General features: G+C 63.4%; 52 protein-coding genes and 1 tRNA gene (1 of these 53 running past the window's edge). 33 read left to right on the top strand and 20 right to left on the bottom strand.

The annotated features are described in order from the left end of the window. Positions 1-279: 279 nt before the first annotated feature. From ACEWPL_RS15110 to ACEWPL_RS15090, 5 genes are all read right to left on the bottom strand, one after another. Complete coding sequence (locus ACEWPL_RS15110; RefSeq protein WP_393929296.1) at positions 280-963, bottom strand: YjbF family lipoprotein; 684 nt, start codon at positions 961-963, stop codon at positions 280-282. Next, positions 960-3,155, bottom strand: coding sequence for a YjbH domain-containing protein (locus ACEWPL_RS15105; RefSeq protein WP_393929298.1), 2,196 nt, complete (start codon positions 3,153-3,155; stop codon positions 960-962). Before ACEWPL_RS15105 ends, ACEWPL_RS15110 begins: the two co-directional genes overlap by 4 nt. Before the next feature lie 119 nt (positions 3,156-3,274). Beyond that, entirely contained in the window at positions 3,275-4,810 is a 1,536-nt protein-coding gene (gene ubiB / locus ACEWPL_RS15100; RefSeq protein WP_393929300.1) for a 2-polyprenylphenol 6-hydroxylase, read from the bottom strand. Positions 4,811-4,813: 3 nt separating this feature from the next. Beyond that, positions 4,814-5,557, bottom strand: coding sequence for a bifunctional demethylmenaquinone methyltransferase/2-methoxy-6-polyprenyl-1,4-benzoquinol methylase UbiE (gene ubiE / locus ACEWPL_RS15095; protein ID WP_393929302.1), 744 nt, complete (start codon positions 5,555-5,557; stop codon positions 4,814-4,816). A gap of 90 nt (positions 5,558-5,647) precedes the next feature. Further along, positions 5,648-6,502, bottom strand: a complete 855-nt coding sequence (locus tag ACEWPL_RS15090; RefSeq protein ID WP_393929304.1) for a PHB depolymerase family esterase — start codon at positions 6,500-6,502, stop codon at positions 5,648-5,650. 160 nt (positions 6,503-6,662) lie between these two features. Between ACEWPL_RS15090 and mutM the strand changes: the two genes are divergently transcribed. From mutM to gyrB, 7 genes are all read left to right on the top strand, one after another. Further along, the gene (gene mutM, locus ACEWPL_RS15085) at positions 6,663-7,514 is read left to right on the top strand and encodes a bifunctional DNA-formamidopyrimidine glycosylase/DNA-(apurinic or apyrimidinic site) lyase (RefSeq protein WP_393929306.1); all 852 of its coding nucleotides are present in this window, start codon (positions 6,663-6,665) and stop codon (positions 7,512-7,514) included. A gap of 82 nt (positions 7,515-7,596) precedes the next feature. Continuing rightward, entirely contained in the window at positions 7,597-8,373 is a 777-nt protein-coding gene (locus ACEWPL_RS15080; protein ID WP_393929309.1) for an enoyl-CoA hydratase, read from the top strand. 183 nt (positions 8,374-8,556) lie between these two features. Next, complete coding sequence (gene rpsT / locus ACEWPL_RS15075; RefSeq protein WP_393929311.1) at positions 8,557-8,820, top strand: 30S ribosomal protein S20; 264 nt, start codon at positions 8,557-8,559, stop codon at positions 8,818-8,820. Between the two features lie 485 nt (positions 8,821-9,305). Next, positions 9,306-10,670: a chromosomal replication initiator protein DnaA gene (gene dnaA / locus ACEWPL_RS15070; protein WP_393929314.1), complete on the top strand. Its 1,365-nt coding sequence runs from the start codon at positions 9,306-9,308 to the stop codon at positions 10,668-10,670. Between the two features lie 138 nt (positions 10,671-10,808). Then, positions 10,809-11,927, top strand: coding sequence for a DNA polymerase III subunit beta (gene dnaN, locus ACEWPL_RS15065; protein WP_393929316.1), 1,119 nt, complete (start codon positions 10,809-10,811; stop codon positions 11,925-11,927). A gap of 44 nt (positions 11,928-11,971) precedes the next feature. Beyond that, positions 11,972-13,075, top strand: coding sequence for a DNA replication/repair protein RecF (gene recF, locus ACEWPL_RS15060; protein ID WP_393929318.1), 1,104 nt, complete (start codon positions 11,972-11,974; stop codon positions 13,073-13,075). A 96-nt stretch (positions 13,076-13,171) separates the two neighbouring features. Beyond that, a complete protein-coding gene (gene gyrB, locus ACEWPL_RS15055) occupies positions 13,172-15,589 on the top strand; it encodes a DNA topoisomerase (ATP-hydrolyzing) subunit B (RefSeq protein ID WP_393929320.1) in 2,418 nt (805 codons plus the stop codon). A gap of 234 nt (positions 15,590-15,823) precedes the next feature. Here the strand turns inward: gyrB and ACEWPL_RS15050 are convergent, their stop codons facing one another. Beyond that, complete coding sequence (locus tag ACEWPL_RS15050) at positions 15,824-16,546, bottom strand: outer membrane protein (RefSeq protein ID WP_393929322.1); 723 nt, start codon at positions 16,544-16,546, stop codon at positions 15,824-15,826. A gap of 571 nt (positions 16,547-17,117) precedes the next feature. Here ACEWPL_RS15050 and ACEWPL_RS15045 point away from each other — a divergent pair. From ACEWPL_RS15045 to ACEWPL_RS15030, 4 genes are all read left to right on the top strand, one after another. Next, entirely contained in the window at positions 17,118-18,791 is a 1,674-nt protein-coding gene (locus ACEWPL_RS15045) for a Na/Pi cotransporter family protein (protein WP_393929324.1), read from the top strand. A 185-nt stretch (positions 18,792-18,976) separates the two neighbouring features. Beyond that, positions 18,977-19,996: a putative 2-aminoethylphosphonate ABC transporter substrate-binding protein gene (locus ACEWPL_RS15040; RefSeq protein ID WP_393929326.1), complete on the top strand. Its 1,020-nt coding sequence runs from the start codon at positions 18,977-18,979 to the stop codon at positions 19,994-19,996. A gap of 89 nt (positions 19,997-20,085) precedes the next feature. After that, complete coding sequence (locus ACEWPL_RS15035) at positions 20,086-21,201, top strand: putative 2-aminoethylphosphonate ABC transporter ATP-binding protein (RefSeq protein WP_393929328.1); 1,116 nt, start codon at positions 20,086-20,088, stop codon at positions 21,199-21,201. 3 nt (positions 21,202-21,204) lie between these two features. Beyond that, positions 21,205-23,217 (top strand): putative 2-aminoethylphosphonate ABC transporter permease subunit, encoded by a 2,013-nt coding sequence (locus tag ACEWPL_RS15030; RefSeq protein ID WP_393929330.1) that lies wholly within the window; start codon positions 21,205-21,207, stop codon positions 23,215-23,217. On the opposite strand, the gene ACEWPL_RS15025 is transcribed toward ACEWPL_RS15030, so the two are convergent. Beyond that, positions 23,214-24,077, bottom strand: coding sequence for a LysR substrate-binding domain-containing protein (locus ACEWPL_RS15025; RefSeq protein ID WP_393929332.1), 864 nt, complete (start codon positions 24,075-24,077; stop codon positions 23,214-23,216). The two genes, ACEWPL_RS15030 and ACEWPL_RS15025, sit on opposite strands and share 4 nt — an antisense overlap. A gap of 117 nt (positions 24,078-24,194) precedes the next feature. Here ACEWPL_RS15025 and ACEWPL_RS15020 point away from each other — a divergent pair, with 117 nt between their 5' ends. From ACEWPL_RS15020 to ACEWPL_RS15000, 5 genes are all read left to right on the top strand, one after another. Beyond that, the gene (locus ACEWPL_RS15020; RefSeq protein WP_393929334.1) at positions 24,195-25,373 is read left to right on the top strand and encodes a 2-aminoethylphosphonate--pyruvate transaminase; all 1,179 of its coding nucleotides are present in this window, start codon (positions 24,195-24,197) and stop codon (positions 25,371-25,373) included. Positions 25,374-25,388: 15 nt separating this feature from the next. Continuing rightward, a complete protein-coding gene (phnA, locus tag ACEWPL_RS15015; protein WP_393929336.1) occupies positions 25,389-26,633 on the top strand; it encodes a phosphonoacetate hydrolase in 1,245 nt (414 codons plus the stop codon). Further along, positions 26,633-28,081, top strand: a complete 1,449-nt coding sequence (phnY, locus tag ACEWPL_RS15010; protein WP_393929338.1) for a phosphonoacetaldehyde dehydrogenase — start codon at positions 26,633-26,635, stop codon at positions 28,079-28,081. Before phnA ends, phnY begins: the two co-directional genes overlap by 1 nt. Positions 28,082-28,149: 68 nt before the next feature. Next, a complete protein-coding gene (pbfA, locus tag ACEWPL_RS15005; RefSeq protein WP_393929340.1) occupies positions 28,150-29,496 on the top strand; it encodes a (R)-1-hydroxy-2-aminoethylphosphonate ammonia-lyase in 1,347 nt (448 codons plus the stop codon). Between the two features lie 62 nt (positions 29,497-29,558). Then, positions 29,559-30,332 carry an EamA family transporter gene (locus ACEWPL_RS15000; protein WP_393929342.1) on the top strand — a complete coding sequence of 258 codons (774 nt, stop codon included), beginning with the start codon at positions 29,559-29,561 and terminating at the stop codon, positions 30,330-30,332. Here the strand turns inward: ACEWPL_RS15000 and ACEWPL_RS14995 are convergent. Further along, a complete protein-coding gene (locus tag ACEWPL_RS14995; RefSeq protein WP_393929344.1) occupies positions 30,323-31,330 on the bottom strand; it encodes a 2-hydroxyacid dehydrogenase in 1,008 nt (335 codons plus the stop codon). The two genes, ACEWPL_RS15000 and ACEWPL_RS14995, sit on opposite strands and share 10 nt — an antisense overlap. A 12-nt stretch (positions 31,331-31,342) precedes the next feature. Further along, entirely contained in the window at positions 31,343-32,560 is a 1,218-nt protein-coding gene (locus ACEWPL_RS14990; protein ID WP_393929346.1) for an NAD(P)/FAD-dependent oxidoreductase, read from the bottom strand. Between the two features lie 256 nt (positions 32,561-32,816). On the opposite strand from ACEWPL_RS14990, the gene ACEWPL_RS14985 reads away from it, so the two are divergent. From ACEWPL_RS14985 to ACEWPL_RS14950, 8 genes are all read left to right on the top strand, one after another. After that, positions 32,817-32,981: a hypothetical protein gene (locus tag ACEWPL_RS14985; protein ID WP_393929348.1), complete on the top strand. Its 165-nt coding sequence runs from the start codon at positions 32,817-32,819 to the stop codon at positions 32,979-32,981. After that, positions 32,978-33,145 carry a hemin uptake protein HemP gene (gene hemP, locus ACEWPL_RS14980; protein WP_393929350.1) on the top strand — a complete coding sequence of 56 codons (168 nt, stop codon included), beginning with the start codon at positions 32,978-32,980 and terminating at the stop codon, positions 33,143-33,145. The genes ACEWPL_RS14985 and hemP overlap by 4 nt, the downstream gene beginning before the upstream one ends. A 32-nt stretch (positions 33,146-33,177) precedes the next feature. Further along, complete coding sequence (locus ACEWPL_RS14975; protein WP_393929352.1) at positions 33,178-34,440, top strand: imelysin family protein; 1,263 nt, start codon at positions 33,178-33,180, stop codon at positions 34,438-34,440. 207 nt (positions 34,441-34,647) lie between these two features. After that, positions 34,648-36,129: a di-heme oxidoreductase family protein gene (locus tag ACEWPL_RS14970; RefSeq protein WP_393929500.1), complete on the top strand. Its 1,482-nt coding sequence runs from the start codon at positions 34,648-34,650 to the stop codon at positions 36,127-36,129. Next, a complete protein-coding gene (locus ACEWPL_RS14965; protein ID WP_393929354.1) occupies positions 36,130-37,146 on the top strand; it encodes an imelysin family protein in 1,017 nt (338 codons plus the stop codon). Between the two features lie 4 nt (positions 37,147-37,150). Next, positions 37,151-38,221, top strand: a complete 1,071-nt coding sequence (locus ACEWPL_RS14960) for a DUF1513 domain-containing protein (protein WP_393929356.1) — start codon at positions 37,151-37,153, stop codon at positions 38,219-38,221. Between the two features lie 53 nt (positions 38,222-38,274). Further along, the gene (locus tag ACEWPL_RS14955) at positions 38,275-38,832 is read left to right on the top strand and encodes a cytochrome c oxidase subunit 3 (RefSeq protein WP_393929358.1); all 558 of its coding nucleotides are present in this window, start codon (positions 38,275-38,277) and stop codon (positions 38,830-38,832) included. A gap of 2 nt (positions 38,833-38,834) precedes the next feature. Continuing rightward, complete coding sequence (locus tag ACEWPL_RS14950) at positions 38,835-39,104, top strand: cytochrome C oxidase subunit IV family protein (protein WP_393929360.1); 270 nt, start codon at positions 38,835-38,837, stop codon at positions 39,102-39,104. Here ACEWPL_RS14950 and ACEWPL_RS14945 read toward each other — a convergent pair. The 6 genes from ACEWPL_RS14945 to ACEWPL_RS14920 all read right to left on the bottom strand — a co-directional run bounded on the left by ACEWPL_RS14945 (position 39,083) and on the right by ACEWPL_RS14920 (position 43,167). Beyond that, positions 39,083-39,577, bottom strand: coding sequence for a nucleoside deaminase (locus tag ACEWPL_RS14945; RefSeq protein WP_393929362.1), 495 nt, complete (start codon positions 39,575-39,577; stop codon positions 39,083-39,085). The genes ACEWPL_RS14950 and ACEWPL_RS14945 overlap by 22 nt on opposite strands. 83 nt (positions 39,578-39,660) lie before the next feature. Beyond that, positions 39,661-39,737: transfer RNA gene (locus tag ACEWPL_RS14940), tRNA-Pro, on the bottom strand. Between the two features lie 90 nt (positions 39,738-39,827). After that, on the bottom strand, positions 39,828-40,934 hold the full coding sequence (gene leuB / locus ACEWPL_RS14935) for a 3-isopropylmalate dehydrogenase (RefSeq protein WP_393929364.1): 1,107 nt from the start codon (positions 40,932-40,934) through the stop codon (positions 39,828-39,830). Positions 40,935-41,014: 80 nt separating this feature from the next. Further along, positions 41,015-41,497 (bottom strand): GNAT family N-acetyltransferase, encoded by a 483-nt coding sequence (locus tag ACEWPL_RS14930; protein WP_393929366.1) that lies wholly within the window; start codon positions 41,495-41,497, stop codon positions 41,015-41,017. Between the two features lie 45 nt (positions 41,498-41,542). After that, positions 41,543-42,211 carry a YiaD family glycine zipper/OmpA-like lipoprotein gene (locus tag ACEWPL_RS14925; protein ID WP_393929368.1) on the bottom strand — a complete coding sequence of 223 codons (669 nt, stop codon included), beginning with the start codon at positions 42,209-42,211 and terminating at the stop codon, positions 41,543-41,545. A gap of 119 nt (positions 42,212-42,330) precedes the next feature. Continuing rightward, positions 42,331-43,167: a methylated-DNA--[protein]-cysteine S-methyltransferase gene (locus ACEWPL_RS14920; RefSeq protein ID WP_393929502.1), complete on the bottom strand. Its 837-nt coding sequence runs from the start codon at positions 43,165-43,167 to the stop codon at positions 42,331-42,333. A 108-nt stretch (positions 43,168-43,275) separates the two neighbouring features. On the opposite strand from ACEWPL_RS14920, the gene nth reads away from it, so the two are divergent. Together nth and ACEWPL_RS14910 are read left to right on the top strand one after the other, a co-directional pair. Then, positions 43,276-43,920, top strand: a complete 645-nt coding sequence (gene nth / locus ACEWPL_RS14915; protein WP_393929370.1) for an endonuclease III — start codon at positions 43,276-43,278, stop codon at positions 43,918-43,920. Further along, entirely contained in the window at positions 43,917-44,903 is a 987-nt protein-coding gene (locus ACEWPL_RS14910) for an adenosine kinase (protein WP_393929372.1), read from the top strand. The genes nth and ACEWPL_RS14910 overlap by 4 nt, the downstream gene beginning before the upstream one ends. A gap of 261 nt (positions 44,904-45,164) precedes the next feature. Here ACEWPL_RS14910 and ACEWPL_RS14905 read toward each other — a convergent pair whose 3' ends face one another. Further along, positions 45,165-45,983 carry a sulfotransferase family protein gene (locus ACEWPL_RS14905; protein ID WP_393929374.1) on the bottom strand — a complete coding sequence of 273 codons (819 nt, stop codon included), beginning with the start codon at positions 45,981-45,983 and terminating at the stop codon, positions 45,165-45,167. Between the two features lie 149 nt (positions 45,984-46,132). Here ACEWPL_RS14905 and ACEWPL_RS14900 point away from each other — a divergent pair, with 149 nt between their 5' ends. From ACEWPL_RS14900 to ACEWPL_RS14890, 3 genes are all read left to right on the top strand, one after another. Further along, positions 46,133-47,710 carry a DUF5928 domain-containing protein gene (locus ACEWPL_RS14900; protein ID WP_393929376.1) on the top strand — a complete coding sequence of 526 codons (1,578 nt, stop codon included), beginning with the start codon at positions 46,133-46,135 and terminating at the stop codon, positions 47,708-47,710. Positions 47,711-47,831: 121 nt separating this feature from the next. Beyond that, the gene (locus ACEWPL_RS14895; protein ID WP_393929378.1) at positions 47,832-48,212 is read left to right on the top strand and encodes an HIT domain-containing protein; all 381 of its coding nucleotides are present in this window, start codon (positions 47,832-47,834) and stop codon (positions 48,210-48,212) included. Continuing rightward, positions 48,209-48,562, top strand: a complete 354-nt coding sequence (locus ACEWPL_RS14890; RefSeq protein ID WP_393929380.1) for an antibiotic biosynthesis monooxygenase family protein — start codon at positions 48,209-48,211, stop codon at positions 48,560-48,562. Before ACEWPL_RS14895 ends, ACEWPL_RS14890 begins: the two co-directional genes overlap by 4 nt. Here ACEWPL_RS14890 and ACEWPL_RS14885 read toward each other — a convergent pair. Together ACEWPL_RS14885 and ACEWPL_RS14880 are read right to left on the bottom strand one after the other, a co-directional pair. Then, complete coding sequence (locus tag ACEWPL_RS14885; protein ID WP_393929382.1) at positions 48,554-48,922, bottom strand: cupin domain-containing protein; 369 nt, start codon at positions 48,920-48,922, stop codon at positions 48,554-48,556. The genes ACEWPL_RS14890 and ACEWPL_RS14885 overlap by 9 nt on opposite strands. Before the next feature lie 5 nt (positions 48,923-48,927). Then, positions 48,928-49,857 (bottom strand): ABC transporter ATP-binding protein, encoded by a 930-nt coding sequence (locus tag ACEWPL_RS14880; protein WP_393929384.1) that lies wholly within the window; start codon positions 49,855-49,857, stop codon positions 48,928-48,930. Between the two features lie 75 nt (positions 49,858-49,932). On the opposite strand from ACEWPL_RS14880, the gene ACEWPL_RS14875 reads away from it, so the two are divergent. The 3 genes from ACEWPL_RS14875 (at position 49,933) to ACEWPL_RS14865 (ending at position 53,726) form a co-directional block, all read left to right on the top strand. Further along, positions 49,933-50,112 (top strand): zinc-finger domain-containing protein, encoded by a 180-nt coding sequence (locus ACEWPL_RS14875; protein ID WP_393929386.1) that lies wholly within the window; start codon positions 49,933-49,935, stop codon positions 50,110-50,112. An 87-nt stretch (positions 50,113-50,199) separates the two neighbouring features. Continuing rightward, positions 50,200-52,995 carry a DNA polymerase I gene (gene polA / locus ACEWPL_RS14870; RefSeq protein WP_393929388.1) on the top strand — a complete coding sequence of 932 codons (2,796 nt, stop codon included), beginning with the start codon at positions 50,200-50,202 and terminating at the stop codon, positions 52,993-52,995. Next, positions 52,992-53,726: a glutamine amidotransferase gene (locus ACEWPL_RS14865; protein WP_393929390.1), complete on the top strand. Its 735-nt coding sequence runs from the start codon at positions 52,992-52,994 to the stop codon at positions 53,724-53,726. The genes polA and ACEWPL_RS14865 overlap by 4 nt, the downstream gene beginning before the upstream one ends. A 67-nt stretch (positions 53,727-53,793) precedes the next feature. Here the strand turns inward: ACEWPL_RS14865 and ribA are convergent, their stop codons facing one another. Further along, a complete protein-coding gene (gene ribA, locus ACEWPL_RS14860) occupies positions 53,794-54,897 on the bottom strand; it encodes a GTP cyclohydrolase II (RefSeq protein WP_393929392.1) in 1,104 nt (367 codons plus the stop codon). A gap of 179 nt (positions 54,898-55,076) precedes the next feature. Here ribA and ACEWPL_RS14855 point away from each other — a divergent pair, with 179 nt between their 5' ends. Then, entirely contained in the window at positions 55,077-55,763 is a 687-nt protein-coding gene (locus ACEWPL_RS14855; RefSeq protein WP_393929394.1) for a response regulator transcription factor, read from the top strand. A gap of 170 nt (positions 55,764-55,933) precedes the next feature. Here ACEWPL_RS14855 and ACEWPL_RS14850 read toward each other — a convergent pair whose 3' ends face one another. Further along, positions 55,934-56,450, bottom strand: the 3' portion of a protein-coding gene (locus ACEWPL_RS14850; protein ID WP_393929396.1) for a hypothetical protein. Its footprint extends 143 nt past the window's final position; 517 of the gene's 660 nt are visible here — the last part of the coding sequence; the start codon falls outside the window, past its right edge; it ends in the stop codon at positions 55,934-55,936.

Genomic DNA, 56,450 nt, shown 5'->3' with positions numbered 1-56,450 from the left:
GTGATCAGCAGATCATAACAACTGGGTGGGTCAGATCTCGGTGACAATGCCGGGTCAGTTCTCAGTGACAATCAACACTATGACTGTTTCGCCGGCTCTCGTTGCTGCTGGCCTCGCTGTCGGCATTATTGCCATCGCGGCAATCGATGCCAGCGACGACACCTGATTCTTCACCCCTCTAGGTGATGGAAACGTAAAAGGCGGCCTGCGGGTCGCCTTTTATTTTGGGCCTCAGGCTGCCGAGGCCGAACAAAGCGTCAGAGGAGCCAGCTTATGGCGTCAGCGTAGCGACTGAATCAGCAAATATTTGTTCAGCGGGCTATGCCACTGGCGCGATTGTAGGATTTGGCCGTCCGCGCCAACCTTGTAGGTATTCATAAAGTCGCCGCCATCGCCGCGGCAATTCTCGCTGACGTTCGTGACGGAGATATCGCCGTGGCCGCGGTTCAGGCGCTCCATGCCTTCGATGCGCACCGTGCAGGTCTTGACCTGAATCTGCGTCAGTTCTTCGCCATCCAGATAGCGCATCTCGCGCTGGGCAGTGCCGGGCTGGCGTGACGTGATCAACTGCGGAAGCGTGCCCAGCTTCGAGGACATGATGTCATTGCCCAAGCCGCGCGTCGCCGTCATCATCCCGGCGCGCATCGTGAGGCTGCGACGATCCGCCGTGCCAAAGGTCTTGTAACCGTTATTCTGCTCAAGCTGCTGCATCACGGTGACCGCCTTGCGGTTGGGAACGGTCAGCAGGATCAGCGGCGCGTCCGTCGCGGCCAGCGCCTTGGCGACGTCATTTGCAATTTGCGTAGGGCTGGGCATCTGCGGCTGCTTACTGCCCGAGAAAATGGACTTGCCGATGGACAGCGCCGAAACCTGCCGGTCAGGCGCATTCGAGCAAGCCGACACGACCGCCAGACAGGCAAGGCCGAATGCTGCGCGGCGCAATGCGTTCACGGTCACGCTCATCTCCAGAACCTCCCCCAGGTTTTGGCCAGCGACGGCGCATGGGTTTCCTTGACCTTGTCATAGAGCCGGCCATCGACCTCGAGGCGCGCGCCGCCATCACGAGACAGCGATTGCAGGACCGTCTTGGATTTCTGCATGGTCGGCGAGCCTACGCCCCAAGCCAGCGGAATCTCGATCCGGATGCCCTTGTCAAAGGAGCCTTCGCCGAAGGTCGAGGAGCTGACATCGGTCTTGGTGGCATAGGCTCCGACGCTCCAGCCGTTGGCAAAAACGCGGTCAAGCGAGACGGTCGCGCCGAAATCCCCGGCCAGATACCGGCCCACGTCCAGCTGGCCGTGAAAGCCGTGGCCGATATCGTAATAGGCCGACACATGCCCGTTCCACTCCGGAATCGTGCCCGAGGGCGTGCTGCGCGAGCGCAGGCCGAACCGCTGATCGTAATCGCGCGGTTGCACATAGTTAACCTCGGCACCAAGCGCGAGGCGGCTGTCGACCGGTTTCCAGAGGATTTCGGCAGAGGCGCCTGCATACATCCGTTCCAGATAACCAACGGTAAAGCGGCTGTAGATATTCATGGCGGGGCGGCCGTACTTGGCCAATGTCAGCTGATCCAGCGTCGGCGTGTCGGTCTGGGAATAGAGCGACACGTTCGAGCGGACGCGGGGCAAGCCTGACGCGCCGGGCAGCGAGACACTGTCGAGATCGCCGAAGATCTTTTGCGAGATGGACCCGGAGGCCACCCAACCCGGCGCGATGTGGTATTGGGCGCGCGCCTGAATGCCCGCATTGAAGCGCACGGGATTGTCAGGATCGAACACGCTGAAGCGCAGGAAGGGGCCGATACCATATTCGAACCGCGGATAGGCATTCTCGGCCAGGGTGACACCGTCGGCATAGCCGAGACCATCGCTGATCGAGGTCGCGGCCAGCATATCAGTCGCGGGCGCATTTTCCAGCCGCTCCAGATCCGAACGGCGGAAGGTGACGGACCCCGCGGGCTGGCCTTCGACCATCTGGGTGATGGTAAATGTCTCGACCGAGGCGGGCAGGGAGCGGGTCATGGCGCGGGCGGTGCGCCCCAAGGCTTGCGGGCGCTGACCATAGCGCTGATTGCGGATCTGCACATGCGCGCTGGTCGCGTCCAGATCCATCGCGTGCAGGGCAATACCTTCGCGTTCCAGCAGTGAGGCGAGTGTCCCGCGCGCGCTGCTTTGGCGCGCGGTGTCGGTGATCCAGCCCAGATCCGAGGCGCTACCGGCCGCGCGCGGTGCGACCGGCAGTGGCGCGTCCTCGGCCCCCCCCTTGATGGCCGGCGTGCGCGGATTGAGCGAGATCGTGACCGACGCGCCCACTTCCGAGCCATAGAGCGAATAGGCGCTGAAGCTGAGCGCGTCGCTGACCCGGTAGCTGGCAGTGAAGTTGAAGGACGAGTCGCGGCTGAACGCGCCATCGCGCACTTCGCGGTCATAGCCGTCCGATGAGTACTCGACGCCAAAGCTCAGCTTGTCGGTCGCGGCGTAGGAGAGGCCTGCAAAGGCCGCCACATCGCCGCGGAACCAACGGTCATAGGTGGGGATGCCGCCCTCGCCCAGCAGCGAGGTGGGGCGCGTGCCGGTGCTTCCGAACGATCCGTTGCTGCCGAACCGGCCCCAGCCGATGCCGCCGGTGACGCGCACCCGCTTGCCCAAGGATTTGGTCGCGACCAGATACTCGCCGCCATAGACGCCGGTGCCGATGAAATCCTGAAGGCCGATGGCGATGGCGGGCATATAGCGCCCCTCGTTCACCAGCCGGTATTTCAGATCGAAACTGCGATCATAAAGCGTGCTGAAGGTCGGTCGGCCCGGATCGGGCATCAACCCGCTTATGCCCGAATAGCGAAAGCTGGCCGAGAGGCGCGGCAGGATTTGGAACGTCAGCGTTGTGCGCGTCGTCGTGTCGCCGTCCAGGCCAAAGGCCGACACCGTCGTGGACAGCGTCGCATCGGGGGCCATCTCGGCGGTGGGCATATCGATCAGCCCGCCGGGCGTGCCGTAGATATTTGTTCTGTCTGTTACCAGATTTCCCGCGGGCCGAGGCGGGGCAATGCTGGCATCCACATCGGTGGCGGTCTGTGCAACCGCGACAGCGCCGGGGACGGTGCCAAGCATCAAGGTGGCCAAGGCGGCTGCGATCGGCTGTTTGCTGGTCAAGGATGTCCCTCGTGCGGTGCACTGTTCTTGCAAATCATAGGCAAACTGGGCAGCGAACAACAGGAGTTTTCCCCCCGGTTTTCCCGGTAGTTGCGGGTGACGGCGTCACTGCTTCAATATCAGCCAAGTTGGACTAGGATCGATGCCATTGCCGCGCCAAGCGCAATCCCGCCCAGTCCCCAGATCGCCAGGTCCCGCCGCCGCCTGCGGGGCGGCTCGGGCGCGGGCGCAGAGGCGCTGCGCGCCAGCGCCACCTCGACCAGTTGGGGCAGGCGCGGGCCGAACCGCGCCAGCACGGCCAGCGTCTTGCCCAGGCTTTGGGCGGCGGCGCGGGGGCCCAAGCTTTTGCGGATGTAATCCTCGACCACTGGCTTGGCGACCTGCCAGATGTTGATCTGCGGGTTCAGCGAGCGCGCGACGCCCTCGACCACCACCATCGTGCGTTGCAAGAGGATCAGCTCGGTCCGCGTTTCCATGCCGAAGCGCTCGGTGACCTCGAACAGATAGCTCAGCAGGCTGCCCATGCTGATCCGACTGGCATCCATGCCGAAGATCGGCTCGCCCACGGCGCGCAGGGCGCGGGCGAACTCATCGACATCTCGGTCAGGCGGGACATAGCCCGCCTCGAAATGCACCTCCGCCACGCGGCGATAGTCGCGCTTGATGAAGCCGTAGAGGATCTCGGCATAGACGCGGCGGGTATACTCGTCGATATGCCCCATGATGCCGAAATCATAGATGATGATGTTGCCGTTTGCCGCAACCTTGAGGTTGCCCTGATGCATGTCGGCGTGAAAATACCCGTCGCGCAGCGCATGGCTGAGAAAAAGTTGCAGCACCCGGTCACCCAGCACGCGGCGGTCATGTCCGGCGGCGTCGATGGCGTCATTGTCGCCCAGCGGCACGCCATCGGCCCATTCCATCGTCATCACGCGGCGGCTGGACAGATCCCACTTGATGCCGGGCAACTCGAACCCCTTGTCGCCCTCGGTATTGGCGGCGAACTCGGATGCGGAGGAGGCCTCAAGGCGCAGGTCCAGCTCGCCCATCACGACGCCTTCGAAATGGGCGATGACGTCGGTGGGCCGCAACCGGCGCGACGAGGCCGAGAGCAGCTCGATCATGTTGGCGGCGAAGTAGAACGCATCGATGTCCACGCGAAACGCGCGCTCGATGCCGGGGCGCAGCACCTTGATGGCGACGGCCTCGCCGGTCTCGCGCAGGCGCGCCTTGTGGACCTGCGCGATCGAGGCGGCGGCGACGGGCGGGCTGAAATCGTCAAAGAGGTCCTCGACAGGCGCGCCCAGCTCGGATTCGATTGCGGCCATTGCCGTCTCGACGGGGAAGGGCGGCAATTTATCCTGCAGGATGCGCATCTGCTGGGCCAGATCGGGGCCCACCAGATCGGGGCGCGTCGACAGGATCTGGCCGAACTTGATATAGGCAGGCCCCAGCGCGGTCAGCGCGCGCGGCGCGGGCGGCATCGCCGGATCGCCCTTGGCACCCAGCCATTTGAACGGCCAGGCAAGGCAGCGCAGCGTGCCGCGCACCAGCGGCGGCGCATCCATCGCATCCATTATGACGCCCATTGCGCCCGTGCGCTCGAGAGTGGCGCCTGTGCGGATCAGGCGGATGATATTGTGCGGACCGCGCATGGGCTAGATCTTCCAGCCGGAATGAAGGCAGGCAATGCCCATGCTGAGATTGCGGTATTTGGCGTTCCCGAACCCCGCCTGGCGAACCATGTTCAGGAACGTCTCTTGGTCAGGAAACTTGCGAATGGATTCGACCAGATACTGATAGCTGTCGCGATCCCCGGCAATCGCCTGCCCCATGCGCGGAATGATGTTGAAGCTGTAAAGGTCGTAGACCTTTTGCATCATGTCATTCGGGATCTGGCTGAATTCCAGCACCATCACGCGCCCGCCGGGGCGCAAGACGCGATACGCCTCGTTCAGGGCCTCTTGCGGGCGCGTGACGTTCCGGATGCCGAAGCTGATCGTGTAGACGTCGAAGGTGTTGTCCTCGAAGGGCAGGGCCATCGCGTCGCCGACCACCCAGTCAAGGCTGCCGGCCATCGCCTCGGCCTCGGCGCGCTTGCGGCCCTCGATCAGCATCGGCTCGGTCAGGTCCAGCACGGTGGCGTGGCCGCTGCCCGCGCGTTTCAGAAACCGAAAGGCGACGTCGCCCGTGCCGCCCGCCACGTCCAGCAGGCGCTGGCCGGGCCGGGGTGCCAGCCAGTCCATCATCGCATCCTTCCAGACGCGGTGGATGCCCATGCTCATGACATCGTTCATCACGTCATACTTGCTCGCGACCGAGCCAAAGACGCCGCGCACGCGGCCCGCCTTTTCATCCTCGGGAATGTCCTGAAATCCGAAATGCGTGGTGTTTTCGCTCATTGCTCTTGCCTTGCGCCATGGTCGCCTCTTGTTATAGGGCGCAGCGCCGCAGACACAATGCGGCGTTGTCACCGTACCCGGCGGGCGGCATCAGCGCGGCCGCGAATCGAGCCAGTCCCAGGCATCCGCAGCGATCTGCGGGCCAACCTGATAGAGCCAGTGCGTGTGCCGCGGAATGATGACCAGCTCATTATCATGGCCAACCTCGGCCAGTCCGCGGCCCAGCGCGCGCGCCGTCTCGACCGAAAAGATGTGACCCTCCGCGCCCAGATAGAGCCGATAGGGCTTGGGCGTTGCGGGCCTCTGCAGTGCGTTCGAGGGGGCATATCCGGCGTGCAGCGCTGCGGCAGCCCACGGCCCGTCCACGCGGTTCAGCAGGTATTGCGCGTAGAACGCGCCCGAGGAATGGCCAAAGAGGTAGATGCGGGCCGGGTCTATGCCGTGATGCGCCACCATCTTGTCCACAAGGCTGACAAGAAAGGCCGGATCGGCATCCTCAAGCCGCCAGCTGGAGCCGATGCTGTCCAAGGCCAGCAGTGCGATACCCTCGCGCGCCGCGACATCCTTCCATATCTCGATCAGCGACAGACCGTCGCGCCCGGCGCCATGCAGCAGGATCACCAGCGGCGTAGAAGGGCCTATCCTTTTCGGCGAGACCTCGTACCATACGCGCCGGTTCGGCCCGCGCCAGGCTGCGTGTTTGCTGGCAAGCTGCCGCGTCGCTTCCGAAGGGCTGAATTCATAGGTGCTGAGTTGGCGGATGCGGAAATCGGTGCGCTTGATCTCGCGAAACTCGCCCGGCTCCGGCGCTGCAGTCCCAACCGGCATCGCTGCCGAAGAAGCCTGAGCAGCCTGCTGATCCTTGAAGACCACGGCCGCACCGACCAGCGCGACCGCGACCAGGATCACGCCGAGCGACAGAAGAGCCCACCGCAATAACGCCATCGTCAGAAATCCCCCAAAGCCATGCTGGCTGAAAGGTTGAGCCGATGGAATCGGTGCAACTATGGCAGGAAAGCGTTGGCAATCGGGCATTCCAAGCAGAGCCCGGACCTTGTATATGCGCCTGCAAACATCGACTGAATTCGCCGTCCAAGGAAAAACCATGCCCGAATTGCCCGAAGTCGAGACGGTGCGCCGTGGCCTGGTGCCGGTGATGGAGGGCGGGGTGATCGCCCGCGCGGATGTGAACCGGCCCGACCTGCGCTGGCCCTTTCCCGAGAACATGGCCGAGCGTCTGAGGGGGCAGCATGTGCTGGCGCTCCGCCGCCGCTCGAAATACATTCTTGTCGATCTGGCGGGGGGCGAGACGTTGCTGATCCATCTCGGCATGTCGGGCCGGATGCTGATCTCGGGCGATCCGCTGGGCCAGTTCGTGCATGAGCATCCGGCGGCTGAAAAGCACGATCACGTGGTCTTTCACATGCAAAGCGGCGCGCGCGTCACCTTCAACGATCCGCGACGTTTTGGCGCGCTGGACCTTTTTGCCACGGCGGATGCCGAGGCTCATCCCCTTCTGGCCAAGCTGGGCCCCGAGCCATTGGGAAATGCCTTTGACGAGGCTTACCTGGTGCAGGCGCTGCGCGGCAGGAACACGCCGGTCAAATCGGCGCTGCTGGACCAGCGCCTGATCGCGGGGCTGGGCAATATCTATGTCTGCGAGGCGCTTTTTCGGGCGGGCATCTCGCCGCGCCGGAAGGCGGGCAATATCGGGGCGAAGCGTGCGGCGTCGCTGGTGCCGATCATTCGCGACGTTCTGCGCGATGCGATTCATGCTGGCGGATCGTCCCTGCGGGACTTCCGCCGCGCCGATGGCGAGCTGGGATACTTTCAGCATCGGTTCGACGTCTATGACCGCGAAGGGCAGCCCTGCCGCCGCCCGGAATGTGGCGGCACCATCGCGCGCGTGGTGCAATCGGGGCGCTCCAGCTTTTACTGCGCCAAGTGCCAACGGTGACGCACATCTCAAGATTCGGTTGATCCGGCCCGCCGGGGTGGTAAGACTGCCCGTCTGACAGAAACAAGCGAAAGCAGATTTCATGGCCTATGAGACGATCGTCGTCGAAGTAGAAGACCACGTCGCCGAGATTACCCTGAACCGCCCGGATGCCCTGAACGCGCTGAACGATCAGCTGCTGGATGAGCTGGTGGACGCCCTTCAGGAGGCGCAGGGAAACGACAAGGTGCGCTGTATCATCCTGACCGGCTCGGACAAGGCATTCGCTGCCGGGGCCGACGTCAAAATGATGGCGGACAAGACCTTTGTCGAAATGTTCTCGGAGGATTTCTTTGGCGCGCAACATGATGCGATCACCCGCATCCGCAAGCCGATCATCGCCGCCGTGTCGGGCTATGCGCTGGGCGGCGGGTGCGAATTGGCCATGATGTGCGACTTCATCATTGCTTCGGACACGGCCAAGTTCGGCCAGCCCGAGATCAACCTGGGGATCATGGCGGGCCTTGGCGGCTCGCAGCGGCTGACCCGTTTTATCGGCAAGTCCAAGGCGATGGACATGAACCTGACGGGCCGTTTCATGGATGCCGAAGAGGCCGAGCGCGCGGGGCTGGTCAGCCGCGTCGTGCCGGTGAAGAAGCTGAAGGAAGAGACGCGTTCCGCCGCGGGCAAGATCGCCGAGAAATCCATGATGTCCGTGATGGCCGTCAAGGAGGCGGTCAATCGCAGCTACGAGACGACGCTGCAGGAGGGTCTTCTGTTCGAGCGGCGCGTGTTCCATTCGCTCTTCGCGACTGAGGATCAGGCCGAAGGCATGGCCGCCTTCAAGGAAAAGCGGTCCGCGCAGTTCCGCGACAAATAGGCGAGGAGGGCTGGACGGCAGGAAGAGTGGTTGCATTCGGACGTCCTTCGCCTTACTAGACCCCGCTATACATGCGCGCGATGCCCGCTCAGGCAAGAATCATCTTCGGCCCGGCCGGAGGCTTGGGTTTGGTACCGTCTGCATTGAAATTTGATACCGAACCAGATCAAGGACAAGATTCTCATGGCAAATACGCCTCAGTCGAAAAAACGCGCACGTCAGAATGAAACACGCCTGGCCGTCAACAAGGCCCGCCGCTCGCGCATCCGCACTTACCTGCGTAAGGTCGAGGAAGCGATTGCATCGGGTGACAAATCTGCCGCCGAGGCAGCCCTGCGCGCGGCCCAGCCGGAACTGATGCGCGGCGTCACCAAAGGCGTGTTCCACAAGAACACCGCGTCGCGCAAAATGTCGCGGCTGTCCAGCCGCGTCAACGCGATCAGCTAAGTTAACCATCTGTTTTGGTTTGCTAAAAAGGCGCCCCGATCGGGGCGCCTTCTGCGTTTCTGTGGCCTTTTTGAAGCGCGCAGATTCTTTTCACGCAAAATCAGAGTCAAGGCATAAGATAGGTTGCCGCAGCGCGCAGCACCTTGCTAACTTGAGCCTGCGATTCACGCTTGGGGGGACAGGCTGATTCCGGTGGCGGGCCTTTGGGGGGCTGTAGCCACGGGAAACTCTTTGCGGGGCAACCCGGCATGTCCAAATAAAGCATACCGGCGTCAGTCGCGGTTTGGCGGATCAAATCCACCTCGTCGCGTCTGACACGTCGTGTCATCGTTCGTCCGGTATTGGACGGATGCATCTGCCGGACCCTTGTCCGGCGGGGTGGCTGCGGTTTGTTTTGGGGCGGAGTATCGCGCTCGTTTGTGTAGGAGTCCGGGGCGACTCTTGTACAGGAACCGAAACGATAAAAGCCGCGGAAGCAGGTACGCATGACACAAGATCAATGGGGTCAACTCAAGCAGGACCTTTTGAAGACGATCGGCAAGAGCAACTACAAAAGCTGGATCGAACCGCTGGAGCTGTCGCATGTCGATGAAGGCGTGGCGACCTTCGCCGTTCCGACCAGCTTTGTCGGCAACTATGTGTCCCAAAAATATGGCGATCAGATCCTCTACCATGCCCGGAGCATCTCGCCCGAGATCCGCCGTGTGCATTTCCGCGTGCCCGCCAATCAGGGCAGCCGCCCCGCTGCTCCGCCGCGCACGCAGCCTGCAAGGGAATCCCGCGACACCGCGTCCCAGCAGGGCAATGGCGTTGCCGCAGCCCCGCTGGACAAGCGCTTTACCTTTGACACATTCGTCGTGGGCAAGCCCAACGAGCTGGCCCATGCCGCGGCCAAACGCGTCGCCAGTGGCGGGCCGGTCACCTTCAATCCGCTCTTCCTTTATGGCGGCGTCGGCCTCGGCAAGACGCACCTGATGCACGCCATCGCCTGGGAGCTTTCGCAGCGCCAGCCCGATCTCAACGTCGTCTACCTCTCGGCAGAGCAGTTCATGTATCGCTTCGTCTCGGCCCTGCGTGAGCGAAAGATGATGGATTTCAAGAGCATGTTCCGCTCGGTCGACGTGCTGATGGTCGATGACGTGCAGTTTATCGCCGGCAAGGACAGCACACAGGAAGAGTTCTTTCACACGTTCAACGCGCTGGTCGATGGCGGCAAGCAGATCATCATCTCTGCCGACCGCGCACCGGGCGAGATCGAGAATCTGGAAGAGCGGATCAAGTCGCGCCTGCAATGCGGCCTTGTCGTCGATCTGCATCCCACCAATTACGAGTTGCGCCTGGGCATCCTGCAATCCAAGGTCGAATATTACCGCACGCAGTATCCGGGACTCGTTCTGGACGATGGCGTGCTGGAATTCCTTGCGATGCGCATCACCAAGAACGTCCGCGTTCTGGAAGGTGCCCTGACGCGCCTCTTTGCCTTCGCCTCGCTGGTCGGCCACGAGATCACAATGGAGCTGACGCAGGATTGCCTTGCCGACGTGCTGCGCAGCAGCGAGCGTCAGGTGACGATCGAGGAAATCCAGCGCCAGGTATCGGACCACTACAACATCCGCCTCAGCGATCTGATCGGGCCCAAGCGCGTGCGCGTCTTTGCCCGTCCGCGTCAGGTGGCGATGTATCTGGCCAAGCACATGACATCGCGCAGCCTGCCCGAGATCGGCCGCCGCTTTGGCGGGCGCGATCATACGACGGTCATGCACGGAGTGCGCCGCATCGACGAGCTGCGCAATGCCGATGCCCAGATCGCCGAAGATATCGACCTGCTGCGCCGCGCGCTGGAGGCGTGAGGCGCGAGCAGAGCACGGGCAGGGCTTGACCCCTTGGGAATTCCCGATCAGAAACCCAATAAACAACTTGCGCCGCAAGGCGGTTTCGGTACCGTGCCAGTCCCGGCACGGCGCCGGCACGTTTAAGGGAGAATGGGCATGAAGCTCAGCATCGAACGCGGAACCTTGCTCAAGGCGGTCAGCCAGGCGCAGTCAGTCGTCGAGCGGCGCAATACGATCCCGATCCTCGCAAACGTGCTGATCGAGGCCGAGGGCGATACGGTGAATTTTCGCGCCACCGATCTGGATATTGAGGTCAGTGACAAGGCACACGCACAGGTCGAGCGGCCCGGTGCGACGACGGTCTCAGCGGTGACGCTGCATGAAATCGTCCGCAAGCTGCCCGATGGTGCGCTGGTCACTCTGGCTGATGACGGCACCTCGGGGCGCCTGACGGTCGAGGCGGGGCGGTCCAATTTCAACCTCGCGACGCTGCCCAAGGAAGATTTCCCAGTGATGGCGTCCTCGGAATATGCCAGTAATTTCTCGGCCAAGGCGCCGGTGCTGCGCCGCCTGTTCGACAAGTCGAAATTCGCGATTTCGACCGAAGAGACGCGGTACTATCTGAACGGCGTCTACATGCATGTCGCGACCGGCGAGGATGGCAAGGTCTTGCGCTGCGTGGCGACGGATGGCCACCGCCTGGCGCGGATCGACGCCGATCTGCCGCAGGGCGCCGAGGAGATGCCGGGCGTGATCGTGCCCCGCAAGACCGTGGGCGAGTTGCGCAAGCTTTTGGATGATGACGACACGATGATCGCCGTGTCGGTCAGCGAGACCAAGATCCGCTTTGCCACACCGAACATCACGCTGACCTCCAAAGTCATCGACGGCACCTTTCCCGATTACACCCGCGTCATTCCGCAGGGCAACACGCGCAAGATGGAGGTGGACGCCGCCGAATTCGCCAAGGCGGTCGACCGCGTCGCAACCGTCAGCAGCGAGCGGTCCCGCGCTGTCAAGCTGTCGCTGGACGAAGATCGCCTGATCCTGTCGGTCAACGCGCCTGATAGCGGCGCCGCCGAGGAAGAGCTGGCCGTCGCCTATGGCGATGAGCGGCTGGAGATCGGCTTCAACGCGAAATACCTGCTGGAAATCGCCAGCCAGGTGGACCGCGAGAATGCCGTATTTCTCTTTAATTCTGCGGGGGATCCCACGCTGATGCGCGAGGGGAACGACCAGAGCGCGGTCTATGTCGTCATGCCGATGCGCGTGTGACGCACGGGTTTTTTGAGTATTTTTGGAACGATGAAAGTTAAGGGATGACGGAGCTCTATCTGTCATCCCTTCGTCTTTCTCATTTTCGCTCGCATAAATCCGCGCGGCTGGATCTGGACGCGCGGCCTGTGGCGATCCATGGGCCCAATGGGGCGGGCAAGACCAATCTGATCGAGGCGGTCTCGCTCTTCTCGCCGGGGCGTGGCATGCGGCGAGCCGCGGCGCAGGAGATGGTGCGCCGGCCCGAGGCACTGGGCTGGAAGCTGAGAGGTGTGCTGCATTCGCTGGATCGAATCCACGAAGTCGAGATCTGGGCCGAGGATGGTGGCGCGCGGCAGTTGCGCATTGATGACAAGATGGCGCCGCAACTGGCGCTGGGGCGGCTGGCGCGGGTGCTTTGGCTGGTGCCGTCGATGGACCGGCTCTGGATCGAAGGGGCCGAGGGGCGGCGACGCTTTCTGGATCGCGTGACGATGAGTTTCATTCCCTCGCATGCCGACGCTGTTCTCGATTTCGACAAGGCCATGCGCGAGCGCAATCGCCTGCTGAAGGATCAGGTGCGCGATGCGCATTGGTACTTGGCGCTGGAGGCACAGATGGCCGCGCGCGGCGCCGAGATCGACGCGGGCCGCCGCACAGCGCTGGATGAGTTGCACGCGGCGCAAGAAAAGGCCGAGACAGCCTTTCCGGTGGCCGAGCTGGAGGTGACGGCGACCGATGGCGAGATGCCCGGCAGCGCCGAGGATTATCGCGTCGCGTTGGCCGAAAGTCGGTTTCGCGATTTGATGGCCGGGCGCACGCTGGTGGGACCCCACCGGGCCGATCTGCATGGTGTCTATGCCGCCAAGGGCGTGCCGGCCAAGGATTGCAGCACGGGTGAGCAGAAGGCGCTGCTGGTCTCATTAATCCTGGCCAATGCGCGGGCGCTGGCCAAGTCCTTTGGCGCGCCGCCCATTCTGCTGTTGGACGAGGTGGCCGCGCATCTGGATGCGGGGCGCCGCGCCGCGCTTTATGACGAGATCTGCGCGCTGGGCGCGCAGGCTTGGATGACCGGGACTGGGCCGGAGCTCTTCGCCGAACTCGGTGACCGGGCGCAGCATGTCGAGGTCACGGAAACGGACGGGATTTCGCAGGTTGCGCCGCTGTGATGACCGCGAGGAGTCGAGGCGGAAAACACCGGATAGCTGCGTGACATCCCCTGCTGAAACCCCTATAAAACAACAAAATCACTAGGGAAATTTTGGATGTCCGAGGCTGTGGCCGCGCCAGAAGAATATGGCGCCGATTCTATCAAGGTTCTCAAGGGTTTGGATGCTGTGCGCAAGCGTCCGGGCATGTATATTGGGGATACCGATGACGGCTCGGGCCTGCACCACATGGTGTACGAGGTCGTCGATAACGGCATCGACGAGGCGCTGGCGGGCCATGCCGACCGTGTGACGGTGACGATCCACGGCGACAGCTCGGTCTCGGTCAGCGACAATGGGCGCGGGATCCCGGTGGCGATCCACGAGGAAGAGGGTGTGAGCGCCGCCGAGGTCATCATGACCCAGCTGCATGCGGGCGGCAAATTCGATCAGAACTCCTACAAGGTGTCGGGCGGTCTGCACGGCGTCGGTGTGTCCGTGGTCAACGCGCTCAGCGATTGGCTGGAACTGCGCGTGTGGCGCAACGACAAGGAGCATATCGCACGCTTCGAGCGGGGCGATACCGTCAAGCACCTTGAAGTCGTCGGCCCGGCCAACGGTCGCAAGGGGACCGAAGTGCGGTTTCTGGCGTCAACAACGACATTCTCGAACCTCGCCTATAGTTTCGACACGCTGGAAAAGCGCCTGCGCGAGTTGGCGTTTCTCAATTCCGGCGTGCGCATCCTGCTGCGCGACGAGCGCCCCGAAGAGCCGCGCGAGAGCGAGCTTTTCTACGAGGGCGGCGTGCGCGAATTCGTCAAATACCTGGATCGGCACAAGACGGCGATGCTGCCCGATCCGATCTTCATCACCGGTGAGAAGGATGATATCGGCGTCGAAGTCGCGATGTGGTGGAATGACAGCTATCACGAGACGGTGCTGCCCTTTACCAACAACATCCCGCAGCGCGATGGCGGCACCCACATGGCGGGCTTTCGCGGCGCGCTGACGCGGACCATCAACAACTACGCGCAATCGAGCGGCATCGCCAAGAAGGAGAAGGTCAACTTCACCGGCGACGATGCGCGTGAGGGGCTGACCTGCGTCCTGTCGGTCAAGGTACCGGATCCGAAATTCTCCAGCCAGACCAAGGACAAGCTTGTCTCCTCGGAAGTGCGTCCGGCGGTCGAGAACCTCGTTTCGGAAAAGCTGGCCGAGTGGTTCGAGGAGAACCCGAACGAGGCAAAGATCATCACCTCGAAGATCGTCGAGGCCGCGCTGGCCCGCGAGGCGGCGCGCAAGGCGCGCGAGCTGACGCGGCGCAAATCGGCGATGGACGTTAACTATCTTGCCGGCAAGCTCAAGGATTGCTCGGAAAAGGATCCGACCAAGACTGAGGTTTTCCTTGTCGAGGGGGACTCGGCCGGCGGCTCGGCGCAGACGGGGCGCGACCGCGGAACGCAGGCGATCCTGCCTTTGAAGGGCAAAATCCTGAACGTCGAGCGCGCGCGATTTGACCGCATGCTGGGCAGTCAGGAGATCGGCAATCTGGTGATGGCCCTCGGCACCGGGATCGGGCGCGACGAGTTCAATATCGACAAGCTGCGCTACCACAAGATCGTCATCATGACGGACGCCGACGTGGACGGTGCGCATATTCGCACGCTTCTGCTGACATTCTTCTACCGTCAGATGCCGGAACTCATTGAAAACGGGCATCTTTATATCGCGCAGCCGCCCCTCTACAAGGTGACGCGGGGCAAGTCCGAGGTCTATCTCAAGGACGAGGCCGCGATGGAGAACTATCTGATCGACCAGGGCGTCGATGGGGTCACGCTGCGGCAGGGCAATGGCGAGGATATCGCGGGGCAGGATCTGGCCCGCGTGGTCGACAGCGCCCGCCAACTACGCCGCGTGCTGGAGGCGTTCCCGACCCACTACCCACGTCACATCCTGGAACAGGCGGCGATTGCCGGTGCCTTTGCCCCCGGCGCGATCGAGGGCGACCTGCAGGGCGTGGCCGACAAGGTGGCCGAGCGTCTGAACCTGATCGCGCTGGAGTATGAGCGTGGCTGGCAAGGCCGGATCACGCAGGATCACGGCATTCGCCTAGCGCGTATTCTGCGCGGTGTCGAAGAGGTGCGCACGCTCGATGGCCCCGTCCTGCGGGGCGGCGAGGCCAAGCGCACGGGCAGCTTCACCGAGCATCTGCAGGATGTCTACAGCCTGCCCGCAACGCTGATGCGCAAGGACAAGACCGAGATGATCTACGGTCCGATAGACCTTCTGGATGCTATTCTGAAAGAGGGTGAAAAGGGCCTGTCGCTGCAGCGCTACAAGGGTCTGGGCGAGATGAACCCCGATCAACTGTGGGAGACGACGCTGGACCCCGAGGCGCGCACGCTCCTGCGGGTCGAGGTCGATGACGTCGCCGAGGCGGATGATCTCTTCACCAAACTGATGGGGGATGTGGTCGAGCCGCGCCGCGAGTTCATCCAGCAAAACGCGCTGAACGTGGAAAATCTGGACTTCTGATTTTTTACGAAGAGGATGATGCTTTATTCGGGGCGCGCATATCATTGCGCGCCCCGAGGTCTTTCTTGGTCAGAAACTCATTCACGATGGCAGCCAAAAGGCGTAGTGAAAATCAGCTCGCCTCGCGGCGCTCGCTAACTGACGGTCTATAAAAAATTTTAGCTGTAAAAGAGACAGGGCCCCTTGAGGTTTGGACATCTCCAAACCTCAAGGGGCCATGAAATTTTTCAGGTTTTAAAACCTGTATGCGACGCCGACCTTTATTTCATGCGTTTCCGCATTCAACTTGAATCGGTGCGGATCGCCGCCACCAGATACGAAATCAAGGGAATTGTTGCCAAGATCAGAGTAGCGGTAATCCAGACGGCCCACCCAGTTTTGCGTAAAGGCGTGCTCGACACCGGCGCCAAGCGTCCATCCCGTCATCGTTTCGGTTTTGTTGAACGGTCCTGATCCGCCAATTGCAGTGCCGTCCAGACTTATGTCGGCCAAAGCAAAGCCACCGGCGGCGTAAAGCAACGTCCGGTCCATGGCATAGCCAACGCGGCCACGCAGTGCTGCCGTATAGTCAACTTCGCTTTTGATGCCGTTGCGCAGAAACCCGAAACTCGGTCCGGGAAAGCCGGGGCCGGACTTGTCAGCGTCGCTGAAGTTCACCTCGCCCTCGACGCCGTAGACCATGTTGCCTGTGCGGTGCCAGTTGTAGCCGCCGAAAACGCCACCAACCAAACCCGAGGCGTCAATCGCGGAACTCGACATCAGGTTGTTGTTGTTGAGGTTTTCCCCGGAAAGACCCAGATCGCTATCCAGGTAGCCGATTTGCGCACCTGCATACGCTCCCGTCCAGTCAAAGGCCGGGGCCATAACCACCGGATCCGGCATGACCGGCTCGGGAGATCCGGCGATAGCTGCGGAACCAAACGCTGTCGCAGCAAATGCGATGAGAACCTTTTTCATTTCTTGCACCTCTATCTAATCACGTATCAATTCTGCTTGTGCACGGGTGATACACATCTTTTGCTATCTAGCGGTCGCCCTAAATTCCGATCAAGCCTGCAAGTTTATGCGCACCTCGCAGGAGATAATATTGCAACATCGCATTGAGGGTGTACCGCCAGCATTCATCGCCCGGTTGCCACGCATCAACCACTTTCGAGAAATACTCGGTTTTTCGCGACGGTCATCAGGGCTGCACCGTTTTGAAATCTCTCGCGGAAGCCGGTCAATGAAACTGGGCCAAGTGGCCTCCCAGCCAAAAGGATTCCCATTCCGGCCGAGTAAGTTTTCATCATGAGTCGCAACCTTGCCGCCATCTGGCCGGGTGGCATATCGCCCCCGATCCGCCTGCCGGCCAACGGTGATGGGCCGGGATTCTACCGGTTTATTTCACGCCTGCGTCCGGTTCGGACGGATACCGCCTAGAATTCGCATGGGATATCGTGCAGATATGTGGTCTCTTTCGCGCTCGGTTGGTGCGGCGATAATGACACTCGGTTCAACTTTCAGCAGCAAGAGGCATGGCTAGCCCATGGCGATCCTTACCTTCTTTCTGAACCTGACCGGCGCGATCATGCTGCTCCTTTTTGCGGTGCGTATGGTGCGCACGGGCATCGAGCGTAGTTTCGGCGCGCAGTTCCAGCGCTGGCTGACCGAGAGCCAGAGCCTGGTCGGGTCAGGCACGACAGGGGTCATGCTGGCTCTGATCCTGCAAAGCTCGGCGGCGGTGGCGCTCTTGACCTCAGGCTTTGCGGCGGCGGGATATCTGGCCTTTCCCGCCGGTCTGGCGGTGGTGCTGGGCGGGGATCTGGGCTCGGCGCTGATCATTCAGGTGCTGTCGTTCCGGCTGGACTGGCTGGTGCCGCTGCTGTTGACGGTCGGCGGGTGGCTTTTCATCAAGACCGAGGGCCGCAAGTGGCGGCAGGCCGGGCGCATCCTGATGGGCGTGGCCTTCATCCTCATCTCGCTTCAGCTGTTGCGCGAGACGGTCGAGCCGATCAAGGACAGCGCGTTCCTGCCTGCCATCGCAGATTATCTTGGCCGCGATTTCATCACGGCGTTCATCGTCGGGGCGGTGCTGGCCTTCGTGATGCATTCCAGCGTGGCCGCGATCCTGATGTGCGTCGCGTTAGTTCATATCAGCGCGATCCCCTTCGCGGCCGGCCTGTCGCTGGTGTTGGGGGCGAACCTCGGCAGTGCTGGTATTCCCGTCTACCTGACCCGCGGGATGAGCGCCGAAGGCCGCCGGATCCCGTTGGCCAACATGGCGCTGCGCGGCAGTTGGGCGCTGACCGCGCTGCTGGTCATCAATCTTGCCTTTGACCCGGCGGCCCTGATGATCGTCTCGCCCGAGCAATCGCTGATCTACGCCCATATCGCATTCAACCTGTCGCTCCTGATCGTGGCGCTGCCGCTCTGCCGGCCTCTTGCGCGGCCCATGACCGCACTGTTGCCGAACGCAGTTCAGGACGCACCTACCCAGCATGACGAAATCAGCGTTCTGGACCCCGATGTGCTGGACGCGCCGCAGATGGCCATCGCCAGCCTCAAGCGCGAACTCTTGCGCATGATGGGGCTGGTCGAGCGGATGTATCTGCCCATCCAATCCCTCTACGAGGAGGGCGATCGGGCCCGCATGCGCGCGATCAAGCTGCAGGATGGCACGGTCAACGCCGCGCTATTGGGGATCCGCCGTTATGTCGCGAACATCCCCATGGATAAATACACCAAGGACGAGGCCAAGACGGTTCGCAGCCTGATGGAGTATGCCATCCGTTTGGAGGCGGCGGGCGATCTGGTGTCCGGCCAGTTCTTGACGATTATCGCGGAAAAGCGCGATGAGCACATCGAACTGTCCAAAGAGGGCTGGTCCGAACTGGTGCATATGTTCGAGGCGGTGCGCGCCAATTTCAAGCTGGCCAGCAATGTCTTGATCTCGGACGATCTGGAGAGCGCGCGCCTTCTGGTGCTGGAAAAGGCCGAGATCAAGCAGGAAGAGCGGCGCAGTCGCAAGCGCCATCTTCAGCGCCTGTCAGAAGGGCGGACCGACAGTTTCGCGTCAAGCGATGTGCATCTCGAGACGCTGCGCGCCCTGCGTGACATGCACGGGCATATTTCGGCGGTAGCCTACCCGATCCTCTATCGCAACGGCCAGTTGCTTGAGACGCGCCTGATCCGGACCATGGGAGAAGACGAGGACGCGTAAGGCGCACTGGTTGCGATCCGGCCCGAAGTATACCCGATGGTGCATAAGCTTAGCCTATGAAGTGATAGGTTAATTAGACTATTCATGTGCAGAAATCTGTCACAGTCTTGTTTCACAGCGGTCCTAAGAAGGCCGTGCAGATATGTTGGCGGGCGCGTCGCCCGCTGAAAACAGTGGAGAAGACAATGAATTTCAAACTGACATGCGCATTGCCTGCGCTGACCGCCGCCCTGTTGGCCAGCGCGGCCGCCGCCGAGACGGAATTGACCGTCTACACTGCCGTCGAGGCCGAGGACCTGACCCGCTACGCCGAGAAGTTCAACGAGGTGCATCCCGACATCACCATCAACTGGGTGCGCGATTCCACCGGCGTCATCACCGCCAAGCTGCTGGCCGAGCGTGACAATCCGCAGGCCGACGTGATCTGGGGCCTCGCCGCTACGTCGCTTCTGCTGCTCAAGTCCGAAGGCATGCTGGAGCCCTACGCGCCCGAGGGTGTCGACAAGCTGAACCCGAAATTCGTCGACAAGGACACGCCCCCGGCATGGGTCGGCATGGATGCCTGGGTCGCATCGGTCTGCTTCAACACCGTTGAGGGGGAAAAGCTGGGCCTCGAGATGCCGACCTCGTGGAAGGATCTGACGGACCCGCAATATGAGGGCCATGTCATCATGCCGAACCCGAACTCCTCGGGTACCGGCTTCCTCGACGTGTCCAGCTGGCTGCAGATGTTCGGGGAAGAAGAGGGCTGGGCCTATATGGACGCGCTGCACAACAACATCGCGCGCTACACCCATTCGGGCTCCGCACCGTGCAAGCTGGCCGCGTCGGGCGAGATCCCCATCGGTGTCTCCTTTGCGTTCCGCGGTGCCAAGTCCAAGGGCGACGGCGCCCCGATTGAGATCATCGTGCCCAGTGAAGGCGTCGGCTGGGACATGGAAGCGACCGCGATTGTCGCGGGCACGGATTCCCCCGAGGCGGCGCAAAAGCTGGTCGATTTCACGGTCACCGAGGATGCGATGCGGATGTATAACGTCGGCTATGCCGTCGTCGCCATCGACGGTATCGCGCAGCCGGTCGAGCATTTCCCCGAAGGCCTGACCGATGCGATGATCGACAATGATTTCGAGTTCGCCGCGAACAATCGCGCGCGTATCCTGGAAGAATGGCAAAAGCGTTACGACGGCAAATCCGAGCCCAAGTAAAGCATCCTTCAGACAAGGGGCAGCGTCCGTCGCTGCCCCTTTTTGTCGCTCATCCCATAAATACCCCTCTCATCGCAAGGACGCGCGCATTGACCGAGGCGACTGCAGCCCCCTCCTATCTCAAGATCGACAATCTCTGGAAATCATTCGGTGATTTCTTTGCTCTCAGCGACGTATCGCTTGAGATAAAGGAAGGCGAATTCGTCTGCTTTCTGGGGCCTTCGGGCTGCGGCAAGACCACGCTGCTCCGCGCCATTGCTGGGCTTGATCTGCAGACGCGCGGGTCGGTGCATCAGGGCGGGCGCGACGTGTCGAACCTGCCCCCGTCCGAGCGCGACTTCGGCATCGTGTTCCAGTCCTACGCCCTCTTCCCGAACCTAACGATCGAGCGCAACATCGCCTTCGGCCTTGAGAACACCGGCCGCAAGAAACCCGAGATCGACGCCCGCGTGACCGAGCTTCTGGATCTTGTCGGCCTCGAAGAGCAGCGCAAGAAATATCCCGCCCAGCTATCGGGCGGCCAGCAGCAGCGCATCGCGCTGGCGCGCGCCATTGCAACCAATCCCGGTCTTCTGCTGCTGGATGAGCCGCTCTCGGCGCTCGATGCCAAGGTGCGCGTCCATCTGCGCCACGAGATCAAGGAATTGCAGCGCAAGCTGGGCGTGACCACCGTCATGGTGACCCATGATCAGGAAGAGGCCCTGTCGATGGCCGACCGGATTGTCGTCATCAATCATGGCCGGGTCGAGCAGATCGGCACCCCGACGCAGGTCTACCGCCATCCTAGCACGCTCTTTGTCGCCGGCTTTATCGGTGACATGAACCATTTCGATGCCGTCTCGGACGGGCCGGGCCGCGTGCGCTGCGGCGATGCCGTGATCAAAACCGCGCCGCACAGTTTTGACGCCGGCGAGGCCGTGATCGTCGCCATCCGACCCGAGGACGTGATCCCCCACGGGGCCGAGGCGGATGCCTCGGGCGAGGTGGAAACGCAGGCCAATACGCTGGATGTGAACGTGACCGAGATGGAATTCCTCGGCTCCTACTGGCGCTGCCGCCTTACCTGCAGCAGCTTCGGCGAGGGCGAGCTCTTTGCCAACTTCTCGATGAACGCCGTGCGCCGGCTGGAGCTGGCCGAGGGCCGCAACATGATGGTGGAACTGCCCAAGAGTCGCGTCATGGTCTTTGCCGCGAGCGAGGGCTAGCGCATGAAGGCGGCCCAAACCCAGATGCCCGCAGGCCCTGCGATCCGGGGCAAGCTCAGCCGCGACGATATCCTGATGCGCGGCGGCATGATCGTGATCGCGCTCTATTTGATCGTCACGCTGGTGATGCCGCTCTACGTGATGTTCTCGAAATCGCTGTCGACCTATCGGTTCGATCTGTCGGCCTATGAATTTCAGGTCAGCGACGAGGAAGGCACCTTCGACGGCACCATTCTGACCGGCGCTGAGCTGAACGAGGCCACGGGCGCCTATGCGCCGGATGATCTGGATACCAACGCCGACGGGCGCCTGGGCGTCACGGCGTTTTTCCCTGATTTCAGCTTTCGCAGCCCGGTCGAATACCGCATCCGCAACACCAGTGACACCGGACGATACCTTGTCGGCTCCACGCTTTACACCGGGACGGACTGGCAGCAACTGGACAGCAACACTTTCCGGCGCGTCTCGCTGCGGCCTGTGCAATCGCGCGGGATCAGCAACTTTACTGAATATTTCTCAACCCCGGCCCTCTCCAATTCGATCAAGAATTCGCTCTGGATCGCGGCGGTCAGCACGGTCATCACGGTCGTGCTGGCCTTCTGGTTCGCTTATGCGCTGAACCGCAGCTGCATGCGGTTCAGGGGGGTCTTCCGCCTCATCGCGATGATGCCCATCCTTGTCCCGTCGCTCTTGCCCGGGATCGCACTGGTCTATCTTTTCGGCAATCAGGGCATGCTCAAGGAGTTGCTTTTCGGCGCGTCGATCTATGGGCCGATCGGGATCATCATCGGCTCGGTCTTTTTCACCTTTCCGCATGCGTTCATCATCATTTCCACTGCCCTCGCCATTTCGGATGCCCGGCTTTACGAGGCCGCCACATCGCTGCGCGCCAGCCCGTGGCGCACCTTCTGGACGGTCACGATCCCCGGCGCTCGCTATGGCCTGATCTCGGCGGCCTTCGTGGTCTTCAACCTCGTCATCACGGATTTCGGGCTGCCCAAGGTGATTGGCGGTCAATTCAACGTGCTGGCCGTCGACATCTACAAGCAGGTCATCGGCCAGCAGAATTTCGAGATGGGCGCTGTCGTCTCGGTCGTCCTCGTGATCCCGGCGATCCTCGCCTTCGCCATCGACCGGATGGTGCAGGCGCGGCAGGTGTCGTCGCTCTCGGCCCGCTCGGTCCCATTTCAGCCCAAGCCCGATGCGAAAATGGACCGCCTTTTCCTGGTCTATTGCAGCTTGGTCGGCCTCTTCATCACCGGCATTTTGGCCGTCTGCCAATTCGCCGCGCTGGTCAGGTTCTGGCCCTATGATCTCAGCCTCAGCCTGAGAAATTTCCAGTTCAACCGCATGGATGGCGGCGGCTGGGAGGCGTATTACAACTCGATCCAGTTGGGCCTTCTGACCGCCGTGATCGGCACAGCTGTCATCTTCTTCGGCGCGTATCTGGTCGAGAAATCCAAGGGGTTCAAAACCGGACGCGCGATCTTTCAGGGCTTTGCCATGCTGCCCATGGCGATCCCGGGGATGGTGCTGGGCCTTGCCTATATCTTTTTCTTCAACAACCCCGATAATCCGCTGAACGTGATCTACGGCACGATGATCATCCTAGTTGTGTCGACCGTGACGCATTTCTACACCGTCTCGCATCTGACGGCCGTAACCGCGCTCAAGCAGATGGACGGCGAGTTCGAAGCGGTCTCAGCCTCGCTCAAACAGCCCACGATGAAGCTTTTTGCCCGCGTCACCGTGCCCGTCTGCCTGCCCGCGATCCTCGACATCTCGATCTATCTTTTCGTCAATGCAATGACGACGGTGTCGGCTGTGGTGTTCCTCTATTCGACCGACACGGCGCTCGCATCCATCGCGGTGCTGAACATGGACGACGCGGGCGATATCGCCCCGGCCGCTGCGATGGGGATGATGATCTTCTACACCAATGCCACCGCGCGCATCCTGCACCTGATCGCATCGCGCGGCATTCTGGGGCGCACGCAGGCTTGGCGCACGCGCTAGGGGGCAGGGCGCGCGAACTCCATGAAGGCGCGGATCACCCGCACCTCGCGGCGCTGGCCAAGGTGCACGATGGTCTCGCGCATGCGAATATCGACCCCGTTCAGCGGGATCTGCACCAGCCGCGTGTCATGCCCGAATTCGGCCAGCGAGACAAAGCCAATGCCCGCGCCCGACGCGACGATCTCGCGCACAGCCTCGCGGCCCTCGGCCACGATGGAGGGCGACATGGTCAGCCCCTGCTTTGCAGCCTCCTCTTCAAGGTTGGCGCGCGTTTTCGAGCCTGCCTCGCGCAGGATCAGCGGGTAGTGCGCCGCCTCGGCCAAGGTCATCCCCGCAGACGCATCGTCAAGCAGACCCTTGGCAGCGAAGGCGATGATGGGCGTTTCATTCAGGTCCAGCATCTCCATGTCCGGCCCCGACGGCGCATCGCCAATGACGCCGATCTCGGCATTGTAGCTGCGCAGCTCCGCCAGGATCTCTTCGGTATTGCCGCTGCGCAGGGAGACGGTCACACCGGGATAGCGCTGCCGGAAGCGGCCCAATAGGTCGATCACGTGATGCGCGCTATCGGCCACGATGCGCAACTCGCCCTCAACCGCAGCGCGGGTTTCCGTCATGTAATCTGCGATGCGCTGCTCGACTTCGAAGAGCTGCTTGGTCAGCAGGAACAGATGCTCGCCCGCCTCCGTCAGGCGCACGCGTTTGCGCTCGCGGTGGAAAAGCAGCACGTCATGAGTCTGCTCCAGTTTGCGCACCTGCTCGGAAATGGCGGGCTGGGTCAGGAACAGTGCCTCGGCGGCGCGGGAAAACCCGCCCATCGCGGCCACGTAGTGAAACGCTCGCAATTGGCTGTGGCGCATAAGGCGGTCCTTTTCAGCATAGGTTCGGCCTATGCAATAATTGATTATTGCAATTTTACATATGGGCACCCATCCGGCAATCGTGGAAAAGATATCGCCATTCCGGAGCCATGCGCCATGACCGCCCCTCTCGATCCACCGCAGCTGGGCGAGCCCTATCTGCTGACGCCCGGCCCGCTGACCACATCGCGGGCCGTCAAGGAGGCGATGCTGCGCGACTGGGGCAGCTGGGACGACGATTTCCGCGCCATGACGCGCGAGATGCGCGACCGCCTTCTGGCCATGCTGGGCGAGGGGGGCGACAAGTTCGACTGCGTGCCGATGCAGGGCAGCGGCACTTTCGCGGTCGAGGCGATGCTGGCCTCCTTCATCCCCCGCGATGGCAAGGCGCTGGTTCTGGCCAATGGCGCCTATGGCAAACGCTCGGCCCAGACGCTGGAGTATCTGGGACGCGATCACGTCGTGCTGGACAAGGGTGACTACCTGCCGCCGCGCGGCGATGAGGTGGCGCAAATCCTCGCGGATGATCCCGCCATCACCCATGTGGTCGCCATCCATTGCGAGACATCGAGCGGCATCCTGAACCCGGTCGAAGAAATCTCGAGAGTGACCTACGCGGCAGGCCGCAAACTGCTGATCGACTCGATGTCGGCCTTCGGCGCGATCGAGTTGAAGCCCTCGGATATCCGTTTCGAGGCGCTCGTCTCGTCGGCCAATAAATGCATCGAGGGCGTGCCCGGCTTTGGGTTCGTCATCGCGCGCAAGGCCGAGCTTGAGGCGGCCAAGGGTCGGTCTCATTCGCTCAGCCTCGATATCCACGCGCAATGGGCGCACATGGAGAAAACAGGGCAGTGGCGCTTTACCCCGCCGACGCATGCTGTCGCGGCCTTCCTCACCGCGCTGCGCGCGCATGAGGCTGAGGGCGGCGTCAAGGGGCGCGGCGCGCGGTATACACGCAACCGCGACGTGATGGTCGAGGGGATGCGCGGCCTCGGGTTCGAGACGCTGCTCAAGGACCGCTGGCTGTCGCCGATCATCGTCACATTCTTTTGCCCTGCGGATGATAACTTCGTCTTTGATCGCTTCTATGCGCTGATGAAGGAAAAGGGATTCATCATCTATCCTGGCAAGCTGACGGTCGTGGACAGTTTCCGCGTCGGCTGTATCGGGCAGATGGACGAGCATGTGATGCGCCGCGTGGTGGATGCCGCCGCCGCATCGCTAAAGGAAATGGGCGTGCACGATGCCCGCCCGCCGGCCATCGCGCTGGAAGAACGCGCCAAGCTGGCCGCCTGAAGTCAAGGAACACACATGCCCATTACAAAGTCTGTCACCGCCAATGACCGCACCTACCCGGCGCCCAAGGTCTGCGCCATCGCCATCTGCCTCGATGGGTGCGAGCCTGAATACCTGGACAAGGCTATCGCCGATGGCCTGATGCCGAACCTCGCGCGTATGAAGGAGACAGGCACCGACCGACTGGCGCATTCGGTGATCCCGTCCTTCACCAACCCCAACAATCTCAGCATCGCGACGGGCCGCCCGCCATCCGTGCACGGGATCTGCGGCAACTTCCTTTATGAGCCGGAAACGGGCGAAGAAGTGATGATGAACGACGTCCGTTTCCTGCGCGCGCCGACGGTGTTTTCCAAGTTCTACGAGGCGGGCGCCCGCGTTGCCATCGTCACGGCCAAGGACAAGCTGCGCGCGCTGCTGGGCGCTGGCCTCAAGTTCGACGAGGATCGCGCGCTGTGCTTCTCGGCCGAGAAGTCGGACACATCGACCAAGGCTGAGCATGGGCAGGACAACGCCGCCGCGTGGCTGGGCATGGAGCGCCCCGAGGTCTATTCGGCCGAGCTGTCGGAATTTGTCTTTGCCGCTGGCGTCAAGCTGCTGGCCGAGTGGAAGCCGGATGTAATGTATCTAACCACCACCGACTGGGTGCAGCATAAGTATTCACCGGATCAGGCCGAGGCCAAGGCATTCTACGAGATGTTCGACGGCTATCTGGGCCAGCTCGATGAGATGGGTGCCGCCATTGTCGTCACCGCCGATCACGGGATGAAGCCCAAGCATGACGCGAATGGCGACCCGCAGGTGATCTATGTGCAGGATCTGATGGACGAATGGCTGGGCGAGGCGGCGGCCCGCGTGATCCTGCCGATCACCGACCCTTATGTCGTCCACCACGGCGCGCTGGGCGGCTTTGCCACCGCCTATCTGCCCGAGGGTGCGGACCGCGCTGACATCATCGCGCGCTTGCAAAAACATGACGAACTGCTGGAGGTGATCAGCCGCGAGGATGCCGTTGCGCGCTATGATCTGCCCGCCGACCGCATCGGCGATATCGTCATGACTTCGACCGAGAACATGACCATCGGAACGTCCGAGCATCGCCACGATCTGGCGGCCCTGAATGAGCCGCTGCGCAGCCATGGCGGTCTGACCGAGCAGGAAGTGCCCTTCATCGTCAACCGCAAGGTCGAGCTGGCAACTGCGCCCGAACTGCGCAATTTCGATGCGTTCTTTGTTGCCACCACGGCGGCGGCGCAGTGATGCACAAGGCCGATCAGCGCCATGAGGGGATGCGCATCGGGGGCGAGGTCGTCTTTGCGGATGATGTCATTGAGGTGCGCTATCCCTACACGGATGAGGTCGTCGGTAGCGTTCCAGCGGGCCACGCAGAACATGCGCGCCAGGCGTTTCAGATCGCTGCGGAGTTCAAACCGAGCCTGACCCGCTATGAGCGCAGCGAAATCCTCAAGCGCGCCGGCGAGCTGATCGGCGAGCGGCGAGAGTATCTGGCGACATGGCTGGTGCTGGAACTGGGCATCTGCCACCAGCACGCGATCTATGAGACGAAACGCGCGCAGGATGTCTATCAGTTCGCCGCCGCGCAGGCGCTGATGGATGATGGCGAGGTGTTTTCCTGCGACCTTACCCATAACGGCAAGGCGCGCAAGATCTACACGATGCGCGAGCCAGTGCGCGCGATCAGCGCGATCACGCCTTTCAACCACCCGCTGAACATGGTCAGCCACAAGATCGCACCCTCGATTGCCACCAATAACTGCATGGTGTGCAAGCCGACCGAGCTGACGCCGCTGACCGCCATCGCGCTGGCCGATATCCTTTATGAGGCCGGCCTGCCACCTGAGATGTTCCAGATCGTGACCGGCCTGCCGGACGCCATCGGGGATGAGATGATCACGAACGAGCATATCGACATCATCACCTTCACCGGCGGCGTGCCGGTGGGCAAGATGATCGCATCCAAGGCGGGCTATAAACGCCAAGCGCTGGAGCTGGGCGGGAACGATCCGCTGATCGTGTGTAATGACCTTTCGGATGCCGATCTGGAAAAGGCCGCGACCATCGCTGTTGCAGGGGCCACCGGCAATTCCGGCCAGCGCTGCACCGCGATCAAGCGGATTCTCGTGCAGGAAAGCGTGGCCGACCGTTTCGTGCCGCTGGTGCTGGAGAAGGCCAAGAAGATCAAGTTTGGCGATCCGATGGATCCGGGCACCGAGCTGGGCTGCGTGATCCACGCGCGCGCTGGCGAGACATTCGAGAAACGCGTGATCGAGGCGGGCAAACAGGGGGCGAAAATCCTGTACCATCCCGAGCGGCGCGGCGCGCTGCTACCGCCCATAGTGGTGGACCATGTGCCCCATGACAGCGAATTGGTGATGGACGAAACCTTTGGCCCGGTCATCCCCATCGTGCGCGTGCCGGACGATGATGCCGATGTGATGAAGATTTCGAACGGCACGCCCTTCGGCCTCAGCTCGGGCGTCTGCACCAACGATCTGACCCGCGCAATTGCCTATATCAACGGGCTGAATGTGGGCACCTGCAACATCTGGGAGCAGCCCGGTTACCGCATCGAGATGTCGCCTTTTGGCGGGATCAAGGATAGCGGAAACGGCGTTAAGGAAGGCGTCATCGAGGCGATGAAGTTCTTTACCAACGTGAAGACCTATTCGCTGCCCTGGCCGGGATGAATGCAGATTTTCATGGCATAATCGGCGCCTTCGGCGAGAGTATTTTTGGAACAATGAAAGGCTCGAGGATGTATCACACCGAGGGCGAGTCCAATACGTCGGATGCACGGCAGGCCTGGCTGAAGAAATCCATCGGGCCGCGCTCGGCGCCGCTGTTGCAGCGCGATTCGGATGCGTTTTTGCATCAAAGTCTCAGCAGCCCATGCGTCAGTACGATCGCCAAGGCGGAGGGCATCTGGATCGAGGATCTGGATGGGCGCCGTTTCATGGATTTTCACGGCAATTCGCTGCATCATATCGGCTATGGGCATCCGCGCCTCAAGGCGGCGATTGCCCGGCAGATGGACGATCTGCCCTTTGCGCCGCGCCGTTTCACCAATGAGCCTGCGACGCAGCTGGCCGAAAAGCTGGCCGAGATCGCGCCGGGCGATCTGGGCAAGACGCTGTTCACAACGGGCGGGTCCGACGCCAACGAGGTGGCGCTTAAGATCGCGCGCGCGGCGACGGGCCGCTTCAAGACCGTCAGCTTCTGGGACGCGTTTCACGGCGCCGGCTTGGGCGCGGCCAGTGTAGGAGGCGAGGCGACCTTTCGCAGCCATATCGCCGGGCCGCTGATGCCCGGGGCCGAACATGTCGCGCCCTTTGCCTGCTACCGCTGTCCCTATAACCATGCCGGGCCGGATGTCTGCGGGCTGGCTTGCGCCAAGATGGTCGAATACGTGCTGGAGCGTGAGGGCGATGTGGCCGCCGTCATCGCCGAGCCGATGCGCGCTGTGCCTTACGTGCCGCCGCCCGGTTTCTGGAAGGCGGTGCGCGCGGCGTGCAACAAGCATGGGGCGCTCTTGATCCTGGACGAGATTCCGACGGGGTTGGGCAAGACAGGGCGCATGTTCGCCTTCGAGCATGACGACGTGATCCCTGATATCGTCACGCTGGGTAAGGCGCTGGGCGGGGGCATCTTGCCAATTGCCGCCTGTGTTGCGCGGCGCGATCTGGATGTTTGCGGCGATTTTGCCATCGGGCATTACACGCATGAGAAGAACCCCGTGACCGCCCGCGCCGCGCTGACCACGCTGGAAATCATCGAGGTCGAGAACCTGATCGAGCGCTCGGCCGAGCTGGGCGATTACGCGATGAACCTGCTGCGCGAGCGTCTGGAGGGTTGCCGCATCGTGGGCGATATCCGCGGGCGCGGTCTGATGTTCGGGGTCGAGATCGTGCAGGATCGCGGCACCAAGGAGATGGGGCAGGCACTGGCCGAGGGCATCTACTATGCCTGCCTAGAAGCGGGGCTGAGTTTCAAGATTAGCCAGGGCTGCGTGCTGACCCTGTCACCGCCCCTGACGATCCCGAAGGAGGATCTGGACCGGGCGCTTGATATCGTCGTGACCGCCGTTCTGGACGCTGCGCGCTGACGCTGGCGGTTTCACTCATCGTTCTGAGCGCGGCGTGTCTGCATGCGCTGTGGAATGCACTGATGAAGGGTGCGGCGGACCGGGCTCTGACCTCGGCGCTGATTTGTATCGGGCAGGCTGCGTTTGGCGGCGTTCTCGCCGCTGCGTCGCCTCTTCTGTCGGTGGACGCACTGCCGTGGCTATTCGCGTCCATCGTCATTCACTGGGGATATTTCTGGCTGCTGAACGTGGCCTATCGTCTGGGGGATCTGAGCCTCATCTACCCCATCTCGCGCGGTTTGGCGCCCCTCCTGGTGGCGCTTGGCGCGCAGATCTGGGTGGGCGAGGTTCTCCCGCCGCTGGCATGGTCCGGAATCGGGGCGATCAGCCTCGGGATCACCGTGCTGGCCGCGCCGGCGCTGCGGGGGGCGTTGCCGGCGGCGGGTATCGTGGCGGCTGTGGGTGTTGGCCTGATTGTGGCCAGCTATTCACTAGTGGACGGGATGGGCGTGCGCGCGTCCGGCAATGCGGTGGCCTATATTGGCTGGGTGTTCATCGGCAATCTGACGGTCGCGCTGTACATTCTGCCGACCCGGATGGATCGGCTGCGCGCCTTGCCGCGCCGTACCATCTGGCTGGGGCTGATGGGCGGTGTCGTGTCGGGCTGCGCCTATGGCCTTGTCCTATACGCCAAGACAATCGCGCCTCTTGGCCTTGTCTCGGCGCTGCGGGAAACGTCGGTGATCTTTGCCGCTATGATCGGCGTTCTGTGGTTTGGCGAAGGGCCGCAGGCGCGGCGGCTGATCGCGGCGGGCATCGTGGCGCTCGGGATCGTGCTGATCGCGGGTCAGGGATAGCGCGCGCCGGGCTGATCTGCGAGGCGCGGGTCGGCGGATTTGATCAGCACGGGGCGCCCGTCGATCAGTTCGGCGCAACGCTCCAGCGTCTCGAGCTCCAGCCGCTCCATCGCCTCGGCGGTGTAGAAGGTGAGGTGCGGGGACAGGATGACATTCTCCATCTCGTAAAGCGGGCTGATCATGTGGCCTATCCGGCGGAGCGGCTCGTCGCTGAACACATCGAGGCCCGCGCCCGCGATCCATCCCTCTTGCAACGCGCGCACCAGCGCCGCCTCATCCACGATCGCCCCGCGCGAGACGTTGATGAGATGGGCGTGGGGCTGCATCGCGCGCAACTCTGTCTCGCCAATGAGGTGCCGGGTGCTGTCATTGAGGACGCAATGGACCGAGACGATATCGCTCTGCTCCAAGAGCTCGGGGAGGGCCTGGGCCCGGCGCACACCGGCAGCCGCCATGTCGCTGGCAGGCGTGTGCGGGCTGTAGCACACAACGTCTGCGCGAAACCCTTGCGCGCACATGCGTGCCATGCTGCGCCCGATCTTGCCAAAACCGACGATGCCGATGGTCTTGCCCGCGATGTCGCTGCCCATCCAGCGCGGCTCGGGCCAAGCCCAGCCCTGGCTGCGCATCTGCCGGTCCAGCGGGATCAGCTTTTTTGCCAGCGCGATCATTAGGGTAAAGGCGCCTTCGGCCACCGTTTCTTCGGCATATTCGGGGATGTTCACCACAGTGATTCCGCGCGCCTTGGCGGCGGGAATGTCGATGGCGTCGATACCGACGCCGTATTTCACGATGCCGCGCAGCCGCGGGGCCGCCTCGATCACACGCGCGGTGACGGGCGTGTAGCACATCAGCAGAAGGTCTGCGTCCTGCAGCGCCGCGATCAGGCTGTCCTCATCCACGCCGTCCGGCAGGGTGACCAGATCGTGGCCTGCGCCGCGCAGTTCGGCATCGACGACAGGGGTCTGCAATTCCGCGTCGGTCCGCACGATCTTCATGGGGCGTCTCCTTCAGATGATGGCGGTCTCGACGTAGGGCTTGCCTGCGGCGATCCGGTCATAGTGAAACGGCGTCAGATCCAGCGTGCGATAGCCGCCATGGACCAGCCATTCGGCGGTGCCGCGCCCCATCGCCGGTGACTGCTGCAAGCCGTGGCCGGAAAAGCCGTTGAGGAAGAGGAAATTCGTCAGCTCCGGATGCGGGCCGCAGATGGCGTTGTGATCCAGCGTGTTCATTGCGTAATGCCCGGCCCATTCGCGCAGCACCTTGATCGCCTCGAATTGAGGGATACGCGCCGCGATGGCGGGCCAGACGTGATCCATCCAGATCTTGTGATCCATCTCGAAATCATCGGGATCGACGGCCGGATCGATATGGCTATGCGCGCCCGCCATGTAGGTATCCACCCCGTCCTGCCGGAAATGCACACCTGAAGGATCGATGGTGAGGGGCAATTCGCGGCTGAGAGGTTCGGCCGCAGAGAAGGTCCAGGTGTAGCGCTTGCGCGGCTCAACCGGGATGTCGATGCCCGCCATCGCGGCGGTGCGCGCGGCCCGCGGGCCGCTGGCGTTGACCACATGTCCGCAGCCGATCCGCTGCCCGGAGGCAAGCGTGACGCCGGTCACCCGCGCGCTGTCGCGCTCGATCCCCGTGACCTCGCCCGCCAGAAACTCGACGCCCCGCTCACGCGCCTGGCGGCGCCACCAGTCGAAGACGGCCATGTAGTCCCAATAGCCCTCATCCTTGGTGTTGATGCTGCCTAGGACCAGATCATCCACGGTATAAAAGGGATATTCCGCCGCCAGCGCATCGGGCGCCATCAGGCGCGTTTCCGCCCCCTCGGCGCGCTGCACCGCATGGGCGGCGCGCAGGGCATCCGCGCCCGCCTCGGTATCTGCCAGATACATGTAGCCGTAATTCTGGATCTTCAGCCGCGGCACGCGGGTGTCGCCGCCCATATGCTGCCGCAGGTTCTGGATGAGCTCCGCCCCGAATTGCGAGATGCGCACATTGAGCGCGCTGCTGAACTGCTGGCGGATGCAGGAATTGGTATGCGCGGTCGAGCATTTCGCATAGCTGGGGTCGCGGTCGATCACCAGGATACGCCCGTCGAAATCGGCCTCTTGTGCAGTAAACCAAGCCACTGCGGCGCCCATCATCGCGCCACCTATGATGACAATGTCATAGGTGTCGTGGGAGGGGGTCGAGACATAGCTGTTCGGCGGCATGGCGGGGTCCTGTGCGAGTAGTCTGCGAGCGTGACGAGATGAACTTTCGCCACGCCTGCTGGAAAAGGCAAGCGCCCTGCGTAAGCACGGCGGGGCGATCTGAAAATATTTCCCGACTAAAAAAGTCGGATTGACATAACTGATAGATTCACTCAGAAATTCGGATATGCATACCGGCCCGACTCGGACCGCGTTCATCGAAACGCGTTCCGCGCACGGGCCGGTGAGGATCAGACCAATCAACAGGACGCGCGCCATGCGGGACCAGACATCACCCACACCCACCGTTCCGGCGCTATCCGCGCTGGGCCTTGCTGCATCCGAGATCATGCAGGGCTACGGCGACGCGGGCGACGGGCAGGCCGCGGCGCTTGAATGGATGCTTGACCACTTATACCCGCCGCAGGAGGCCTTGAGATGACCCATCAGCCCACGACTATCCAGATCGATCACAGTGCAGACACCCTGCCCACCTATGACGCCCGCCATCTGGTTCTGGGCGGAGATCAGGCGCGCATCGTCTACGACGACAAGGTCTATAACCTGCGCATCACGCGGGCTGGCAAGTTGATCCTGACCAAATGAACATGCCGCAAACACGAGACAAGGATCGAACCATGACCCGTCTTTTTCTGGGCACGACCGCCCTTGGCATCGCGCTGGCCCTGCCTGCGATGGCCGCAACGAAATCCGAGGTGCTGGACACCTATGCCGATATCGCCGCCGCCGGATATGCCGACAGCGCCGCCACGGCGCGCCGACTGCAAGAGGCGGTCGAGGCCCTGATCGACGCGCCCTCGCCGCAGGCCCTGACGACCGCGCGACATGCATGGGTGGCCGCGCGCGTGCCCTATCAGCAGACTGAGGTGTTCCGCTTTGGCAATGCGATCGTCGATGATTGGGAGGGGCAGGTGAATGCCTGGCCGCTGGACGAGGGTCTGATCGATTATGTCGATGCGGCTTATGGAGGTGCATCCGATGAGAACGGGCTGAAAGCGCTGAACGTCGTTGCCAATCCCAGCTTCAAGCTTTCGGGCCAGACGGTGGATGCCAGCAACATCACACCCGAGCTTCTGTCCGAGACGTTGCACGAGGCAGATGGCGTCGAGGCGAATGTCGCCACCGGTTATCACGCCATCGAGTTCCTGCTCTGGGGGCAAGACTTGAACGGAACCGATCATGGCGCGGGCCAGCGTCCCTGGACCGACTTCGCGGCAGGCGATGATTGCTCGGGCGGCAATTGCGCGCGCCGAGCTGACTATCTGGCCGCAGCGACGGAATTGCTGGTCTCGGACCTCGACTGGATGGCGCAGCAATGGGCCGAGGGCGGCGCAGCGCGCGAGGCCGTCACCACGAACGAGAATGCCGGGATCTCGGCCATGCTGACCGGCATGGGAAGCCTCAGCTATGGCGAGCAGGCGGGCGAACGGATGCGCCTTGGCGTCATGCTGAATGATCCCGAGGAAGAGCATGACTGCTTTTCCGACAATACGCATAACAGCCATTATTATGACGGGCTGGGCGTGCAGAATGTCTATTTGGGCAGCTACACGCGCGTCGATGGCAGCACCGTCTCGGGCCCGTCGCTGGCCGATCTGACCGCCGAGCTTGATCCCGCGCTGGATGCCGAGATGCAGGCGAGGCTGGCCGCGACCATGCGCGCGCTGGGCGCGATCAAGGTGGCTGCCGAGGCGGGCACCTCCTATGACCAGATGCTGGCGCGCGGCAACGATGCGGGCGAGGCGCTGATCATGGGCGGTGTCGACGGGCTGATCGCGCAGACCAAGACGGTCGAGCGGATCGTGGACACGCTCGATCTTGGGGATATCGCCTTTGCCGGATCGGACAGCCTCGACGATCCGGGCGCGGTGTTTCAGTAAAGGCGCGCAGAGGTATGGCGGGGGCTTGGTCTGAAACGCCCTGCAAGGTGTTGAGGGCGCGTTCGTAACGGCCTATCGACCGGGCCGAACCGCGCCGCGGCCCGGTTCGAAAAGTGGAAGACGACAGACATGCGCACCTCGATGCATCTGACCCTGACGCGGCCCGGCTGGCTTGACCGGCGGGCCGCTGCCCTCTTGCTGGCCGGCATGGCATCGGCGGGCGCCGCCACCGCTGGCCCGCTGGACGAGCCACATCTGCCGATCGTCGCGCGCACGTCCAGCGAGGTGGCGCGCATCACAAATGTGACTCGTCCGGCCGAGGATTTTACCGCGCCCGAACGCTTTGAGGAGCTGCCCGCAGGCGGCGCCACCGTGCGCGTTCGCGAGACCGCCGATGCGTTTTCCGACCCGTCCGGCAACATCTCCTTCGACGGCGAGTTGCAGTTCAAGGTCGGCAATGGCCTCTTTCGCAAGATCTGGGTGTCGTCGCCTTCGTCCACGTTGGCGTCGGACGGCCTCGGGCCGCTTTTCAACGCGCGCTCGTGCCAGCGCTGTCATATCAAGGACGGGCGCGGCCACCCGCCCGAGGGCCCCGAGGATACCGCCATCTCGATGTTCCTGCGCGTGTCGATCCCCGACGAGGGCGCCCGCATCAGCGAGATCGAGGAATATCTGGGCACCGCACCCGACCCGACCTACGGCACGCAATTGCAGGATTTCGCGCTGCCGGGCATCCCCGCGGAATACCGCCTTGAAATCGCCTATGATGAGATCCCCGTCGCCCTTTCGGGCGGCGAGACGGCCAGCTTGCGCGCGCCCACCTATACCGCCGCCGATCTGGGCTATGGACCGCTGCACCCGCAGGCGATGCTCAGCCCGCGCGTCGCGCCGCAGATGATCGGCCTCGGCCTGCTCGAGGCGATCCCGGCGGCGGATATCATCGCGGGCGCGGACCCCGATGACGCGGATGGCGACGGTATCTCGGGCCGGGCCAATATCGTCTGGTCGTCCGAGTTCGACATGCCGATGCTGGGCCGCTTTGGCCTCAAGGCAGGGGTGGCCACGGTACGCGAGCAGAGCGCGGGGGCTTTCGCGGGCGATATCGGCATCTCGAACCCGATCTTTGCTGACCCGTTCGGGGAGTGCACCACCATTCAGGACGCCTGCCAGACGGCGCCCCATGGCGACGGGGACGAGCGTGTATACGAGGTGGATGAGACCGGGCTGGACCTTGTCACCTTCTACAGCCGTAATCTGGGCGTGCCGGCCCGCCGCGATGTCGGTAAGCCCCAGGTGCTGCGCGGTAAACAGGTCTTTCACGAGACCGGCTGCACCTCCTGCCACAGGCCCAAATTCGTCACCCACCGGTTGGATGGCCAGCCCGAGCAAAGCTTTCAGCTGATCTGGCCGCATACGGACATGCTGTTGCATGACATGGGGGAGGGCTTGGCTGATCACCGCCCTGAGGCGCGCGCCACCGGGCGCGAGTGGCGCACGCCGCCGCTATGGGGTATCGGACTGACGGAACGTGTCAGCGGGCACACTTACTTCCTGCATGACGGGCGCGCCCGTTCGCTGCTGGAGGCGGTTCTGTGGCATGGCGGCGAGGCGCAGACAGCGCGCGATACCGTCACGCAGATGAACCCCGCAGATCGCGCCGCCCTGATCGCCTATCTGGAGAGCCTTTGAATGATCCGCATCGCCACCTTCGCCCTTGCCCTGCTGCTGCCCGCCGCCGCCCTCGCGCAAGGTACAGCCAATCCGGCGCGCGACGCGGTCCAGCGTCATATCCTGCCCCGCTACGAGGCGCTGTCGGACACCGCGCACAGCCTTGAGGAGGCCAGCGCGCAAACCTGCGACGTGGCCGCGTCTGAGCTGCGCGAGGCCTATGACGCCGCTTTCGGCGCCTGGATTGCCGTCAGCCATCTGCGCTTTGGCCCCGGCGAAGTGGATGACCGCGCCTTCGCGCTGGCCTTCTGGCCCGACACGCGCGGGATCACGCCGCGCGCGCTGCGCACGCTGATCACCGACGCGGATCCGATTGTGGCCAGCGCCGAGGATTTTAGCGACGTGTCCATCGCGGCGCGCGGCTTCTATGCGCTGGAGATGATGCTGTTCGATCCCGAGATCCAGGCGCTGGGCGATGCGCAGTATCGCTGTGATCTGATGCGTGTCATGACCGCCGATATCGCCAATCTGGCCGATGCGATCCTGACCGATTGGCAGGGCGGCTATGCCGACCAGATGGCCAATCCGGGCGAAGGCAGCCCCTATCGCGGCGAGGCCGAGGCGCTGCAGGAGCTTTTCAAGGCGCTGACATACGGGCTGGAATTCACCTCGGACACGCGGCTGGGCCGCCCCTTGGGAACCTTCGACAAGCCGCGCCCGAAACAGGCCGAGGCATGGCGCGCCGGGCGGTCCTTGCGCAATGTCGCGCTGTCGCTGACCTCGCTGAACGATCTGGCGGCGATCCTGGCCCAGCGCGATCCGGGCCTGCGCGCCCACCTGAACGAGGCGTTCAGCGCCGCGCGCGCGGATGCGGAGAAGCTGGATGATCCGATTTTTGCGGGTGTGTCTGAGCCCACCTCGCGGCTGCGGGTCGAATCGCTGCAGCAGTCCATTAACCGCGTGCGTGATATCGTGCGCGATGACCTGGGCCCCGCGCTGGGCGTCGCATCGGGCTTCAACGCGTTGGACGGAGATTGATCAGGTGACCAACAGACGGGGCTTTCTGGCGGGGCTGCTGGCGACGGGGCTGGCTCCCGCCGCGACATGGGCCGATGCGGGCGCGCCTCGCTGGCTGTCGGCGGCCGGGCTGCCCGGGGGCGGCTTCGTGCTTTGCGGGATTGGCGCGGATATGGGGCTGCGGTTCCGCATCCCCCTGCCGGGGCGCGGCCACGCCGCCGCCGCCCATCCCGGACGACCCGAGGCCGTCGCCTTCGCACGCCGCCCCGGCACCTTTGCCGTGGTGATCGACTGCGCCGCAGGGCAGCAGAAGGCCGAGCTGACAGCGCCCGAGGGGCGGCATTTCTACGGACACGGCGCGTTCTCGCTGGATGGCCGCTGGCTCTATACAACCGAGAACGATTACGAGGCGGCGCGCGGGATGATCGGCATCTGGGACGCGGATCACGGCTATGCCCGCGCGGGCGAATTTGCCAGTGGCGGCACCGGCCCGCACGAGGTGCGGCGCATGCCGGGCAGCGATACGCTGGTCGTGGCGAATGGCGGGATCGAAACGCACCCGGCCTCGGGCCGGACCAAGCTGAATATCGCGGTCATGCGGCCAAACCTGAGTTACATCGAGGACGGCGCGGTCACCGAAACCGCCACACTCCCGCCCGAGATGCACATGGGCTCGATCCGCCACATCGCCGTGTCTCATGACGGCGAGGTGGCCTTTGGACTGCAATGGCAAGGCGGTGAGGACGGCCCAGCGCTGCTGGGTCTGCATCGGCGCGGGGCCTCCATCCGCCTCTGCGCGGCGCCCGAGCCGCATCTGCGCGCGATGCAGGGCTATGCCGGCAGCGTCGCCTTTGCCGCCGGTCAGCGCGAGGTCGCAGTGACTTCGCCGCGGGCCGGGCTGGTGCAGACCTATAGTGCATCCTCGGCGCGTTATCTGCACAGCGAGTCTATCGTTGACGCCTGCGGCGTCGCGCCCTCTTCGGGCGGGCTCTTGGTGGCGTCGGGCACCGGGGATCTTTGGCAGCTTGGGGCAGGGGCCCCCAACCGAATGGGCCATGCGGGGCTGATGTGGGACAATCACCTCGTCGGCCTATGAAAGACCGCGCCCGCGCAGCGCGTGGATGACGCAGCAATTCAAGGAGTGCCGCCATGAACGGGCAGGCCGAGACAAGTATTTTGGACGAATTGCCCGGCGATCTGCTGATCTGGGTGCTGATCATCAGCGAGCTTCTGGTTTTTGGCGCGGGGCTGGGTGCGTTCCTGTCGGTGCGCCTGACGGACCCGGTCGGGTTTGCGGAGGCGCAGCAACATCTTGACCGGACCGGCGCGGCCCTCAACACGGTTGTCCTGATCACCAGCGGCTATCTTGCCGCGCGTGCGCTGCAATTCCGGCAGGCGGCCCGCCGCAGTGCTGCACGGCTTGCCCTTTTGGGCGCGGCAGCGCTGGGGGTGGTGTTTCTGGTCATAAAGGGCGCCGAATATGCCGGGAAGGCGGCCGAGGGTATCAATTACGACACCCATCCGTTTTTCATGTTCTACTATCTGCTGACCGGCTTTCACGCCACCCATGTCGTGGCGGGGATCATCCTGTTGCTGCTGGTCGCGTGGCGCGATGCGCCCGAGAATATCGAGATGGGCGCCGCCTTTTGGCATATGGTCGATCTGGTATGGGTGCTGCTCTTTCCGATCATCTATCTTCTGGCATGAAAATGCAGCGCCCAGATCCCCTCGTCCGCGCCTGGCTGACACTTCTGTTCCTCAGCGCCGTCAGCACCGTGGCCGCCGCCGCGATCACGGCCGGGTATGACGCACGCATCGCGGGCGGGATCGTGCTGCTTTTGGCGCTGATGAAGGCGCGCGTGATCCTGTCGCGCTACCTGGGGCTGGCCGAGGCGCCGTCATGGCGGCGCGGCTTCAACCTGTCGCTCACGCTCTTCATGCTGGGGGCGCTTGGGCTTTACCTGATCCCGTCGCTCTGATCCGCGACGCCCTGCGCGCGGGCATGCAGCGCGCGCATCTTTCCGGCCAGTTCGGGGATCGGGCCTTCGGTCTCGACACCCGGCACGATCTTGTCGATGCCCAGTTGTTCAACCGGGCCTTTCTCGGCGCCGAATTCCGCCATCCACTCGGTCAGCTGGCCGGTCGAGTGGATAAAGACGATGCGGCCCAGCCCGGCCCAGCCATGCGCGGCTGAACACATCGGGCAATGTTCGCCCGACGTATAAACGGTCGCCGCGCGCCGCGCCTCCGGCGTCATGTTCTGCGCGGCCCAGCGCGCCAGGGCGATCTCGGGGTGGTCGGTGGCCTCATTTGTGCGCGTGCGGTTGCGCGCCTCGCGCAGCACGTCGCCGTCCGCATCCACCAAGACCGATCCGAAGGGCGCATCACCGGCCTCCAGCGCCTCTTGGGCCAGTTCGACGCAGCGGTTCAAATGGTCAATTTGGCTGGGCATCATGTTTCTCCTCGCAGAATAGCACGAAGGCCAACCGACGCAGGGCGCGCCCGGTTCCGGCAGGGAAAGTGTTTTGAAGAAACTGGTCGGGCTGAGAGGATTCGAACCTCCGACCCCCTGCTCCCGAAGCAGGTGCGCTACCAGGCTGCGCTACAGCCCGACCGTGGCGCGACGGATAGACGAGGGGACGGCGCTTTGCAATCCCTCAAATGCGCGGCGCCGGGCGGGTGGCCCGGCGCCTGCGGTGGTCTTAAAGGCTGGCGTTGAGCGCCTCGACGATGGCATCGCCCATCTGGGCCGTCGTCAGGGGGGTGCCGCCTTCGGGGCCCATCAGATCGGGCGTGCGCGCGCCATCGGCCAGCACCTTTTCCACCGCGCGCTCCAGCCGGTCAGCCTCGGCGCCTTGGTCGAACGAATAGCGCAGCGCCATGGCAAAGCTGAGGATGCAGGCGATCGGGTTGGCCTTGCCCTGACCCGCGATATCGGGGGCCGAGCCATGAACCGGCTCATAGAGCGCCTTGGGCCGGCCATTGGCCATAGGCGCGCCAAGGCTGGCCGACGGCAGCATGCCAAGCGAGCCGGTCAGCATCGCGGCGGCATCCGACAGAAGATCGCCAAAGAGGTTGTCCGTGACGATCACGTCGAACTGCTTGGGGTTGCGGCAAAGCTGCATCGCGCCGGCATCTGCATACATGTGCGACAGCTCGACATCGGGATAGCTCTCGGCATGGACCTTGGTCACGACCTCGCGCCAGAGGATGCCGCTCTCCATCACGTTGGCCTTCTCCATCGAGCAGACCTTGTTGCCACGGCGGCGGGCCAGCTCGAAGGCGGCGCGCGCGACGCGGTCGATCTCGCTCTCGGTATAGCGCTGGGTGTTGATACCCACGCGCTCGTTGCCTTCGGTAAAGATGCCGCGCGGCTCGCCGAAATAGATGCCGGAGGTCAGCTCGCGCACGATCATGATGTCGAGGCCGGCGACGATATCGCGCTTGAGTGACGAAAAATCGGCCAGCGCGTCAAAGCATTGGGCGGGGCGCAGGTTGGCGAAAAGGTCCATCTCCTTACGCAGGCGCAAGAGGCCGCGCTCGGGCTTTACCGAGAAATCGAGATCGTCGTATTTCGGCCCGCCCACGGCGCCCAGCAAGACGGCGTCCACCTCCTGCGCCTTTGCCATCGTCTCGTCGGTAAGGGGCGTTCCGTGCTTGTCATAGGCGCAGCCGCCGACCAGATCCTCGCTGACGTCGAACGGCATATCGCGCTTGGCGCCATACCAGTCGATGATCTTGGTGACCTCGGCCATAACCTCAGGGCCGATGCCGTCACCGGCCAGGATAAGAAGGGAAGGGGTACTCATCTGGGGCGTCCTTTGCATGATCTCGCTGGTCAATCGGGTATAGCGAAGGACGCGGATGGTCAAGAAACGTGGCGATGCGGTCAGGTGGCAGCGTCCGGTGCCAGCGATTTGACCATCGGGTAGGTGCGCAGCTCCACACCACGGCGCGAGACCTGCCGGACTCCTTGGCAAGCAAAGCCCGCCCGCTGAAAGAAGCGCCGCGCGCCCTCGCTGGCGTCCACCGTCAGGCGGGGCAGGCCACGCGCCCGCGCCTCATGCTTGAGGGCGGCATAGAGTGCGCCGCCGGTTCCGGTGCCGGGGGGGTGGCAATAGAAGAGGTCGATATGCCCGCGCGGCGTCAATTCGACAAAACCGCAAGCGTGTGCATCGGCGCCGAACGCGACCCAGACGGCGCGGCCATCGGCGAGGCGCGCAAGGAATGCGCTTGGCTCCATCGGCGCGGGGGACCATGCGTGCAGTTGTCGGGGGGAGTAGTCTGCGCTAGCGCCGTCATGCACGGCGCGGTGCATCAACGCTGTCAGGGCGGCGGCGTCGCCGGGGCGCATGCGCAGGATGGTAATCATCGGGGGAGAGGCGAGGCGGGGGTCGTCCCGCCTCGCGCGCTTTGCTTATCGCGGGTTCGGCAGGATGACGATTTCGACCCGGCGGTTCTGGGCCTTGCCCTCTGCCGTCAGGTTGGACGCGATGGGCTGATCCTCGCCCCGGCCGAATGCGTTGATGCGGGCCCCGCCGACGCCGCCCTCGCGCAGTACGGCTGCGACGGAATTGGCGCGGCGCTCGCTGAGGCTCTGGTTATAGGCGGCCGATCCGGAATTGTCGGTATGGCCGACGACCTGCACGGTGCTGCCGGGATAATTACGCAGGCTTTCCGCCACGGTAAAGAGATCGCCCCGCAGCGCGCCATTGACCTGCGCACTGTCGACCGCAAAGAGGATATCCTGCGGCAGCGTCACGATCAGACGGTCGCCGGTATTGGTGATCTGCACGCGGTCGTTGTTCAGATCGCGGCGCAGCTCGGCCTCCTGCTTGTCCAATGCGTTGCCGATGGCCGCACCGCCCAGCGCGCCGATTGCGCCACCGATGAGGGCGCCCTTGCCGGACTTGTCGCTGGCGGCAGCGCCGGTCACGGCACCTGCAAGGCCACCGATCAGCGCGCCCTGCTGGGTGCGGTTCGGGGCAGTGCCGGTGCCCTGCAGGTTGCCTGGGCCTTCGCAGGCCGCGGTCAGCATAAGCGCGGCGCCGGCCACGCAGAGAATGGGTTTTCTCGCTCGGATCATCTTGGGAATAGCCTCTTGTTGGGAACCCGCTGTTACGGGCTTGGCGCGACTATAGGCAGGCGCAGCGGGATGCCCAATACAGTTTTCCGTGAAAATCGGCAGCAATCCGCGCAAAGTTTTTACGCTTCAGCGCGTGCGGCCTCCCATGCCAGGATGCCGCGCTTGACCGGCAGACCCCAGTGATAGCCGCCAAGGCCGCCCGATTTGCGCAAGGCGCGGTGGCAGGGGATCAGCAGGCTGATCGGATTGCGGCCCACGGCGGTGCCCACCGCGCGGACGGCTTTGGGGTGGCCGATGGCCTCGGCAATATCGCTATAGGTGGTCACATGACCCGAGGGGATGCGCAGCAGCGCCTCCCACACCTTGATCTGAAAGGGCGCACCGATGAGGTAGAGAGGGGCCGCATCCTCGCGCTCGGCGCGGAACGCCTGCAGAACCCAGGGGCGCAAACGCTCGGCATCCTCGACAAAGCTGGCCTGCGGCCAGCGTCCGGTCAGATCCTCCATCGTGGCCTGATGCCCCGCCTCGGCGGCAAAGCCGATCCCGCAGATGCCGCGATCCGTCCCCATCACCAACGCGGGTCCGAAGGGGCTATCAAACCAGCCCCAATAGACGGTCAGGTCCGCGCCCTTGCGTGCGAACTCGCCGGGGCTCATCGCCTCCCACCGCAGAAACAGATCATGCAGCCGCCCGGTGCCCGACAGGCCAGCCGCATCTGCCGCCTCCAGCATGGTGTGCCGCGCACCCAGTAGCGCCTTGGCATGGCCCAGCGTCAGATATTGCTGATACCGCTTGGGTGACACGCCCGCCCAAGTGGAAAAGAGGCGCTGAAAATGCGCGGCACTCATGCCCATCTCGGAGGCCAGATGGTCCAGCGTCATCCCCGGCCCGCTCGCATCGATCACCTCGATCGCGCGGCGCATGACGTTGAAATGATAACTCTGATCTGCTGGCATGGTCATGGCGCGCCTCCTCTTGGCTCGTCTCCAATCTAGGCGCCGGGCGCCCCAGCCGCGACCCGAATGTTGCGCATTGCCGCAATTCGCGCCATTACGGGCGCCATCATGGCACGCCAACTCGACTATCATACGATCCGCGCCGTATTCGAGCGCTTCCACGAGGCCGAGCCTGAGCCGAAAGGCGAGCTTGAGCATGTGAACGTCTTTACGCTGGTGGTGGCCGTGGCGCTGAGCGCGCAGGCGACGGATGCGGGTGTGAACCGCGCGACGCGCGGCCTTTTCGCTGTGGCTGACACGCCACAGAAGATGCTGAATCTGGGGCTGGAGGGCGTGACCGAGTACATCAAGACCATCGGCCTCTACCGCCAAAAGGCCAAGAACGTGATGAAGCTGAGCCAGATCCTGGTCGACGAGTATGGCGGCGAAGTGCCCAATTCGCGCGCTGCTCTGCAATCCCTGCCGGGGGTGGGGCGCAAGACCGCCAATGTCGTGCTGAACATGTGGTGGGGGCTGCCCGCGCAGGCGGTCGATACACATATCTTTCGGGTCGGCAACCGCACCGGCATCTGCCCCGGCAAGGATGTCGTCGCGGTTGAACGCGCGCTTGAGGATAACGTCCCCGCCGATTTCCAGAACCACGCGCATCACTGGCTGATCCTGCATGGCCGCTACCATTGCAAGGCCCGCAAGCCCATGTGCCCCACCTGCCTGATCCGCGATTTATGCCCCTACGAGGATAAGACCCAATGACCAAATATCACGCCATCGGCATCGGAAACGCCGTAGTCGATGTCATTTGCCGCAGCGACGACGCCTTTCTCGACCGCATGGGTATCGAAAAGGGCGTGATGCAGCTGATCGACGCGGGCCGCGCCGAGGAGTTGCTGGACGCGATGGACAACCGCGCCCAGAGCGCGGGCGGATCGGTCGCCAACACCATCGCGGGGCTGGCGGCACTGGGGCTGCAGACGGGCTTTGTCGGGCGCGTGCGCGACGACGATCTGGGCCGGACCTACGCGCATGACCTCACGCGCCTCGGTGCCGAGTTTGTCAATCCGCCGGCTGTCGAGGGCGAATTGCCGACCTCGCGCTGCATGATTTTCGTGTCCCCCGATGGCGAGCGGTCGATGAACACCTATCTCGGGATCTCGACCGAGCTCAGCTCCAACGACGTGCCATCCGGCGTGGCCGAAGAGGCTGGGCTCTTGTTGCTGGAAGGCTATCTTTTCGACAAGCCCGAGGGAAAGAAAGCGCTCGCCGCCGCGGCCGCCGCTTGCCGCATAGAGGGGGGCAAGGCGGGCATCTCGCTCAGCGATCCTTTTTGCGTCGACCGTCACCGCGAGGATTTCCGCGCGCTGATCCAGGATCTGGATTACGTCATCGGCAACGAGCATGAATGGGCCTCGCTCTATGAGGCCCGCCATCTGGACGAGGCGCTGGACCGCGCCGCGCAGGACACTGGCCTGGTCGTCTGCACTCGTTCGGGCGCGGGGGTGATCATCCGCCAGCGCGACGCGCGCATCGACGTGCCGGTGACGCACATCGCCCCCGTGGACACGACCGGTGCGGGCGACCAGTTTGCCGCCGGGTTCCTTTACGGCCTTGCCACCGGGGCGCCGCTGGACGTGGCCGGGCGCATGGGCTGCATCGCGGCCGGCGAAGTCATCGCGCATTACGGCGCGCGGCCCGAGACGGATGTGAAAGCGCTCTTTGCCGCCGAAGGGCTGATCTGATCGCCGCCTGCGCATTGGGGCTGCGGGCGGATTTGAGTATTTTTGCCAAGATGAAGCAGGGGTGCGCGCCCCGCTGGCCGAAGTCGGCCCGACTGTCGCGGGTGCAAACCGGGGCGGGGCGCGGCTTTTCCTTGGGCGGTCATCGGTTCCTCAGCGTCAACCGCGTCCGTGATCGTGGCAGAAGATGGTTAAGAAAGCCCTAGCGGCTTTTCTTGGTGGAAATACCTAGATCCCGCTGTTTCACCGGCGCGGGGGCGCCGATTACTCGCCCAGCTTGGCATGGACCTCGTCAAGGTCGATCTCCCCCGTCGGCATCTTGTTCGACGGGTCGGCGAAATCGTATTTGAACAGCTCGAAATCCTGTTTGTAGATCTCGTAGACCAGATGCATCGACAGATCGTCGAAATAGTCCTCGACCGGGTGGGCGCGCTTGGGGCCGTGGCCTTCGGATTCGTTGAAGCGGGGGATCGTTTTCAGATCGACCTTGTGGGGCGTTTCAATCGCGTTCAGCACGTCCTGCATGCCATCATTGAATTTCTCGGTCCAGAAGATGCGGTCATAGGTGCCGCCGTTCACGATGAAGGTACTGACATGGCCCGACATGGCAGACCAGTGGATGTCAGGCTCCATCGGGCGACGCCAGCGGATGGTGTCGCGCGCAAAGAGCAAAAAGCGGCGGAAGCTGGCGATCTGGTCGAACTCCTGCTTGCCGTCGTCTCCGCCGACCTCGATCCCGTATTTCTGCACCAGAAGCGGGACCAGCTTGCCCCGGTAGCGCTTGCCGTTGCGCTGGATGCCGCAGATCTTGTCGAAAAAGCTGCTGAGGATGCGTGTGTAGGGGTTGCGCACGCAGGTAAAGGCGTAGGACTCGTGCGATTTGACGTTGCCCGAGATTAGCGCCTGGCTGTCATCAAGCGCCCATTTATGCATGCCACCCTTGGCATCGTGAATGTCGCCGTCAAAGAATTCGCCATGGTCCGAATAATACATGATCTGGCCGATGGTCGAGCAGGCGCATTTCGGCACCACACGGTAGACCACACTTTCGCTGGTCGTCATCCAAGTGCCGGGAAATCCCATGACCGCCGCCCTTTGCCTAACCTCTGGTGTCCTGTTCAGGACTTATTTTTCTTTGTCGTGATAAAACAGGATTATTGCGGTTTCATCAACGCGAGATCACGATTATCACTTTAAACAATCGGTGGAACAAGGGGTAGTCTGTTTCCTATATGGCGAAAATTGCCTACATACTTTTGTGCCACAAGGATCCCGCCGCCATCATCGCGCAGGCCGAGATGCTGACAGCGGCGGGCGATTGCATTTCGATCCATTTCGACGGGCGGGCTGACCCCGGGCATTTTCAGCAGATCAAGGTGGCGTTGGCCGAAAACCCCAACGTCTGCTTTGCGAAGAAACGTATCAAATGCGGCTGGGGCGAGTGGAGCCTTGTCGAGGCGACACTGCTCGCGGTCGAGGCGGCGGTGCGGGCCTTTCCGCGGGCCACCCATTTCTACATGCTGTCGGGCGATTGCGCTGCCATCAAGTCGGCGCGCTACGCGCATGAATTCCTCGACGCCGAGGATGTCGATTACATCGAAAGCTTTGACTATTTCGACAGCGACTGGATCAAGACCGGCATGAAGGAAGAGCGGCTGATCTACCGCCATGTTTTCAACGAGCGCAAACACAAGTGGCTGTTCGACACGTCCTTTCATCTCCAGCAGCGGCTGGGCCTTCGCCGCGAGATCCCGCGAGATATCCAGGTGCAGATCGGTAGCCAGTGGTGGTGCCTGCGGCGGCGCACGATCGAATGGATCCTCGATTTCACCCGGCAGCGGCGGGATGTGATGCGCTTTTTCCGCACCACCTGGATCCCGGATGAGACGTTTTTCCAGACCCTTGTGCGCCATATCGTGCCAGAGGCCGAAATTCACACCCGCACGCTGACATTCCTCATGTTCACCGATTACGGGATGCCGCAGACCTTCTACAATGATCACTACGATCTGCTTCTGGGGCAGGATTTCCTTTTTGCGCGCAAGATCAGCCCCGAGGCGACCGAGCTGAAGGCACGGCTCGCCGCGCTATACTCGGATGACGCGGCCGAGTTCAAGATCTCGAACGAGGGCACCAACCTCTTCAAGTTCCTGACCGGGCGTGGCCGGATCGGGCGCCGCTTTTCCAGCCGCTTCTGGGAGACGGAGAGTACGCTGGGCCGGCACCGTGAGCTGATGATTGTCCTGTGCAAGAAATGGCACGTGGCCAAGCGGCTGCTGCAGCGTATCCGTCAGGTGACGAACGTGCCGGCGACCGAATATCTCTTTAACGAGGAGGGCACGGACCTGCCCGATCTGGGCGGCATCCAGGCCAGCCTTGGCAAGCGGACGCGCCACCGCCGGGCGCTTATGCGGATGCTGTTCGATTATCACGACACCGACCGCATGATCGTCTGCATGGACCCCGGCAACCTCGACCTGCTCGAGGATTTCTGCGGCGACCGCTCGACGACGCGGCTCTTGGAAATACAATGCGTCTTTACTGACGACTACCTGATCGGCCACGCCATGCGCGTCGGCCTTGCCGGTGAGCAGACCTCGGCCGAGACGCTGGAGCGGCTTTTGCCCACGATCCGGGGCGAGACGACCTTCGAGAGCGACAAGATCCGCGATGCCGAGTTCGAGCATCACTACATCATGCGCGAGACCGACAGCGACGAGGAGAATGCCATTCCGATCTCGAAATTCCTGAGCATCGGGCATGATCAGGCGCTGAGCATCGCCCGAACCGACCATCTTTTTGCCGATTGAGACGTTTTGCGAAAAGCCCGTATCACAGCCTTTCGCAAAACGCTCGCATCGCTTGAACGTCGCACGCGTTTCGCCTTTAGTGGCGCCGCAAGTTTAGGGTGAAACGCTTTGAGGAGGCGACATGGCCTACGCGTATGACGACCAGAACATCTTTGCCAAGATCCTGCGCGGCGAGATCCCGAATGACACGGTGCTGGAGACGGCGCATAGCCTTGCGTTCAAGGACATCTCGCCTCAGTCGCCGGTGCATGTGTTGGTGATCCCCAAGGGCGCCTATGTCAGCTATGACCATTTCGCCGCCGAGGCCAGCGATGCCGAGATCGCGGATTTCACCCGTGCCATCGGCGAGGTCTGCCGAATCTCGGACCTGCATGGCGCGGATGAGACGGGCGGGTTTCGCGTGATTTCCAACGCGGGGCCGCATGCCTCGCAAGAGGTGCCGCATATGCATATGCACGTGCTGGGCGGGCGGCCCCTTGGTGGGCTTCTGGCGAAGCGGTGAGCGGCGCGTCCGGCTTTGCGCGAACGCCCCAGCCGCCTTACTACGCGGTGATCTTCACCAATCTGCTGTCGCAGGATGATGCGGGCTATGCCACGATGGGCGAGGCGATGTTCGCGCTGGCGCAGGAGCAGCCCGGCTGTCTTGGCGCCGAGTCGGTGCGGGGCGAAGATGGCTTCGGCATCACCGTGTCCTATTGGCGCAGCGAGGCCGACATCGCCGCGTGGAAGGCCGAAGCGCAGCATGTGGCGGCGCAGAAATTCGGCATCGCGCGCTGGTATGCCCATTACGAGCTGCGCGTCGCGCGGGTCGAGCGGGCCTATTCCGGCCCCGAGGGGCGCAGGCTAAGCTAGCTCGGGGTCGTCCAGATCGGTCTGGATCCAGCGGTCGCTCAGGTGAATATCCGTCGTCGCCAGCGGGCCGGGGCCGAGGTTTTCGTATTTATGCGGGACCTCCGCCGGGCCCATCAGGATATCGCCCGCCTCGGCGTCAATCTTGTCCGCGCCGATGGTGAAACGCGCGCGGCCCTTCCGGACGATGAATACCTCGTCGTACGGGTGGACGTGCCATGATGGGCCATTGCCGACCTTATCGGTTGAGAAAAAGAGCACGGTGACGCCCGTGTCCAGATCGCGCCCCTCGAAATGGCCTTTCCAGAGGCCGCTGGCATCGCCCCAATCAGAGGCGTGGATATGATGCGGCTTGCGCGCCATAGGCCTTATCGGCTCCGCGTCAGTTCCAGAAAGACGTCCTGCAGATCCGCCTGCTCGGTCCGCACGTCGCGGATGTGGATACCCGCATCACGCACGGCGGCCAGGACCGCCTCGGCGCTGACCTGGCCCGCGCTGTAGCTGAAGGCGAGCGCGCCGCCATCCCGGCGCGTTACCTCGATGCCAGGCGCCTCAGGCAAGGTTTGAACCTCGCCATCGGGGACGATGACCATGCTGCGCGTGTCGAGTTGCGCCAGAAGGTTCGAGGTGCTGTCGCGCGCCACCAGATCGCCGTGGTTGATGATGGCGATCTCGTCGCACATCTCCTCGGCTTCCTCGAGATAGTGGGTCGTCAGAATGATCGTCATGCCCTCGTTATTGAGGCGGCGCACGTTTTCCCACAGCATCTGGCGCAGCTCGATATCGACGCCTGCCGTCGGCTCGTCCAGCACGAGAATGCGGGGGCTGTGCACCAGTGCCTTGGCCAGCAGCAGGCGGCGGCGCATCCCGCCCGAAAGGGTGCGCGCATAGGCATGCGCCTTGTCCTCGAGGCCGACCAGCGCAAGGATCTCGTCGCTGCGGCGCTGCGATTTCGGCACGCCGTAAAGGCCCGCCTGCACCTCGAGCGCGGCGCGCGGCGTGAAGAAGGGATCAAGGTTCAGCTCTTGCGGCATGACGCCGATGGCCGCGCGGCTCTGGCGCGGGTTCACGTCCTGGTCAAAGCCCCAGATCGTGACCTCGCCCGCCGTCTTGATCACGAGGCCCGCGAGGATGTTGATCAGCGTCGATTTGCCCGCGCCGTTCGGTCCCAGAAGGCCAAAGACCGAGCCTGCCGGGATGTCGAGGTCGATCCCCTTCAGTGCCTCTTTTTCCGGTGCGCCCTTGGTCCCGCCATATGTCTTGCGCAGGCCGCGTATTTCGATCGCATTCGCTGCCATGGTGCCCTTGCCCCTGCCGTGCCATTCCATCATAAACGTGAGGTAGTGGAAGTGCCGGCAAAAGGAAACGCCCAGATGGTGACCAAACCGCCAGAGACGCGCATCGTGGACGAGTATCGCATCGCCTGTGACGGCAGCGGACCGGGCTTGGGCCATCCGCGCGTCTGGTTGCAGATCCCCACCGATCGCGGCTGGGTCGAGTGCCCATATTGCGACTGCAAGATGATCCACCGCGATTTTGAGGGCAAGATCTAGAAGGCCGTCGCCTGCGCCCGTTGAAGCGTGGGAATTTGAGTATTTTTGCCAAGATGAAGCATGGGTCCGTATCGGGAGGCTGACGTTATGTCATTCGGAAAAGGGTGCCATCTGCACCTCATCGACGGCTCGGCCTTCATCTTTCGCGCCTATCACGCGCTGCCGCCGCTGACGCGCAAATCCGACGGGCTGCCCATCGGGGCGGTGTCTGGTTTCTGCAACATGCTGCAGCGCTATGTCGAGGGCAACAACGGCTCGGATGCGCCGACGCATGTGGCCGTGATCTTTGACAAGGGCAGCCATACGTTCCGCAACGAGCTCTATCCGGAGTACAAGGCCAATCGTGAGGCGATGCCCGAGGACCTGCGCCCGCAGATCCCACTGACCCGGCGCGCGACCGAGGCGTTCAACATCGCCTGCAAGGAGGTCGAGGGTTTTGAGGCCGACGACATCATCGGCACGCTCTCGGTGCAGGCGCGCGAGGCGGGCGGGCGCGTGACGATCATCAGCTCGGACAAGGACCTGATGCAGCTGGTCGGCGGCGGGGTCGAGATGCTGGACGCGATGAAGAACCGGCTGATCGATGTCGAGGGCGTCGAGGAGAAGTTCGGCGTGGGGCCCGAGCGCGTCGTGGATGTGCAGGCGCTGGCCGGAGATTCGGTGGATAATGTGCCGGGCGCGCCGGGCATCGGGGTCAAAACGGCTGCGCTGCTGATCAACGAGTTTGGCGACCTCGATACGCTGCTGGCCCGGGCCGAGGAGATCAAGCAGCCCAAGCGCCGCCAGACGCTGATCGACCATGCCGACCAGATTCGCCTGTCGCGGCAGCTGGTGCAGCTGGACTGCAACACACCTCTCGATTTCGGCCTTGATGATCTGGAAGTGCGCGACCCTGATCCCGATGTGCTGCTGGGCTTTCTGGCCGAGATGGAGTTCCGCACCCTCACCAAGCGCATCGCCGAGGCGATGCATGCCGAGCCGCCCGAGATCGACGATACGCCGCAGGATGCGCCCGAGACCGGCGCGCCCGAGATGCCCGAGATCGACCCGTCGCAATACGAGCATGTGCAGGACATGGCCGCACTCGAGACCTGGATCGAGCGCATCCGCGCGCAGGGCTATGTCGCCGTCGACACCGAGACGACCTCTCTGAACGAGATGCAGGCCGAGTTGGTGGGCGTGTCCTTAGCCACCCAGCCCGGGCAGGCCTGCTACATTCCGCTGGGCCACAAGGGCGAGGGGGAGGGCGATCTTTTCGGCGGTGCCGCGCTGGCCGAGGGGCAGATGCCGCTGGAAGACGCGTTGGCCGCGCTCAAACCGATGCTGGAGGACGCGGCGATCCTCAAGATCGGCCAGAACATGAAATACGACGCCAAGGTTCTGGCGCGCTACGGGATCGAAGTGTCGCCCTTCGACGACACGATGCTGATCTCCTACGCGCTGCACGCCGGCCTGCACGGGCATGGCATGGACGCGCTGAGTGAGCGGTATCTGGGCCATACGCCCATCCCGATCAAGTCGCTGCTCGGCACCGGCAAATCCGCTGTCACCTTTGACCGCGTGCCGGTGGACAGCGCCGTGAAATACGCGGCCGAGGATGCGGACGTTACCCTGCGCCTCTGGACCCTGCTGAAACCGCAACTCCACCGCGCGCAGGTGACCCGCGTCTACGAGACGCTGGAGCGGCCCCTGGTGCCCGTGCTTGCCCATATGGAGCGGAACGGGATCATGGTGGACCGCAATGTGCTCAGCCGCATGTCCGGCGCTTTCGCGCAGAAGATGGCGCAGCTGGAGGAGGAGATACACGAGCTGGCCGGGCGCAAGTTCAACGTCGGTAGCCCCAAACAGCTGGGCGAGATCCTGTTTGACGAGATGGGCCTCGATGGTGGCAAGCGCGGCAAGACGGGCGCCTATGCCACCGGCGCCGACGTGCTGGAGGATCTGGCGACCGAGCATGAGCTGCCCGCCCGCGTGCTGGACTGGCGCCAGATCTCCAAGCTGAAATCGACCTATACCGACGCGCTGCAGGACCATATCGATCCCGATACGGGCCGCGTCCATACCTCCTATATGCAGGCGGGGGCCAACACCGGGCGCCTCGCCTCGTCCGATCCGAACCTGCAGAACATCCCCGTGCGCAGCGAGGAGGGGCGCCGAATCCGCGAGGCCTTCGTCGCGCCCGAGGGCCGCGTTCTGGTCAGCCTCGACTACAGCCAGATCGAGCTGCGCATCCTTGCCCATGTCGCGGACATTGACGCGCTGAAACAGGCGTTCCGCGAGGGGCAGGACATCCACGCGATGACCGCCTCCGAGATGTTTAACGTGCCCATGGAGGACATGACCCCTGAAATCCGCCGCCAAGCCAAGGCGATCAATTTCGGCGTGATCTACGGCATCTCCGGCTTCGGCCTCGCCCGCAACCTGCGCATCCCGCGCGGCGAGGCGCAGGGCTTTATCGACCGCTATTTCGAGCGCTTTCCGGGCATCCGCGCCTATATGGACGACACGGTGGAATTCGGGAAAAAGCACGGCTTTGTCCAGACCCTCTTTGGCCGCAAGATCCACACGCCCGAGATCGGCGCGAAAGGCCCGCGCGCCGGATTTGCCAAGCGGGCGGCGATCAACGCGCCCATTCAGGGCACCGCCGCCGATGTCATCCGCCGTGCCATGATCCGCATGCCGGAGGCCATCGACGGGCTGCCCTGCAAGATGCTCTTGCAGGTGCATGACGAGCTGCTCTTCGAGGTCGAGAAGGGCGCCGTCGATGAGGTGATCAAAGCCGCCCGTGACGTGATGGAGGGCGCCGCCGAGCCCGTCGTCAAGCTCAGCGTGCCGCTAACGGTCGATGCCGGGCAGGGCGCCAACTGGGCCGAGGCGCATTGAAGCGGTTCCTGATCCTGCAACTGCGCCCCGAACGGGACGCATCCGACGCCGAGTTCGCGGCGATTCTCGACAAGGGCGGACTGGATGCCGCCCGCGCCCACCGCATCCGTCTGGATGCCGAACCGCTGCCGGATGCGCTGGACCCCGCCGATTACGCCGGCGTCATCGTCGGCGGCGGGCCGGGTTGCGTCAGCGACGCGCCTGAACAGAAAAGCCCTGAGCATGCGCGGATCGAGGCGGCTGTCCTGTCCCTCATGCCGCAGATTACCGGGCGCGATGTTCCCTTCCTAGGATGCTGCTACGGCATCGGCATACTTGGCAAGCATCTAGGCGCGCCCGTCGGCAAGGGCCGCTACGGCGAGCCCGTAGGAACCGCCGATTGCACCCTCACCGACGCGGGCCGCGCAGATCCGCTGATGGCCGGCGTTCCGGACCGCTTCGATGCTTTCGTCGGCCATAAGGAGGCGCTCGAGGCGCTACCCGAGGGCTGCGTGCATCTGGCCTCGTCGCCGACCTGCCCCTTTCAGGTGGTGCGCCATGGCCGCCATGTCTACGCGACGCAGTTCCACCCCGAGGCCGACGCGCGCGTTTTCGAAGAGCGCATCGAGATTTACAAGCATCACGGCTATTTCCCGCCCGGTACGGCAGGCGATCTGATCGAGATGTGCCGTGCCGCCGATGTCCATGCGCCCGAGCTTATCCTGCGCAACTTCATCCGCCGCTACGGCTGAGCCGTCCCGCGGGGCCGCGCCCCCGGCTTCATCTTGGCAAAAATACTCATAACGCGGCGCCAGCCACTCAGAGCAGATGCCCCGATTTGCGCGCCTTGGTGGCCAGATAGCCCTTGTTCTGCGCAGTCTCGCCCACGATCAGCGGCACGCGCTCGGTCACTTCCACGCCTGAGCGACGCATCATGTCGATCTTGGCGGGGTTGTTCGTCATGAGCCGCACGGCGCCAAAGCCCATCTTGCGCAGGATGCCCGCACCGATGCGAAAATCGCGCTCGTCATCCTCGAATCCCAGCCGGTGATTGGCCTCGACCGTGTCGAACCCCTGGTCCTGAAGGCTGTAGGCACGCATCTTGTTGGCAAGGCCGATGCCGCGCCCCTCCTGATTGAGGTAGAGCAGCACGCCCGCCCCCTCGGCCCCCATCTGGGCCAGCGCGGCGCGCAGTTGCGGGCCGCAATCGCATTTGAGGCTGCCCAGCACATCGCCGGTAAAGCAGGCCGAATGCAGCCGGGCCAAAACCGGCGCATCGCGGGGCGGGCTGCCGATCTCGATCGCGTAATGCTCCTCGCTACCATCCTCGGGGCGAAAGACATGGACACGGCCCGCATGGCTGGCGGCCAGTGGAACACGCGCGTTGACCACGTTGTGAGGGGGACTGGCAAGGCGCATCGCGGCCTCCGCCGCCTCAGCGGGCAGGATCGTCAGATTGGCGCTGCGGGCCTCGGCGGTAGCGTCGTCAAGCGGCAGGACCAGCATGGCAGGCAAAAGCCGCGCCGTCTTGGCCAGCGAGAGGGCAAGGCGGTGCAGGCTGGTGTCGCCGCCGCGCATCGTCTGGAACGGGCCTTTCATGGGATGCGCCAGATCATCCTCGGGGCTGGCGGTGGCGCGGATCCAGGCCAGATCGGCGCTGCGCGGCAAGATGATCCGGGCCAGATCGCCGTCATAGGCGCGCGCCTTGAGCGTCTCGGCCCGGCGCGCCGTGACGGTCAGCGACAGGGGCGCGCCCCTCTCTTCGGCCAGCGCGCGCAGGCTGGCAAGGCGAGGCGCCTCCAGCGTTTCGGCCGCGGCGATGATCGCGCCCCCCTGCGAACCCGACAGGGCGACGGGCAGGCCCATGCCAAGGTCCGCACGGGCGCGGGCCAGCAGGTGGATGATGTCGGGTTGCAGGCTCATTGAAATGCGGCTCTCGGGATTTACCTTCATCTAATCGTTTGCGCCGGGAAATGAAACTGCGCCGGGAAATGAAACAAAAGCCGGCTCTGCTACACTTGGCCGTGATCCTGATGACGCATTTCTTGCCGCGCGGGCATGGCGCGCTCATCTAGTGATCAAGAAAACGCGAGGAGACCATGATGGCACAACTCAAGAAGATCCTGCTTGTCGATGATGACGAGGACCTGCGCGAGGCGCTGGGCGAGCAATTGGTCATGACCGAGGATTTCGACGTGTTCGAAGCCGGGACCGGCGCCGAAGCGATGACGCATGCCCGCGATTCCAACTATGACCTGATCATTCTGGATGTCGGCCTGCCCGACACGGACGGGCGCGAGCTGTGCCGCCTCATGCGCAAGCAGGGCGTGAAAAGCCCGATCGTGATGCTGACCGGACATGACGGCGATGCCGACACCATCCTTGGCCTTGATGCGGGCGCGAATGATTACGTGACCAAGCCGTTCAAGTTTCCCGTCCTGCTGGCCCGTATCCGGGCGCAATTGCGTCAGCACGAGCAGTCCGAGGACGCCGTTTTCCAGCTGGGCCCATATAGCTTCAAGCCCGCGCTCAAGATGCTGGTGGACGAGGGCGGCCGCAAGGTGCGCCTGACCGAGAAAGAGACGAATATCCTAAAGTTTCTCTACCGCGCCACCGATGGCGTTGTGGCGCGCGACGTGCTGCTGCACGAGGTCTGGGGATATAACGCGGGGGTCACGACCCACACGCTCGAGACGCATATCTACAGGCTGCGGCAGAAGATCGAGCCGGACCCGTCGAACGCCCGTCTGCTGGTCACGGAAAGCGGCGGATACCGCCTGATGCCGTGACGCGGAAAAATCCGGGAACCGATGGCCTTTGCCACCTGTTACCAGTTTAGCAGCGCCCGCGCTGCGTTTGTTCCGTCCGCATATACGGTTTTATCATATGCACCTCCCTGTTGGACTGACCCCGGCTTTGGCCGGGGTCTTTTTTTGCGCGGCGGAAGAAGGTGCCTCCGTCAGGAACCGCTATCGCTCTCCTGCTGCTGGATGGTCGCCTGAAAATCGCCGTCCATCGTGACCGCGCCATCACGGCCCGCTGGGACAAGCTCGGTATCCTCGCCTTCGGTGAGGACGGCAACGAAACTTCCGGTGACGACCATGTCGGTGCCCTCGACGCTAAGTGCGTTGAGCGTGATATCGGTATTGGCGGGTGCCGCGGTCAGCGTGCCTGAATCGCCTGCGCCGGTCAGTGTGACGCTCAGATCCTCGGCCATCGGCGATGTGCCGGCTGCCTGCGCCCTGAAGTTCAGCGTCAGCGTTTCGGCGGGGTCGTCCGCGCCCGCACCAGCGCCGGGAATGGCGTTGATCCTGACCTCCAGCATGTCCTCTGCTTCCCTCCATACGCTGGGCTCGGGCGCGTCCGCGCCGGCGACGTTCCATGTGCGCTCTTCAAGGTCGAGGGTGCCGGTGACGGTGCCATCGGTCTGTTGCGCGGCCGCGGGCGCGGCGACCAGCAGCAGGGCGGCGAGGGAT

This window comes from Roseovarius roseus (genome assembly GCF_043355935.2).
Classification (GTDB): domain Bacteria; phylum Pseudomonadota; class Alphaproteobacteria; order Rhodobacterales; family Rhodobacteraceae; genus Roseovarius; species Roseovarius roseus.
Note: the sequence above shows the minus strand (reverse complement) of the source record. Positions and strands in the feature narration are given on the sequence as shown.

Coding starts and splice junctions, on each gene's coding strand:
- dnaA (WP_393929314.1), top strand. CDS start 9,306: ATGACACAAGATCAATGGGGTCAACTCAAGCAGGACCTTTTGAAGACG.
- ACEWPL_RS15045 (WP_393929324.1), top strand. CDS start 17,118: ATGGCGATCCTTACCTTCTTTCTGAACCTGACCGGCGCGATCATGCTG.
- ACEWPL_RS14925 (WP_393929368.1), bottom strand. CDS start 42,211: ATGATCCGAGCGAGAAAACCCATTCTCTGCGTGGCCGGCGCCGCGCTT.
- ACEWPL_RS15090 (WP_393929304.1), bottom strand. CDS start 6,502: ATGGCGTTATTGCGGTGGGCTCTTCTGTCGCTCGGCGTGATCCTGGTC.
- ACEWPL_RS14855 (WP_393929394.1), top strand. CDS start 55,077: ATGGCACAACTCAAGAAGATCCTGCTTGTCGATGATGACGAGGACCTG.
- ubiB (WP_393929300.1), bottom strand. CDS start 4,810: ATGCGCGGTCCGCACAATATCATCCGCCTGATCCGCACAGGCGCCACT.
- ACEWPL_RS14900 (WP_393929376.1), top strand. CDS start 46,133: ATGGCGAAAATTGCCTACATACTTTTGTGCCACAAGGATCCCGCCGCC.
- ACEWPL_RS15050 (WP_393929322.1), bottom strand. CDS start 16,546: ATGAAAAAGGTTCTCATCGCATTTGCTGCGACAGCGTTTGGTTCCGCA.
- ACEWPL_RS14920 (WP_393929502.1), bottom strand. CDS start 43,167: ATGCCAGCAGATCAGAGTTATCATTTCAACGTCATGCGCCGCGCGATC.
- ACEWPL_RS14970 (WP_393929500.1), top strand. CDS start 34,648: ATGGCATCGGCGGGCGCCGCCACCGCTGGCCCGCTGGACGAGCCACAT.
- ubiE (WP_393929302.1), bottom strand. CDS start 5,557: ATGAGCGAAAACACCACGCATTTCGGATTTCAGGACATTCCCGAGGAT.
- phnY (WP_393929338.1), top strand. CDS start 26,633: ATGCACAAGGCCGATCAGCGCCATGAGGGGATGCGCATCGGGGGCGAG.
- ACEWPL_RS15080 (WP_393929309.1), top strand. CDS start 7,597: ATGGCCTATGAGACGATCGTCGTCGAAGTAGAAGACCACGTCGCCGAG.
- ACEWPL_RS14995 (WP_393929344.1), bottom strand. CDS start 31,330: ATGAAGATCGTGCGGACCGACGCGGAATTGCAGACCCCTGTCGTCGAT.
- ACEWPL_RS14945 (WP_393929362.1), bottom strand. CDS start 39,577: ATGCCCAGCCAAATTGACCATTTGAACCGCTGCGTCGAACTGGCCCAA.
- ACEWPL_RS14905 (WP_393929374.1), bottom strand. CDS start 45,983: ATGGGATTTCCCGGCACTTGGATGACGACCAGCGAAAGTGTGGTCTAC.
- gyrB (WP_393929320.1), top strand. CDS start 13,172: ATGTCCGAGGCTGTGGCCGCGCCAGAAGAATATGGCGCCGATTCTATC.
- leuB (WP_393929364.1), bottom strand. CDS start 40,934: ATGAGTACCCCTTCCCTTCTTATCCTGGCCGGTGACGGCATCGGCCCT.
- ACEWPL_RS14985 (WP_393929348.1), top strand. CDS start 32,817: ATGCGGGACCAGACATCACCCACACCCACCGTTCCGGCGCTATCCGCG.
- ACEWPL_RS14880 (WP_393929384.1), bottom strand. CDS start 49,857: ATGGCAGCGAATGCGATCGAAATACGCGGCCTGCGCAAGACATATGGC.
- phnA (WP_393929336.1), top strand. CDS start 25,389: ATGCCCATTACAAAGTCTGTCACCGCCAATGACCGCACCTACCCGGCG.
- ACEWPL_RS14910 (WP_393929372.1), top strand. CDS start 43,917: ATGACCAAATATCACGCCATCGGCATCGGAAACGCCGTAGTCGATGTC.
- ACEWPL_RS14965 (WP_393929354.1), top strand. CDS start 36,130: ATGATCCGCATCGCCACCTTCGCCCTTGCCCTGCTGCTGCCCGCCGCC.
- ACEWPL_RS15030 (WP_393929330.1), top strand. CDS start 21,205: ATGAAGGCGGCCCAAACCCAGATGCCCGCAGGCCCTGCGATCCGGGGC.
- rpsT (WP_393929311.1), top strand. CDS start 8,557: ATGGCAAATACGCCTCAGTCGAAAAAACGCGCACGTCAGAATGAAACA.
- ACEWPL_RS14885 (WP_393929382.1), bottom strand. CDS start 48,922: ATGGCGCGCAAGCCGCATCATATCCACGCCTCTGATTGGGGCGATGCC.
- ACEWPL_RS15110 (WP_393929296.1), bottom strand. CDS start 963: ATGAGCGTGACCGTGAACGCATTGCGCCGCGCAGCATTCGGCCTTGCC.
- ACEWPL_RS14975 (WP_393929352.1), top strand. CDS start 33,178: ATGACCCGTCTTTTTCTGGGCACGACCGCCCTTGGCATCGCGCTGGCC.
- ACEWPL_RS14950 (WP_393929360.1), top strand. CDS start 38,835: ATGCAGCGCCCAGATCCCCTCGTCCGCGCCTGGCTGACACTTCTGTTC.
- ACEWPL_RS14895 (WP_393929378.1), top strand. CDS start 47,832: ATGGCCTACGCGTATGACGACCAGAACATCTTTGCCAAGATCCTGCGC.
- ACEWPL_RS14955 (WP_393929358.1), top strand. CDS start 38,275: ATGAACGGGCAGGCCGAGACAAGTATTTTGGACGAATTGCCCGGCGAT.
- ACEWPL_RS14990 (WP_393929346.1), bottom strand. CDS start 32,560: ATGCCGCCGAACAGCTATGTCTCGACCCCCTCCCACGACACCTATGAC.
- recF (WP_393929318.1), top strand. CDS start 11,972: ATGACGGAGCTCTATCTGTCATCCCTTCGTCTTTCTCATTTTCGCTCG.
- ACEWPL_RS14930 (WP_393929366.1), bottom strand. CDS start 41,497: ATGATTACCATCCTGCGCATGCGCCCCGGCGACGCCGCCGCCCTGACA.
- ACEWPL_RS15000 (WP_393929342.1), top strand. CDS start 29,559: ATGAAGGGTGCGGCGGACCGGGCTCTGACCTCGGCGCTGATTTGTATC.
- dnaN (WP_393929316.1), top strand. CDS start 10,809: ATGAAGCTCAGCATCGAACGCGGAACCTTGCTCAAGGCGGTCAGCCAG.
- ribA (WP_393929392.1), bottom strand. CDS start 54,897: ATGAGCCTGCAACCCGACATCATCCACCTGCTGGCCCGCGCCCGTGCG.
- ACEWPL_RS15040 (WP_393929326.1), top strand. CDS start 18,977: ATGAATTTCAAACTGACATGCGCATTGCCTGCGCTGACCGCCGCCCTG.
- mutM (WP_393929306.1), top strand. CDS start 6,663: ATGCCCGAATTGCCCGAAGTCGAGACGGTGCGCCGTGGCCTGGTGCCG.
- hemP (WP_393929350.1), top strand. CDS start 32,978: ATGACCCATCAGCCCACGACTATCCAGATCGATCACAGTGCAGACACC.
- ACEWPL_RS15020 (WP_393929334.1), top strand. CDS start 24,195: ATGACCGCCCCTCTCGATCCACCGCAGCTGGGCGAGCCCTATCTGCTG.
- nth (WP_393929370.1), top strand. CDS start 43,276: ATGGCACGCCAACTCGACTATCATACGATCCGCGCCGTATTCGAGCGC.
- ACEWPL_RS14875 (WP_393929386.1), top strand. CDS start 49,933: ATGGTGACCAAACCGCCAGAGACGCGCATCGTGGACGAGTATCGCATC.
- pbfA (WP_393929340.1), top strand. CDS start 28,150: ATGTATCACACCGAGGGCGAGTCCAATACGTCGGATGCACGGCAGGCC.
- ACEWPL_RS15025 (WP_393929332.1), bottom strand. CDS start 24,077: ATGCGCCACAGCCAATTGCGAGCGTTTCACTACGTGGCCGCGATGGGC.
- polA (WP_393929388.1), top strand. CDS start 50,200: ATGTCATTCGGAAAAGGGTGCCATCTGCACCTCATCGACGGCTCGGCC.